Annotated in this window: 58 protein-coding genes (2 of these 58 only partly in view); 8 read left to right on the top strand and 50 right to left on the bottom strand. The window is 28.1% G+C overall.

Translation table 11 applies throughout. The features are described from left to right. From FGL08_RS04860 to FGL08_RS04790, 17 genes are all read right to left on the bottom strand, one after another. On the bottom strand, positions 1-1,089 hold the 5' portion of the coding sequence (locus FGL08_RS04860) for a terminase (protein ID WP_138209705.1). 633 nt of this gene lie to the left of the window's left edge; 1,089 of the gene's 1,722 nt are visible here — the first part of the coding sequence; its start codon is at positions 1,087-1,089; the stop codon falls past the left edge of the window. A 246-nt stretch (positions 1,090-1,335) separates the two neighbouring features. Beyond that, on the bottom strand, positions 1,336-1,929 hold the full coding sequence (locus FGL08_RS04855) for a recombinase family protein (RefSeq protein ID WP_138209704.1): 594 nt from the start codon (positions 1,927-1,929) through the stop codon (positions 1,336-1,338). Positions 1,930-2,063: 134 nt separating this feature from the next. Beyond that, positions 2,064-2,510: a helix-turn-helix domain-containing protein gene (locus FGL08_RS04850; RefSeq protein ID WP_138211274.1), complete on the bottom strand. Its 447-nt coding sequence runs from the start codon at positions 2,508-2,510 to the stop codon at positions 2,064-2,066. Between the two features lie 153 nt (positions 2,511-2,663). Next, a complete protein-coding gene (locus FGL08_RS04845; protein ID WP_138209703.1) occupies positions 2,664-3,206 on the bottom strand; it encodes a hypothetical protein in 543 nt (180 codons plus the stop codon). Positions 3,207-3,331: 125 nt separating this feature from the next. Beyond that, positions 3,332-3,505: a hypothetical protein gene (locus FGL08_RS13330; RefSeq protein ID WP_171011977.1), complete on the bottom strand. Its 174-nt coding sequence runs from the start codon at positions 3,503-3,505 to the stop codon at positions 3,332-3,334. After that, positions 3,498-3,725: a hypothetical protein gene (locus tag FGL08_RS04840; protein ID WP_138209702.1), complete on the bottom strand. Its 228-nt coding sequence runs from the start codon at positions 3,723-3,725 to the stop codon at positions 3,498-3,500. Before FGL08_RS04840 ends, FGL08_RS13330 begins: the two co-directional genes overlap by 8 nt. Continuing rightward, a complete protein-coding gene (locus tag FGL08_RS04835; RefSeq protein ID WP_138209701.1) occupies positions 3,725-4,093 on the bottom strand; it encodes a DUF1064 domain-containing protein in 369 nt (122 codons plus the stop codon). Before FGL08_RS04835 ends, FGL08_RS04840 begins: the two co-directional genes overlap by 1 nt. Further along, the gene (locus tag FGL08_RS04830) at positions 4,080-4,595 is read right to left on the bottom strand and encodes a GIY-YIG nuclease family protein (protein WP_138209700.1); all 516 of its coding nucleotides are present in this window, start codon (positions 4,593-4,595) and stop codon (positions 4,080-4,082) included. The genes FGL08_RS04835 and FGL08_RS04830 overlap by 14 nt, the downstream gene beginning before the upstream one ends. A 199-nt stretch (positions 4,596-4,794) precedes the next feature. Beyond that, positions 4,795-5,073: an aspartate kinase gene (locus FGL08_RS04825; protein ID WP_138209699.1), complete on the bottom strand. Its 279-nt coding sequence runs from the start codon at positions 5,071-5,073 to the stop codon at positions 4,795-4,797. A 621-nt stretch (positions 5,074-5,694) separates the two neighbouring features. After that, the gene (locus tag FGL08_RS04820; protein WP_138209698.1) at positions 5,695-8,631 is read right to left on the bottom strand and encodes a hypothetical protein; all 2,937 of its coding nucleotides are present in this window, start codon (positions 8,629-8,631) and stop codon (positions 5,695-5,697) included. 30 nt (positions 8,632-8,661) lie between these two features. Next, positions 8,662-8,829, bottom strand: a complete 168-nt coding sequence (locus tag FGL08_RS13325; protein ID WP_171011976.1) for a hypothetical protein — start codon at positions 8,827-8,829, stop codon at positions 8,662-8,664. A 152-nt stretch (positions 8,830-8,981) separates the two neighbouring features. Next, a complete protein-coding gene (locus FGL08_RS04815; protein WP_138209697.1) occupies positions 8,982-10,232 on the bottom strand; it encodes a hypothetical protein in 1,251 nt (416 codons plus the stop codon). A gap of 18 nt (positions 10,233-10,250) precedes the next feature. Further along, positions 10,251-11,102, bottom strand: a complete 852-nt coding sequence (locus tag FGL08_RS04810) for a hypothetical protein (protein WP_138209696.1) — start codon at positions 11,100-11,102, stop codon at positions 10,251-10,253. A 127-nt stretch (positions 11,103-11,229) separates the two neighbouring features. Then, positions 11,230-12,081 (bottom strand): hypothetical protein, encoded by an 852-nt coding sequence (locus FGL08_RS04805; protein ID WP_138209695.1) that lies wholly within the window; start codon positions 12,079-12,081, stop codon positions 11,230-11,232. A gap of 345 nt (positions 12,082-12,426) precedes the next feature. Continuing rightward, positions 12,427-12,627: a hypothetical protein gene (locus FGL08_RS04800; RefSeq protein WP_138209694.1), complete on the bottom strand. Its 201-nt coding sequence runs from the start codon at positions 12,625-12,627 to the stop codon at positions 12,427-12,429. Then, the gene (locus tag FGL08_RS04795; protein WP_138209693.1) at positions 12,620-13,009 is read right to left on the bottom strand and encodes a hypothetical protein; all 390 of its coding nucleotides are present in this window, start codon (positions 13,007-13,009) and stop codon (positions 12,620-12,622) included. The genes FGL08_RS04800 and FGL08_RS04795 overlap by 8 nt, the downstream gene beginning before the upstream one ends. 28 nt (positions 13,010-13,037) lie before the next feature. After that, positions 13,038-13,691: an HNH endonuclease gene (locus tag FGL08_RS04790; RefSeq protein WP_138209692.1), complete on the bottom strand. Its 654-nt coding sequence runs from the start codon at positions 13,689-13,691 to the stop codon at positions 13,038-13,040. 134 nt (positions 13,692-13,825) lie between these two features. On the opposite strand from FGL08_RS04790, the gene FGL08_RS04785 reads away from it, so the two are divergent. Continuing rightward, complete coding sequence (locus tag FGL08_RS04785; protein WP_243117942.1) at positions 13,826-14,029, top strand: helix-turn-helix domain-containing protein; 204 nt, start codon at positions 13,826-13,828, stop codon at positions 14,027-14,029. A gap of 11 nt (positions 14,030-14,040) precedes the next feature. On the opposite strand, the gene FGL08_RS04780 is transcribed toward FGL08_RS04785, so the two are convergent. The 5 genes from FGL08_RS04780 to FGL08_RS04760 form a co-directional block, all read right to left on the bottom strand. Beyond that, positions 14,041-14,745, bottom strand: a complete 705-nt coding sequence (locus FGL08_RS04780; RefSeq protein WP_138209691.1) for a hypothetical protein — start codon at positions 14,743-14,745, stop codon at positions 14,041-14,043. Positions 14,746-14,853: 108 nt separating this feature from the next. After that, positions 14,854-16,443: a DUF2726 domain-containing protein gene (locus FGL08_RS04775; RefSeq protein WP_138209690.1), complete on the bottom strand. Its 1,590-nt coding sequence runs from the start codon at positions 16,441-16,443 to the stop codon at positions 14,854-14,856. A 600-nt stretch (positions 16,444-17,043) separates the two neighbouring features. Then, positions 17,044-17,478: a helix-turn-helix domain-containing protein gene (locus tag FGL08_RS04770; RefSeq protein ID WP_138209689.1), complete on the bottom strand. Its 435-nt coding sequence runs from the start codon at positions 17,476-17,478 to the stop codon at positions 17,044-17,046. Beyond that, positions 17,478-18,440 carry a tyrosine-type recombinase/integrase gene (locus FGL08_RS04765; protein ID WP_138209688.1) on the bottom strand — a complete coding sequence of 321 codons (963 nt, stop codon included), beginning with the start codon at positions 18,438-18,440 and terminating at the stop codon, positions 17,478-17,480. The genes FGL08_RS04770 and FGL08_RS04765 overlap by 1 nt, the downstream gene beginning before the upstream one ends. An 81-nt stretch (positions 18,441-18,521) precedes the next feature. Further along, complete coding sequence (locus FGL08_RS04760) at positions 18,522-20,531, bottom strand: ATP-dependent helicase (protein ID WP_243117941.1); 2,010 nt, start codon at positions 20,529-20,531, stop codon at positions 18,522-18,524. Positions 20,532-20,655: 124 nt separating this feature from the next. Here FGL08_RS04760 and FGL08_RS04755 point away from each other — a divergent pair, with 124 nt between their 5' ends. Both FGL08_RS04755 and FGL08_RS04750 read left to right on the top strand, forming a co-directional pair. Beyond that, complete coding sequence (locus FGL08_RS04755; protein WP_138209687.1) at positions 20,656-22,134, top strand: nicotinate phosphoribosyltransferase; 1,479 nt, start codon at positions 20,656-20,658, stop codon at positions 22,132-22,134. A gap of 10 nt (positions 22,135-22,144) precedes the next feature. Next, complete coding sequence (locus tag FGL08_RS04750) at positions 22,145-22,507, top strand: hypothetical protein (RefSeq protein WP_138209686.1); 363 nt, start codon at positions 22,145-22,147, stop codon at positions 22,505-22,507. A 69-nt stretch (positions 22,508-22,576) separates the two neighbouring features. Here the strand turns inward: FGL08_RS04750 and FGL08_RS04745 are convergent, their stop codons facing one another. Continuing rightward, the gene (locus tag FGL08_RS04745; protein ID WP_138209685.1) at positions 22,577-22,792 is read right to left on the bottom strand and encodes a hypothetical protein; all 216 of its coding nucleotides are present in this window, start codon (positions 22,790-22,792) and stop codon (positions 22,577-22,579) included. Positions 22,793-23,128: 336 nt separating this feature from the next. Between FGL08_RS04745 and FGL08_RS04740 the strand changes: the two genes are divergently transcribed. Further along, the gene (locus FGL08_RS04740) at positions 23,129-24,364 is read left to right on the top strand and encodes a D-alanyl-D-alanine carboxypeptidase family protein (protein ID WP_138209684.1); all 1,236 of its coding nucleotides are present in this window, start codon (positions 23,129-23,131) and stop codon (positions 24,362-24,364) included. Positions 24,365-24,453: 89 nt separating this feature from the next. On the opposite strand, the gene FGL08_RS04735 is transcribed toward FGL08_RS04740, so the two are convergent. The 6 genes from FGL08_RS04735 to FGL08_RS04710 all read right to left on the bottom strand — a co-directional run bounded on the left by FGL08_RS04735 (position 24,454) and on the right by FGL08_RS04710 (position 30,043). After that, a complete protein-coding gene (locus tag FGL08_RS04735) occupies positions 24,454-25,455 on the bottom strand; it encodes an ADP-ribosylglycohydrolase family protein (RefSeq protein ID WP_243117940.1) in 1,002 nt (333 codons plus the stop codon). Between the two features lie 162 nt (positions 25,456-25,617). After that, positions 25,618-26,262 carry a GerMN domain-containing protein gene (locus tag FGL08_RS04730; RefSeq protein ID WP_138209683.1) on the bottom strand — a complete coding sequence of 215 codons (645 nt, stop codon included), beginning with the start codon at positions 26,260-26,262 and terminating at the stop codon, positions 25,618-25,620. A 108-nt stretch (positions 26,263-26,370) separates the two neighbouring features. Next, on the bottom strand, positions 26,371-27,819 hold the full coding sequence (locus FGL08_RS04725; RefSeq protein ID WP_138209682.1) for a sensor histidine kinase: 1,449 nt from the start codon (positions 27,817-27,819) through the stop codon (positions 26,371-26,373). Then, the gene (locus tag FGL08_RS04720; RefSeq protein WP_138209681.1) at positions 27,819-28,502 is read right to left on the bottom strand and encodes a response regulator transcription factor; all 684 of its coding nucleotides are present in this window, start codon (positions 28,500-28,502) and stop codon (positions 27,819-27,821) included. The genes FGL08_RS04725 and FGL08_RS04720 overlap by 1 nt, the downstream gene beginning before the upstream one ends. Positions 28,503-28,515: 13 nt before the next feature. Further along, positions 28,516-29,406, bottom strand: coding sequence for an MBL fold metallo-hydrolase (locus FGL08_RS04715; protein WP_138209680.1), 891 nt, complete (start codon positions 29,404-29,406; stop codon positions 28,516-28,518). Positions 29,407-29,431: 25 nt separating this feature from the next. Continuing rightward, on the bottom strand, positions 29,432-30,043 hold the full coding sequence (locus FGL08_RS04710; RefSeq protein WP_138209679.1) for a DNA-3-methyladenine glycosylase: 612 nt from the start codon (positions 30,041-30,043) through the stop codon (positions 29,432-29,434). 273 nt (positions 30,044-30,316) lie between these two features. Here FGL08_RS04710 and gltX point away from each other — a divergent pair, with 273 nt between their 5' ends. After that, on the top strand, positions 30,317-31,771 hold the full coding sequence (gene gltX / locus FGL08_RS04705; RefSeq protein WP_138209678.1) for a glutamate--tRNA ligase: 1,455 nt from the start codon (positions 30,317-30,319) through the stop codon (positions 31,769-31,771). Between the two features lie 64 nt (positions 31,772-31,835). Here gltX and FGL08_RS04700 read toward each other — a convergent pair whose 3' ends face one another. From FGL08_RS04700 to FGL08_RS04610, 18 genes are all read right to left on the bottom strand, one after another. Further along, complete coding sequence (locus FGL08_RS04700) at positions 31,836-32,177, bottom strand: hypothetical protein (protein ID WP_138209677.1); 342 nt, start codon at positions 32,175-32,177, stop codon at positions 31,836-31,838. Between the two features lie 430 nt (positions 32,178-32,607). Then, positions 32,608-32,856 carry a hypothetical protein gene (locus FGL08_RS04690; RefSeq protein ID WP_138209675.1) on the bottom strand — a complete coding sequence of 83 codons (249 nt, stop codon included), beginning with the start codon at positions 32,854-32,856 and terminating at the stop codon, positions 32,608-32,610. Between the two features lie 251 nt (positions 32,857-33,107). Further along, a complete protein-coding gene (locus FGL08_RS04685; protein ID WP_138209674.1) occupies positions 33,108-33,869 on the bottom strand; it encodes a ZIP family metal transporter in 762 nt (253 codons plus the stop codon). Positions 33,870-33,883: 14 nt separating this feature from the next. Beyond that, positions 33,884-34,648 (bottom strand): prepilin peptidase, encoded by a 765-nt coding sequence (locus FGL08_RS04680; RefSeq protein WP_138209673.1) that lies wholly within the window; start codon positions 34,646-34,648, stop codon positions 33,884-33,886. A 122-nt stretch (positions 34,649-34,770) separates the two neighbouring features. Continuing rightward, complete coding sequence (locus FGL08_RS04675) at positions 34,771-36,756, bottom strand: DUF2572 family protein (RefSeq protein ID WP_138209672.1); 1,986 nt, start codon at positions 36,754-36,756, stop codon at positions 34,771-34,773. A gap of 25 nt (positions 36,757-36,781) precedes the next feature. Beyond that, positions 36,782-37,861 (bottom strand): prepilin-type N-terminal cleavage/methylation domain-containing protein, encoded by a 1,080-nt coding sequence (locus FGL08_RS04670; protein WP_138209671.1) that lies wholly within the window; start codon positions 37,859-37,861, stop codon positions 36,782-36,784. Further along, entirely contained in the window at positions 37,862-39,073 is a 1,212-nt protein-coding gene (locus FGL08_RS04665; protein WP_138209670.1) for a hypothetical protein, read from the bottom strand. 18 nt (positions 39,074-39,091) lie between these two features. Continuing rightward, the gene (locus FGL08_RS04660; protein WP_138209669.1) at positions 39,092-39,625 is read right to left on the bottom strand and encodes a PilN domain-containing protein; all 534 of its coding nucleotides are present in this window, start codon (positions 39,623-39,625) and stop codon (positions 39,092-39,094) included. A gap of 4 nt (positions 39,626-39,629) precedes the next feature. Next, positions 39,630-40,655, bottom strand: coding sequence for a pilus assembly protein PilM (gene pilM, locus FGL08_RS04655; RefSeq protein WP_171011975.1), 1,026 nt, complete (start codon positions 40,653-40,655; stop codon positions 39,630-39,632). A 17-nt stretch (positions 40,656-40,672) separates the two neighbouring features. Continuing rightward, positions 40,673-41,167, bottom strand: a complete 495-nt coding sequence (locus tag FGL08_RS04650) for a type II secretion system protein (RefSeq protein ID WP_138209667.1) — start codon at positions 41,165-41,167, stop codon at positions 40,673-40,675. After that, positions 41,164-41,481, bottom strand: coding sequence for a type II secretion system protein (locus FGL08_RS04645; protein ID WP_138209666.1), 318 nt, complete (start codon positions 41,479-41,481; stop codon positions 41,164-41,166). The genes FGL08_RS04650 and FGL08_RS04645 overlap by 4 nt, the downstream gene beginning before the upstream one ends. A gap of 140 nt (positions 41,482-41,621) precedes the next feature. Continuing rightward, on the bottom strand, positions 41,622-41,999 hold the full coding sequence (locus FGL08_RS13660) for a type II secretion system protein (RefSeq protein ID WP_138209665.1): 378 nt from the start codon (positions 41,997-41,999) through the stop codon (positions 41,622-41,624). 25 nt (positions 42,000-42,024) lie between these two features. Further along, positions 42,025-43,227 (bottom strand): type II secretion system F family protein, encoded by a 1,203-nt coding sequence (locus FGL08_RS04635; protein ID WP_138209664.1) that lies wholly within the window; start codon positions 43,225-43,227, stop codon positions 42,025-42,027. A gap of 1 nt (position 43,228) precedes the next feature. Then, a complete protein-coding gene (locus tag FGL08_RS04630; RefSeq protein ID WP_138209663.1) occupies positions 43,229-44,305 on the bottom strand; it encodes a type IV pilus twitching motility protein PilT in 1,077 nt (358 codons plus the stop codon). After that, positions 44,298-45,989, bottom strand: coding sequence for a GspE/PulE family protein (locus FGL08_RS04625; protein WP_138209662.1), 1,692 nt, complete (start codon positions 45,987-45,989; stop codon positions 44,298-44,300). Before FGL08_RS04625 ends, FGL08_RS04630 begins: the two co-directional genes overlap by 8 nt. 372 nt (positions 45,990-46,361) lie before the next feature. Continuing rightward, a complete protein-coding gene (locus FGL08_RS04620; protein WP_138209661.1) occupies positions 46,362-47,858 on the bottom strand; it encodes a Ycf46 family AAA ATPase in 1,497 nt (498 codons plus the stop codon). A 62-nt stretch (positions 47,859-47,920) separates the two neighbouring features. Continuing rightward, positions 47,921-51,268: an NAD-dependent DNA ligase gene (locus tag FGL08_RS04615; RefSeq protein ID WP_138209660.1), complete on the bottom strand. Its 3,348-nt coding sequence runs from the start codon at positions 51,266-51,268 to the stop codon at positions 47,921-47,923. A 199-nt stretch (positions 51,269-51,467) separates the two neighbouring features. Further along, positions 51,468-52,124, bottom strand: coding sequence for a ribonuclease H-like domain-containing protein (locus FGL08_RS04610; RefSeq protein WP_138209659.1), 657 nt, complete (start codon positions 52,122-52,124; stop codon positions 51,468-51,470). Between the two features lie 149 nt (positions 52,125-52,273). Between FGL08_RS04610 and FGL08_RS04605 the strand changes: the two genes are divergently transcribed. The 3 genes from FGL08_RS04605 to FGL08_RS04595 are packed head-to-tail and all read left to right on the top strand — an operon-like array spanning position 52,274 to position 54,531. Next, positions 52,274-52,498 carry a FeoA family protein gene (locus tag FGL08_RS04605; protein ID WP_138209658.1) on the top strand — a complete coding sequence of 75 codons (225 nt, stop codon included), beginning with the start codon at positions 52,274-52,276 and terminating at the stop codon, positions 52,496-52,498. A 2-nt stretch (positions 52,499-52,500) separates the two neighbouring features. Next, the gene (gene feoB, locus FGL08_RS04600; protein WP_138209657.1) at positions 52,501-54,267 is read left to right on the top strand and encodes a ferrous iron transport protein B; all 1,767 of its coding nucleotides are present in this window, start codon (positions 52,501-52,503) and stop codon (positions 54,265-54,267) included. Positions 54,268-54,309: 42 nt separating this feature from the next. Beyond that, the gene (locus FGL08_RS04595; protein ID WP_138209656.1) at positions 54,310-54,531 is read left to right on the top strand and encodes a FeoB-associated Cys-rich membrane protein; all 222 of its coding nucleotides are present in this window, start codon (positions 54,310-54,312) and stop codon (positions 54,529-54,531) included. Between the two features lie 80 nt (positions 54,532-54,611). Here the strand turns inward: FGL08_RS04595 and FGL08_RS04590 are convergent, their stop codons facing one another. The 3 genes from FGL08_RS04590 to tnpA form a co-directional block, all read right to left on the bottom strand. Then, the gene (locus tag FGL08_RS04590; protein WP_138209655.1) at positions 54,612-55,409 is read right to left on the bottom strand and encodes a ribonuclease H-like domain-containing protein; all 798 of its coding nucleotides are present in this window, start codon (positions 55,407-55,409) and stop codon (positions 54,612-54,614) included. A gap of 129 nt (positions 55,410-55,538) precedes the next feature. Further along, the gene (argS, locus tag FGL08_RS04585) at positions 55,539-57,230 is read right to left on the bottom strand and encodes an arginine--tRNA ligase (protein WP_138209654.1); all 1,692 of its coding nucleotides are present in this window, start codon (positions 57,228-57,230) and stop codon (positions 55,539-55,541) included. 183 nt (positions 57,231-57,413) lie between these two features. After that, positions 57,414-57,671: the 3' portion of an IS200/IS605 family transposase gene (tnpA, locus tag FGL08_RS04580; protein WP_138209354.1), read on the bottom strand. Its footprint extends 216 nt past the window's final position; only the last 258 of its 474 coding nucleotides appear in the window; its start codon lies beyond the right edge, outside the window — the gene reads right to left on this strand; its stop codon occupies positions 57,414-57,416.

The following is a 57,671-nucleotide window of genomic DNA, read 5'->3' as shown; positions in this document are numbered from 1 at the left end:
CATAAAAGCCGTTCTTTTAGTGAAATATTTCTGTGCTAATTCATCACAGTTATATTTTTCCCATATAGTTGGGAATTCCATTTCTTTTTTATTTTCTATATAATATTCTTTTAACATTATATCTTTATTTTCTTTATCTATTTTAGTATTGTTAAGTATTTTCTTATAATGTTGCCAACATTTATTATTCTCAAAACAATCATCTATATCAAAATTAACAACTTTTCTATGAAATACTTTAAATGTAGTATCTTCTTTAACTGTATTTATAAAGCAATCTGGAGCAAGTGGAGTTCCAATTACTAAGAATTTAGTACCACTTTTTATCTTTTTACCTCTTCTTATTACTTCTGTATCTCCTACTTCTATTATTTCTTTATAATACTTGTTTAATACTTTTTCTTTAGCATTATCTGATAATATATCATCTTCACTAAGCACATCATCACACAAAACACATGAAGGTCTGAATATTCCATCTTTACACCCATAAGTAGTACCTCTAACAGAACTGCCCCATGAAAAAGCTTGTATTTTAGTATTATTAGTTAATTCTATTTCCTGCTTATTTACTGTTCTATTCCTTCTATCTATTAATTTTCCAAATGCCTTAGTAACAATAGAATTTTCTAACATCTTTCTTGTATCTGCTATAAATTGCTCTGCATCTGATTCTTTATTACCAATTACAATTGTATATCTACTCTTCTTGTAACAATGTAAATAACAACTCAATGCCTTATTAATAATAGTAGATTTGCTACAACCACGTGGAAGTATAAATTCTTCTCTATCATATAAATCTTTGTAAAACATTTTATTCAACTCTTCCCAAATATCTAAATGCACTGGTGCTAGGTTACGTGCCTGATTGTCGGATTTAGGTACAAAAGTATCTTGTAGGAAATATAAACAAAAGAATGCTATATCTTTTTGTCCTAAAGCGATTGCTATTTTATTTAACTTATCCATATTATTTTTAATTGTTTTAATTGCATTGTTTTCTCCATAATGTTTAGACAAGTATTTATAGAGAATATATGTGTTGTATTCTGCTTGTGTAAATTCTTTATTATCGTAATATACCATTTATACCACCTCCTATGAATGGCTTAGTTGTGTAAGTAAATAGGCTTAATATTAAAAGTAATAGCTTATTTGAGTAGTTATAAGAAAAGAGTTGTAATAATGCTTGTAAATAGGGATAGTTAAGGTGTATTAATATAAGGTCGAAAGTATAAAAATATAATAAAATTTTATATGACTTACCAACACGTTTACTTTTTTTTTAAATTTAGAACCATACCCCCCCTATATATAACAAAAGAAGATAGATTATTTATCTACCTTCCTCTTTCTCTGCTCTCTTATTAATGTACTCTTACTTATATCAGTTATCTCTTCTACTTCATGATAACTATACTTACCACCATTAATACTTAACATACTCAAAGCGTTATCTATTTGTTTCTTAGTATACTTCTTAGGTCTACCTTCTTTAAATCCCTCTTTACTCTTAGCTATAGCCTTACCTGTTTGAGTACGTTCTACTATCATATTTCTTTCGAACTCTGCAAAGGCTAATAGATTAGTTATTATTAATCTACCCATAGGTGTATCTTCTATTAACCCCATATTAAGTAAGTGTATCTTAATACCTTTGTTCATTAATATATCTATTAGCTCTAATCCTTCTTTTGTAGTCCTACAGAATCTATCTAACTTAGTACATACTAATGTATCTCCTACATTAAGTTGTTCTATTACTTTATTAAATATAGGTCTATTAGTTTTAGTACCCGTGAATTGTTCTCTGTATATAATAGAATTACTGTATCTTTCTTTTATTTCCTTCTCTTGTTGATCTAAACTATTATTATCTAATTGCCCTTTTGTACTTACTCTTGCATAACCATATATTTTACTCATTTTCATAACCTCACTTTTGATTATAAGTATTGACACCTTTCTATACATTGATTATACATAATGTCTTTACTGGTGTCAATACTTAAAAGTTATGACTATGAATACAATAAAATTTTGCTTTTATTACAATATTATTACTTAGCTTTCTTCTTAGGTAACTCTACTATATTATCATTTTTAGTATCTATTGTTTCATCGATTAAGTTATCTAAGTTAATGAAGTCTTCCTTCTTATCCTTATCTTCTGTTATATCTTGTGTCTTATTAGTTGGAGTACCTACAAGCCTATTAATAGCATACACACAAGCATCTAATGAAGTTTTTTCACTATCACTTTTTAAAGCTATATCAATCAGTCTATTCATTATAGGCTCTATATTCATGGAAATTTTTTCATCCACCTTAGATTTCAGGAGTTGGACGTTTCTGTCCACTTCAACCTTAAACCAATCTTCTTTTAACCATCTCTGTATTGTCTTAACATTAACATTAACTTTTTTCGCTGTTTTAACTTGACTTTCACCATTTGATAATAAATATGCTGCCTTTAATTGTGCTTCTGTCAACACTCTTTCTTCCATCAATTTTCACCTCACTTTACACGTCTTACTGTCTTCTTTTGTCAAGGTAAATTGCTTGACATTATAAGTAATAAAATTAAAAGCACCTATATTTTAGATGCTTTTAAATAAATTTATTTGATTTGTTTATTTAAAAAAAATAAGACCAACTTATTAGTGAGTCTTATTCTCTATAGTTTCTATATTTTTGTTTTTATAATCTGTTTCATATTCATTAATTGCATTTATCATCTCGTCATACATTTTTTGTGCGTTTTGGTAACTTTCAGTTGGTTGAATTACAATCGTTCTTTCAGTATTATTATAATTAATTTTCATAGTAACATAGTTGCTTACTACCAACTTGTCTTCCCCTACAGTACCTGCTAGTCCAAACATAAATATCTTACCCGAAGACACTTGATTTCTAAGTTCGTGTTCACTTTGAATCTCCACACTTAACACATCTTCATAATTTATTTTTTTAATTGCTTTATAATTTTCATTGAATGTAAAATGTAAACCATCAGTTTTTAACATAATATATAATTTTATGCCACCAGCTACATCAGGTAATCCACCTAAATATTTACCATGAACACCACCTAGTATTCCCATTTCTCTCAACTTTTTCTTTTCTTTTTCTGGATCAATAATTAAACTTAAAAATATCATAAATAAAAAAAAACACATAATAATCACTACAAGTGTAGTCATTTCCCATCTCTCCCTATATAAAATATTTAGCATAATACATAATTAATAATAAATTAAATAAAATTAACAATATAATTGAATATTACACTTTTATACAATATTCTATATCAATTTCCTAAATCCTTCTATAAAACAACATCTTTACCTTTTTTATCTCTTATTTTCTCTAACTCTTCTACAGAATTAACTATATTAACATTCTCTATATTTTCTATATGTATTGTTTTTTGTTTATATATTATTTCCTTTATCTCGTTTAAATCATTTTTTAATTCTTTTAATGTTTCTATGCTATCCATTTTGTTTCCTGATTCCTTTTAGTCTATATATTACATCTTTTATATTCATTCCTTTATTTGTCATCTCTATTGCCAATGCTATCTTTAAAGGATCTTTAAATAATATTCTATCATCTTCCAGTTCCTTTAAAGTTTTTATACTTACCTTACCCTTTATTATTAATTCTTTTTCTAATTCACTTAACTCTTCCAGTTCTTTTAATGTTTCTATGCTATCCATTATAAAACCACCTTCCATTCTCCTCTAATCTTTCTTACACACTTAAAATCTATATCCTTATATTTACTCAACAGCATTTTTCTCTTAATTTTAAATACATCCGTAACTGTGCCTTTAACATCTATTACTTCTGTATGCCCATCTTTATAAGCTACTCTAAAATCTGCCTTATACTTTATAGATCTTATTGTTTTATTTCCATACTTAAATTTTTCTTGTAATAAAAAGACTGGCTGCAGCTCTATATCGGCTACAACCCCATCTTCTTTTAAACCTAATATGTATATGTAATAATCTCTTTCCATTTTAGAAGCAAATTTGATTCCATTATATATAACTTTTTTGTTATTGTATTTAGATTTGTACATGTTTCCACTTCCTACCTGATTTAATATTATAAAGAAAACTTGTACTAATACAATACTGTTTAGCTATTTGCTTAATACTTATACCTTTCTCAATTAGCATTTTTATTTGTCTTATATCTTCCTCTTTCAATCTACATCTAGGATTATTCTCTCCCCTTTGTGCTATACACATTTTACTTGTATCCTTAACTTTTATGTTATGATTTCCACCATGTTTCTGTTTATTAATTAATGTCCAGCCATCAATTCTTTCTATATGTTTAATCCACCAATCTTCTCTTTCCTTTAATTCCTCTTCTGTACATTTTTCTAATATTGTATACTTTATTCTATTCTTATCCTTGTCATATGCTTCTTGTAATTCTTTGTAACTATGTTCACCATTCTTTAAAAAACTACTATGATTACTCCATCTTCTAGCTATATCGCTAGATTGTCCACAATAGATCTTTCCTGTTTTATCATCTACAATTCCATAAATTCCTATTACATTCGTTTTCATTTTTAATCAAATCCTTTCTTAATTTTTGTATTAAAAAAGAACTTGACCGAAACAAGGTTTATACTCCTACGTTTCGTAGTTCTATTTATTTTTTCTGATTACCTCTTGTAATCTATGTTTATGTGTGTTATGATATTTATGTAGTAATATACTTATTTTTAAATAAAAAAATATTAATTATATATAAGTAAAGTTGACCTTACATTTGTACTCCATATTCGCCAATCCAAATTGAATCAATTTCTTCATATTTTCCTTCTTTTATTTCTATGTATATTCCTTCCATTGTCATTTCATCTCGTATAAACTCTGTACTTTTTATATCTTCTATACTGCACACTGTACAACAACTATAATCTACCAAATCTAATTGTATTAACTCATTTTTGTGTAAAAAATATAAATATCCTCCACCTAATTCCTCTTTATTGAATTTCTTTAATATTTTTTCTAATTCTTTTCTTTGTACCATTTTCATTTCTATTACCTCTTTCCACTTTTTTATTTAGCATATAATCTCTTATACACTTTTAACAAGCTCCACAAAATTTAACATATAACAAAACCACCTACATAAGTAAGTGGCTCTATATACGCTAAATAGGGATGTGGAGTCCCTTAAAAATGTATAGTATTACTTCTCTCCTTCATCGATTCTAATTAAATATTGGTGTACACCGTGTACACCTGTTGTCGATTTTAGGTAAACAACTAAGCGTCCGAGATTTCTTAGTCGCTTTATAGGAGGATTGGGGGAGCTATGTCAACTTCCCCGTATTAATTATGAATAAAAAATTATAATAAATAATTAAAATAATTAAAAGTTTTTATTGACTTATTAATTTTAAGTGTGTTATACTATAATTTTATAGTATTTTTATTTTAAAAAAATATATATGGCTACTCTCACTCGCCAATTAATCTCTGTCTTGTAGTTTTTAGATATTACACAACTACAACTTAGTTTTAAATCTATTCAGATTAGGAGATTATCTTCTCTCCCCTCCCATATAGAGTGAAATCCACTAAATTAATATGTAGTTTTTTTATTGTATTATCAAGGAAATTTTTTAATCATATAAATAAGTCGTGCATTTTTTTATAATTTTTTATATTTAACTTCATATAAATCTATATCTCCATTTTCAGATCTATAAATTGTACTAGTACAAGCCTTAACTATAAAACTGCTTAAAAACTGTACTGTATCTAACTCATATAGATGTCTTAAAGTTCCTCTCCCAATTCTCACAAATTTTATATCATTTCTATTGTCTTTATTAAATTGTTCTTTTAACATTTCTATTTCCTCTTTTCGATTAACCTTTTTTAAATCTTTAATTTGTTTCTTTAATACTTTCCTATTTTCATCCAATTCCTTAATACTCTTACTTAATCTTTTTATAATAGTATATACAGTTACTTTATTTAGTGTAGATTTATCAAATTTTTCTTTTAAATCAGATTTAATCTCTTGTACTTGTCTATATTTTTCTTTTCCTTCTAGTTTATCATCTTTATATACTTTACTTATTGCAAGCTGTTCTTCTGCAACCAACCCCGTAAATTTAGATATTTTCTTTCTATCTGCATCATTCATTTTTTGTTTAATAAGCAAACTTTTTAAGTCTATTGTATTGTTATAATTTTCTTTTCTATTAATTTTGTTTATTATTTCTGCTAAGTAATCCATTCCAGTATTATATTTTTCCCACTTATAATCCTTACCACCATCAAGGTATTTAAAGAAAAATGGTCTAGTTTTTTCTGGCAAATACTCTTTAGCTCTTATCTTATCTAATTCTTTTTTAACATTTACAGGACTGGATTTTTTCGCCGAATCTATAACAATACAAGATAATACATTAAGATTAGATATATCTTTATATAACTCTAATAATTCTTCTTCTAATTTTTTTCTTGTTAATAAATCTTTCTTTATTAATTCTTCACCATGATATTTCTTATCCCAATAAACACTATTTAACATTTGTACTAGATTAATAACCTCTCCTATTTTCCCTTCTGCACATTTTATATCTGTATCGGTTAAATATTTTGGATTATAACTTCTATCTATTTTTGTTTTTGGCGTAAAATCTGTACTTACTAAAAATCTTTTAATAGTTTTACCGTTTACAATTATATCTTCATTTAATTCTTTACATTTCCTAACAAGTAATTTATTATTTGTAATAAGACAAGTATCCCCATCAAAATCCATAGAACTTTCAAGTTCCATGATATTCCAACCTATTGAAGATATAAAAATTACATTGTCTGTAGGATTAAAATATTTATTAATTAATTTATTTGGTTTATTTTTCATAACTGTAACATTACTCATAGTTGGTTGTGGACTTCTTACGGCTAATATATCTTCATCTGCATTATATTTCTTACAGTAACATTCACTCTGTTGTAATGTTTCGCTAACACCATTAAATTGACCTATGCTAGCTAATAAGTATTCATATGGATTATTTACAACTACACTATATGTACCATCTACTAACACATGTCCTTTTTTAACATTTTTTATATAATTATTAATAATTTCTTCTCTAAACTTCTTACATATTTTAGTATTTATAAAATCTTCATTGATTTTTAGCATATTAAGTACAAATTCTGAATTACTTTTAAAATCCTCTAATTCTGTTGTATTTACATCATTGTCAATTTCATCTTCTAATATTTCCTGTAATGTTCCATCTTTTAATAATCCTAAATGCAATTTGAATACAGATACATCATTTTTAAGAAAATTAATATAATTCTTGGTCGGTTCTAAAAACTGTTCCATTTCTTCTTTTGTAAGTCCTAAGGTATTAAGTAGTTGATAATGTGTACTAGCCATGTTATTAAAATTATGATGTTGTCCTTTATCTGTCTTACATATTCCCCATGTATCTAAAGCTATATTACACCAATCTGTAAATGTTTTAGTTTTATCCTTTAAATATTTTATGCTGCTCTTAGTCGTTATTAATTTTATATCCTTTATATCTGTAGCTAATGTCTGTCCATTTAATTGTTCTATATCTGTAATATTATTATCCTCAAAAAACTGTTGTATATCTGTATTTATTCCTATACCTTTATAAAATCTATTTCTAAGTTGCATAATTGCCTTATCTTCTAATCCTTTTTCTATAAATATAGATTTATCTAGTAAAGCTTCTCCATCTGTTAATGTATTAGTTATTTCTTTTTCAGACACATCTGTATGTAAATCCCCACTAATAATATTTCCTTTATTATCTTTAACTTGATTTGTTAATTCTGTAGCCATTACTGTATCTTTAAATGTACTTTCTATATCATCTATTAATAATACGTTTTTAGGATTTAATATAAATGTATCTGTAATACTTGTAGCTATTAGGGATATATAAGCTTCAAGACTTGGTAAATCTAAATCATTTTTATCTTTATACTTAATTCCTGCCATACAATATTCTATAATATCATTATAATATTTTTCATTTACAAAATTCACTTTTCCATTTCTAGCTGATCCAGAACTTCTATATAATCTTACATATTTAGTTTCTACACCATTAACATTAAGAGTAAATCCATCTTTATATAATTTTTCTCTTAATTCTTTAGTGCTTATTTTACTATTATCTCTTTTTTCTTTTAATATTTTAATTTTATTTGTAATATTATCTCTTTTTTCTTTATTAGCTTTTATATTTTTAATTGTTCTTTTTTCTTTATATAATTCTTCTATTTCATTTTTAATTTCTTCTAATTCTTCATCTTCCCATGAATAATTAAAATTTACTGTAATTATATCATTGCTGTAATATCTTTGTTTTTTATTATCATATTTAATAAATTTCTTGTGATTTTCTTTTAAATATATAGTTAATAAACTATAATCCATGCTACCTTTATATCTTCTGTATACTCTCTTTTTTTCCTCATACAACTTATCTATATCCTTTTTCGCTGTTTTATCTACTACATAACCCACTTTTAATAAATCTTTAGCTTGTACATTTAAAATCATCACATTTTTATTCATATATAATTCCCCTTTCGATATTGATTTGATTTATTTTCTTGTTATTTCTGTTAGATCATTGAGTAATTCTTCTGTTTCTATAAAACAAAATACAGAAAACGTCTTTACTTCTCTATTTGGCTCTGTGTAAATTAATTTATGTCCTTTACCAATTAATCCTAAAGCAATTTCCCTTTTAAATATTTTTTTAATTTTCATATATTGACATCCCCTTCACATTTGATATTTTTTATTTTATCCTCTGATAAATATGTATAGTTTAAAACAATTTTTTATCTTTTTAAACCGTTCACCTTTTTAAAAGTCCTATTATATATATACTTATAGGGAGGTTTAAAATAGTGAACGGTTTAGATTTTTACTAAAAGTTTATTGATATCTTCTTCATCTTTTATTTTCAAATCCTGAATTTTTGTTCTTCTTACATCTTCTCTAATACTGATAGCTTTTAAATCTATTAAATTAGCATTCAATTTAGAATTGTCTTGTATATAGTTTTCTGATGCTCTTCTTATTAATCTTTCGTCTTTAATTTTCCCAAACATCTTTTCAGCTTCTACTCTTGATTTAGCTTGTTTTTTGGTAACATTATTATGTATTCTGTTATTTATACCTTTATTTAATATGTTCTGTTGATTTTTTCTATTATCATCTTCTAATTCAAAATCATATATCTCTTCTACAATCTCATATATATGTTCCTCATTAAAAAGAATTTTGTAACTTTTATAGTAAAATGCTATACCCAGTTCTTTTAAAACTATTTCATTTACTTTATTCATAAATTCATCCCATAAGCCATAAGCAATAAGCTTTCCTTTATTGTCAAATCCCATTTCCTTTAATGCTTCTCTTTCTGTGAAAAGTATAAATGTTTTTTCATCATCTGTTGCTTCTCTATGATCGATTAATACTCTTTCATCAGCTACATATTTATAATCAACTACTTCTTCACCATATTTATCTCTATGTATAATTTTTACTATTTTATTATTCTGTTCACATTCCCCTATTGCTATAGTTTCCGCAACGGTTGTTTCTCTTGACCATAATATCAATGATTGTTTTTCTAAATTCTTTAATGCAGTTTCTAAATTGCTTTCTAACATACTGCTCGTACTGTCATACCATTCTTGTACTGTTGCCTTTTCCACACTCATAAATTTACTTAGTTTCGGTATTCTTTGTTTGCAAAATGCATAATTCTCATTTACCATTTTTAAAGTTCTCAATAATACATGCTTAGATAAAAATACCTTCCCGCAACCTTCTTGAGTCAATAAATCTAATATTAATTTTTCTATGTTTTTAATATATTCAGCAGTATTGTTACCATGACTATTAGGATTTAATCCAGTATTACCAGTTTTTCTTCCATCTACCTTTTCTTTTACTTCTTCATAAAACTCTGTGATGATAAATTTTTGTCCCTTTGGGTTTGGTTTGTAGAAATAGAAATATCTCTTCCAATCTTCTAATTGTAATATCCTACTTTTCCCACGACACCTATATTCCTCTTCTAATTCCTCACATATTTCTTTATACTTCCATTCTTTATTTTTATTTTTAAGCCATTGATTTTTTAAATTTTCTATATTCATATTTATCAACATTCCTTTCTAATAATTTTTCTTTTCCCATACCTTAACAACTTTATCTTTGTTAAAACAATAATATTTCTCTTCTTGTTTTAATTCAAAATTTCCATTATTAATTTTTCTATGTGTCAATCTTTTTAAATCTCCTGGTAAAATTCTACTTCCGATCTGAAAGTTATATGTATTTATATCCATTTTACCCTCTCTACCTGTTATACGTGTTGTTGTATTCCAAGTACCCAGTAAGCCCGAATTTCGATAACTAAACTCGAATTTGGTGCTATTTTTATTTTCTACATTTATATCTCTTATTTCCTTTTCATATTCAAGGATTAGTTTTAACATTTCTAATCTAAATTCTTCATACTTTTTGTTTTCAAAGGACATATCAAGAACTTTTAAATATAACTCACTTTTCCTAGTAAAATCTTCGCATGCATCATGATGACTAACACCTTTTAGAAACTTTAAAGTCGCCAAAAATATTGGACTAGCATCCCTATATACCCCCTCTATATCTGTTAGTTTCTCCCATTCTTCTCGTACAAAAGCATGTACCAATTCATGTCGGATAGTTTGCTGTAATCTACGTTTATAATATCTTTTATTTAAACAATACTGACCAATCCATTTGTAATTTAATATTGAAGTCAATAGTATGGGGTTTAAAGTTATCTTATGTGTCATCCCTTTGTCATTTTCTATGGTCTGATATTGTCCAGATGTTTCATCGTCTAGTTTATAATCTTCTTCTATAGCGACTTTATTCAGTAGAAAATCTCGTCTTTTCCACGGAAAACATTTAACCCTTAATTCTTCTAACTCTTTGTTTAATAATTCTTGTAAATAGGCTTGTCTTTCTTTTTTATTCATTGTAATTTTCTCCTCCTCAATTCCTCTTAAGATCCATATTTTAATGAGAAAAGAAAAAGGTGTTAGAATCTTACCTCTAGTACATATATCTAACCCTTTTACTTTTATATTTAATGCCACTTCCTAGTTATTGGTATAAATTTAAAACCTTATCTTGGCAATCTACCATATAACATAAAACTTCTTTTTCATTTCTTTCATAAAATGTTCCTAAAATATGTTCTAACAATACTCGTCCTATTAAAATTGATGGATATTTGGTTTCACGCCTAACTCCGCAACCATTTGCAAATTTCCTAGCTACTTCTATATCTGTAGTCCAACTTAATCCATTCCAGCCTTGGTTATATTCATGTCTTCCCCTGTATACTTTTATGTACCCTTTATCATCTACATTTAACTTGCTTGTAATAGAATCCATATCAATATTAGCCATATCTATCCATTCTTTAATCATGTCGCCTGTAAATTTTTCATGGTGATTATCAATGTCATCCCACCATTTTAAAAAGATGTAATATTTCAATTCATCTAATACAATATCAGAATATTTATTTTGATTTAGTAATTCATGTAGTTTAAGTCCCCTAGACCAACTATCATGTGATAGTAAATTACTATTTAACAATTCTATTATGGATTTATATTTTTCTTCTATGTTACTCATATAATCTTCAAGCGAAAATTTAGGTATATTCACATCTTTCCATAGCTTATAACATTTTTCTAACATTTTAATTAGTTCCTTTTTCTTAAACTTCAAACCCTGTGTTTTATTATTGAAGAACTCATGTCCCCAGCAATATCCTTCTTCATCTTGAATTATTTGATTGTCTAATATAGCGTTGATTATATTTTCTTTAACAAATGGTGCTTCTACTGGATACTTATTTACACAATTAATGTCATTTTCATTAAAAGTAAAATAATAAGAATCATTATTTATTCCACTATATTGTTTATAAATTTTTATATTCATATCTGATCTCCCCTTAATCTTATATTTAATAATTAAACATCCTTGACAAAGTAATAAAACGATAGTATAATAACAGTAATTTACAAGGTTCGTATAATTATAGTTATACGAACCAAACTCGCTAAATTTACAGGTTCTAAGACTACAGCGTTTTTAAGTTTTACACTTTGAGCGATATTACAATAAATAACAATATAAAAGTAATAAAACAATAGTTTATGTAAATATATTTGTAAAAAATAATATAGGAAATTTAGGGATAAGTGGTAGCTTACCCCGTTTTGTGTTTGTGTAAAAAGGTGTCTATTACCATTTTATAATACTATTTCTTAATGTCAAGCAAGTTTAATATGGTGTATTATAAAATGCTTCTACATCTTCTTCGTTAGAATAAAACTCCTCGTATAACTTATTCAATTCTTCATCTTTTTTTCTGATTTTTTCATTTTTAGCCCGATAACTTTCTTCTACGACTTCCCATATTTCTTTTTCTGTATCTGTATTCTTTTCTTCCCGTACGTTTGAAAATTGTATTATCTTACCCATTTAGTTTCTCTCCTTTGGTTTGTTGGTGATAAAATTCTGCCCACTCCTCGATATCCATTTCATGCCACTTTCTACGATTTTCTTCATTAATCTTGAAATTTGGCTCAACAAGCACGTCCCAACCTTTTCTTCTTATGTAATCGTGAAACATACTATTAGGGTATTTTCTATTCATTTTTAAGAAATAATCTACATCAAATATATCATTTTTTATTAATTTTAATATTTTTTCTATGTAATAATCAAATTGGCACTCTAGGAATAAATCTGAAACAAATACTTCTGTAAAATATGTTTTCATATCTGTTATGTTTTGTGTTTTTTTCCATCCTTGAACCTTTGTTAGTAGTTGATTAAGTAATTCCATGTTATTATTTCTCATTTTATAATCCCCCTCGGTTATTTATTAATTAAGCTATATTTATTATATTTTTAAGATTTTCTGGAAACGTACTGTTTATTAAATTTAATTCTATATTTAACCATTTTTTCTTATCCTTTTTAGGTGGTTTAGCTCTCTGTTTTCTATTTTTTATACTTACTATGGTTTTTTCTTCCAGACTAAATTCTATAATTAGATTTCCGTAGTAACTAACATTTTTATTAATTTTACCTAGAATAATATTTCTGATTAGTTTTTTTCTTATTGTGTTAAAATCTTCTTCTTTGTTATTTTTAACATTATTTATATAATAATTAAAAACATCTTCGGTTATTGTATAATTTTTAAATTCCTGTAATAATTTAAATTCATTTTTTGTTAATGGGTTGAAACATAATTTATTTTCTGGTAGTTTATTTAAAAAATTAATTCTAATTTGTTTTACAACTTTTAAATATAATAGGAACTCTTCCAAAGTCATATCACCTTTTTTTGAATTGCAAGAATGACAAGATATGACAAGATTGTTTTCTTCTGTTTTTCCACCTCTACAAATTGGAACAACGTGATCCACCGTTATTTCTGTATCTGTAAGTTCCCTTTTACAATAAAAACATATATTGCTACTATGTTTAATCTTTTGGATTACCATTTTCTCTTTTTGTGTATATTTTCTACACATTTTAAACAACCCCCCTTGAATTTTGTTGTTTTATAAACTATGATTTCATTATATACTCCACCATATATATTGTCAAGCATATATATTGAATAATTTTTATATATGTTGTACTATGTATATAGGAGGTTATATATATGATTAAAATTAATTTGGAAGAATTATTAGACAAGAATAAACAAACATTATATTGGTTATCTAAAGAAACTGGCATAACATATCCTAGCCTACACAAGATATTAAACAATAAAACTACATCAATTAAATTAGATATAATAGAAAAAATATGTGATGTTCTTAACTGCAACATATCTGATCTACTAGAAATAAAAAAAGACTAGGAAAATTAAACCTAGTCTTTTTTTATAACTACATAACCTCCAATTATAGAAAAATTTTCTATAATTCTATTCCATCTTAACTCGTATAAAGCATTTTCTATTAATGCAAATTGATTTGGTTGTATAAGCATATCTTGTATTAATTCTTTTTTATCATATTCTTCTAAGATAGGATTATGTAAAAAATGAATATATAATTTACCACTTAGTTTTTCTACTAAAGCACAATACTTATTATAATCAATTTTTTTATAGACTTTTAAATAATAATATTCAAATATATCATTACCCAGTTTTATATAATATACATCATCTTGATTAGTTCTATTCCATGTATACCTTTCAATAATGCTTATCTTATCCAAATGAGAGTCACATAATACGTTTAATATATATTTTAATTTATTTATATTTTCTAAAGTATATGGTTTTTTTAAATTAAGCAATAACTCTCTAGATGAAAATTTTATATTATATTCTTTTGTTCTTTTATTTGATGAATAATCAAATATATTCATCATAGCTAACAATACGTCTAATTCCTTTATAGTTAAAGCACCATTAATACTTTGCCCATATGCATAGCTGTTTAAACCGTCTTTGATAATCACCCTATATATATACTCACTATCATTTATTTTTCTATCCACAAGAAATGGTAATGTAATCTTATTTTTAAAATCTTCGATCTCAAATGTTTTTTCTAAATATCTCATATAACAAACTCCTCTCAAATAAAAATCCATCTTAGGCTTTTATTTTTTATGTTTTGGTTATTTTCTCTTACTTTTTAAGTTTATATTAATTCTTTATTTAATATAAAATTAATATGTTTCTTCAAATTCTACTCCTAATATTTGACACACTTTCTTTTTGGCATTATCTTTCCATACCCATTCAGAATCATTATGATGTCTTCCTTTTTGTAATTCTATAACTTTTATAACATAACCTTCTCTATCACATATAATAAAGTCTAATTCACAATTTCTTAAATATATGTATTCTTCTTTGCTTAATAGGTGCTCAATAGAATCAAGATTAATTACTTGTTTCATTTTATAATTAGGTAATATAATATAATCTTTATATATATTTTTAAATATATTATATTGGTTAACTTCTGGTTCAGATTTAAATATATTTTTAATAACTTTATTTTCAATTAATGTTTTATTGGAATTTAAGATTACTTGTTGATTTGTATAACAATTATTCATTACGTAATTTTCCAAAAAGCATTCATTATTTAATTCTATACTTAAATATCTATAATCTTTTATATTTGCAAATTTAATATATACATCTTCAATTTTAAAGCCAAATTCACTTATATATATTTCATAAAATTGTGCAAATGAACTGGTTTCTAAATAATCATATAATTTATATAAATATTTGATTTTATCATCGAAGAATAAATATTTATCACCTTTTTGAAAACTTAAAAATTTCCTAACCATTATTTCACTTAATATTATATTTATTTTATCTTTACTTATTTTATTTTTTATACTATATATAACTTTATGTTTAAAAAAGTTTTGCAAAGCGGTATTTTTTACTGAATGGTTAAAATCCCTAGTTTTAATATCTTTGATTATTTTTATTATTTGATCCACTGTTGTTGGATTAAAACTTAACACTTCTCTTTCATCTTTATTTAAAATACTAGAATATAACTTAAAATCATCTTTCATTATCTCCTCAGAAGGAATATTAACGCCATCTAACTTGAAATATTTTTCTATAAATTTGCATTTAACTTCATTTACTATATTTTTTAAATTATATTTTATTTCATTGTACAACCTTTCTTTAATATCCATACAACTTTTACAACAACAATTTAATAAAGTATAATGTTGATTATGATAAGAAAAAACATCATCTTCTTTATGTTTACAGTCCAAGCATGTATATGTTAAATGCCTTAACTCATAATTATATAAATAAACAATCCCCTCTCCATTGCATTTAGGACATATTACACTATATTTAATAGGTATTATATGCAATTCTTTTCTTCCTTTTAATCCTAATATTTTTTTAAAGTTTTGAATGTTTATTTTTTCAATATTATCTTTGCTTTTATATTTCCAATATATATAGCTAATAATTTGTTTTTTTATAATATCGTCTAAATAACTAAATTTAGAATCAATTTGTTTAGTAGGTGTAGAATTTATCTTAGGAATAATTTTTATTATATATTCAATTAGTTCCTTATTGCTAGTAAACAACTCTCTTTGAAGGTCTTCTATATGTTTTAAGATAATATTCTTTAAATACTCTTTATCATAATTATACATAAATCTATATTTAAAAACTTTTAAGTTATTAATTTCTTTATTTATTGCATCTAAGTTTTCATAACTCTCTAATTCTTCTAAACCAACTTCTAATACATCCACCTTTATACACTCCTATATAATAAATCTACTATATATTATTTCTGAACTTATATGTTTTATTAACTAAATTAATTAAAAAAGTGTTAATTTTTATTATTATACTTGTACTTTAATTTTCTATCTGTAGTTTCTTCAAAATCCAGAAATTTAAATTTTAATTCTTCTCTTTTATTTCTTTGCATAAATCCTTTGTCTTATCTGAAAATATTATATTGTCATTTCTAATACGACAAGTTTGTAATTAAACAAGCTTAACATTACAATAACTGTAAAATACCTGTGGATAACTTTTATATATAATAAAAAATAGTATTATAAACCATACTAAATATAGATTAATATAGTTTATAATACTATTTAAAGTTGTTAATATTGCTAATGAAAGAGAAAAAGAACATGACAAATACACTTAACCTATTCATATTTTAAAAAATTTTTGCTATAATAGTATTAAGTGTTATATATATGGATATTAAGTTGTTTTGCACCTATATGAGTGGCTGCTCTGTAGGTGCTTTCTCTTTTCTAAACCGTTCACTTTTTTAAACCTCCCTATTAATATATATATATTAGGTGTTTAATAATGGAACGGTTTGAACTTTATTCCTTTAAGCAATCCTGATAATTACCCTTTCCATGGAGTAATAGCTCTTCTAATTTATTAAAATCATAATCCCTTTGCTTGTAATCTGTAAAGCTTGTTTTCTTAGCCTTATAGCCTGTTTTAGAGCCTTTAACTGTGTCCTTAACCTTTTGTACTACTTCGTTAACTTTCTTCTGTAATAGCGTGTATATGTTAGAAATAGAGCCTCTTCTGCGTTTAGAAATATATCCCAATTTAACTAATTCTTTTAGATATCTATTAATAGTTCTACAACTCTTACCTAAAGAATTAGCAATGTATTTGATACTAGGATAACAAGTATTCTTATCCCCATAACACATACTTAATAATAGGTTATAGCATCTATATGCACCATCTGATAATTTTAAGTTGGTTATGTCTAAGTTGGAGGTAATAGTGTAATTAGTCATTAACGTCTACCTCCCCTATTAAATGTTGTTCTTATATTTTTCTTAGACAATATATCTAAGGGGTTATAGTCACATATATCCTCATTAAAATCTAATGGTAATAAATTAATATATCTTTCGGTAGTTTTTATATTACTGTGACCTAAAATAACCTTTAATCTATAGATGTCACCTTTATTTAGTATAAACATAGTAGCAAAAGTATTCCTAAAAACATTAATGCCCCTAAAAACAACTTTTCTATTATCAAAAAAGTTTTTTATATTTTGATGCAATGTATCATATCTCATTTTTTGCATGTTTAATTTTGGAAATAATAAATCGTTATTACTTAATCCCAAAACAGATATGTATTCTCTTAATACAACTTTTAAAGTGTTTGATAGTGGTACGGTTATTTGTCTCTTTGTTTTCATGTGCCTAAATAAAATTGAATCTTTTACAAAATCTATATCTTCCACGTGAACATGAAGAAGCGTTTCTGCTCTACAGCCTGTACCCAACAGGAAGTTACAAGTAACCCAACTTTTATACTCTCCCACCAAGCATTTACTTAAATCAGGTTTTTTAAGCAGCTTATTTAATTCTTCCTCTGTATATATTTCTTTTTTCTCTAAATCTATATTAGGAATTTTAACATTAAATTCATTTAAATAATTTCGCATAAAACAATAAGTCAAGAAAGCTCTTAACTTTATAACAAAAGTCTGATAAGTGTTGCCTTTGTAGTTATTTTTACGCATAAAAATAATATAGGATTGTATCTTCTCTTTTGTAATTTGTGAAATGTTACCATCTAAGTTGACCACTTTATTTAACACGTACTTACAAAATTTTTCTTTGGATTCTATTGTTTTTGGTCGTTGTCCTATAGCAATACAATAATCTATATATTCTTCATAAGTTTCTTTTACTGTTTTGTTTGTTGATTTTTTAATATTTTTTAACAATAATTTAGCCATTTTCGTTCCATACCTCCACACATGTTTTTTTGTATTACATGTATGGAATAAAATCATATTTAAAAACATTAAATTCTATATTTATTCAATTTTTTCTATAAGTCCACCATAATAACTTACAGAGAAATCCAACTTTCTTTCTATACCATCATTAAATAAAATATTTATAATGTTTTCATTTACGTTAAGCACTTCCCCTTGTCCTAAAACTTTGTGATTAATTTTAGAACCCACTTCGAAATTGCCGATTTCCTTTCCTTCAATATCCATTTCCTTTAAAAATCTTGATGGTTTAATTCCTTTTCCTTTAATAGTTCTTAATGTTCCTATAAATAAATTTTCCATAGTACGAGTAACTCCCACATAAAACAGTCTTCTTTCTTCTTCTATATTTTCCTTTGATTCCATAGAATTACTATGTGGGATTATTTCTTCATTTATATTTATTAAAAATACGTTTTTAAATTCCATGCCCTTAACACCATGTATTGTACTTAAGAGCACCCCTTCTTTCTTTGTTTTGCTTTTTTCTATCTCATTCTTCACTTTTTCTATATGACATAAAAAACTTAAAATATTTCTAAAAGGAATAGCTGACTCTCTAAATTCCTTTATAATCTCCTCTAGTTCATTTAATTTGCTTTTATACTTTTTAGAGTATTCTTCTATATACTTATGGTAATCAAGTTCATATAAAACATAATCTATTGCAGTGCCTAAGGAGATTTTATTTAAATAGTTTATATCCTTTCTAACTTTCATAAGGTTCTTGAGTTGAAATTCTTTTATCTCTTCAAAAGAAGTCAAAATATCAAAAACATCTATTTTTTCCCTATATCTTTTAAGTTTTTGAATAGAATCTTTACTTATATATCTAAAGGGCTTATTTATAATCCTTGCAAAACTTTCCCTATCTGTAGGATCTAGACTTAGTCTTAAATAAGATAATATATCCCTACATATAAAATGTTCATAAAAATTATATTCCTTATCTATGAGGGTAAAAGGTATTCCTCTTCGTATAAAAGCATCTATTATACTTCTGCTCTCTAAGTTTGTTCTATATAAAATGGCATTATGAGAAAATTTATATTTTTCCCCACAAGTTATCTTCAAGATATGATCTCCAATACCTTCTGCCTCTTCACCCTCATCTTTATAAAGTTTTACTTTTATATCTCCAAGACTCTCATTTTTAGCTACTATATTCTTATGATTTCTCATTAAATTATTTTTTATTATACTCTTTGAACTTTCAACAATGTTTTGAGGACTTCTATAATTATTACATAAATATAGCTTAATGCCCTTTGGAAAATGTTCAGAAAAATTCACCATACAATCAGGTCTTGATCCTCTAAAACCATATATACATTGATCTTCATCCCCTACTGCAAAAATTGAGGAGCCCATTTTCTCAAATAACTTTAAAACTTCTATTTGTAGCATATCACAATCCTGAAACTCATCTATTAATATGTATTTAAATAACCTGCTGTAAGACTTAATCAAGCTTTCATTTTTTAGAAGCAAATTTAAAGCCTTTATTTGAAGATCGTCAAAATCATAATAATTTTTACTTTCTTTATATGATTCATAATGTTCATAGGCAAATTTAAATATCTCCATAGGATAATTTTCTATATTAAATTCAAATAGGTTTAAATTTGATGATTTAAATATAGATATATAATTTAGTATTTCTCTTATCTTTTCTTCCGATACATCATCATAAAATTTTCCTAAAACCTCTTTCATTAAATTTATAACTTCAAAGTTAGGTATAATATCAAACTTATATCCACTTCTTCTTAATATTTTATAAAAAAGGCTATGAAAAGTTCCAAAAAAGGGTATGTTATCATTATAGGTCAATTTTTTATACTTCTCTTTCATGTTACTAGCTGCTGCTTTAGTAAAGGTAATAACTATAATATTATCTCTACTAACACCTTTTTTCTGTAAAAAGGCTACCCTATTTATTATGGTTGTAGTCTTCCCAGAACCAGGTGCTGCAACAATGAGCACATTTTTTTCTTCTATGGTTTTAGCATTTTCCTGTTCCTTATCTAATTCCTGTACTATATGCAATTTTATCCTCCTAAATCTATTTTATAAGTTGTAATATATCTTCTTTCATATTAAAATTGAAATGAGTACTTACTATAAGTATAGACAATATTGAGATTAAATAAAATATTAAAGGGAGAGAATTATGGAGTATAACAATAAATTTACAGATAGATGTGAAAGAAATCTTACAATGCTTGTAGATTTTTATGAACTAACCATGGCTAACGGTTATTTAAATAGTAACGTAGGAAATAAGATAGCTTATTTTGATATGTTCTTTAGAAGAACTCCAGATGGCGGTGGATACTGTATTATGGCTGGTGTTGAACAATTAATTGAGTATCTATCAGAACTTTCCTTTACTGAGAGAGATATAGAGTATTTAAAAGAAAAGAACTTATTCTCTGAGGAGTTTATTGAGTATTTAAGAAATTTTAAATTTGAATGTGATGTGTGGGCTATACCAGAAGGAAATCCAGTTTTTCCCGGAGAGCCTTTAATTACAGTAAGAGGCCCTATAATGCAAGCTCAATTTGTAGAAACTATGATTTTACTTACTATAAATCACCAAACACTAATTGCTACTAAATCTAATAGAATATGCAGAGCCGCTAAAGGAAAACCTGTTATGGAGTTTGGTTCAAGAAGGGCTCAAGGTTATGACGGAGCAATATTTGGAGCTAGAGCTGCAGCTATTGGGGGTTGCTCTGCAACTGCATGTACTATAGCAGAAGAAATGTTTAAAATACCAGCAATAGGTACCATGGCTCATAGTTGGATACAATTATTTGAAAGCGAGTACGAATCTTTTAAAGCTTGGGCAGAATCTTACCCAGATGATTGTCTTCTTCTAGTAGATACTTATAATGTTTTAAAATCAGGTATCCCAAATGCTATAAAAGTTTTTGATGAGGTTCTAAAACCTATGGGAAAAAGACCAAAAGGCATTAGAATTGATAGTGGTGATATAACTTATCTTACTAAGAAAGCAAGAAAGATGTTAGACGATGCTGGGTATCAAGATGCTAAAATAACAATTTCAAATTCCCTAGATGAATATATAATAAGGGGAGTATTAGAAAACGGAGCTCAAATAGATAGCTTCGGGGTAGGAGAAAGATTAATAACTGCAAAATCTGAACCTGTATTTGGCGGAGTATATAAATTAGCTGCAGTAGAGGATTACAAAGGTGAAATTTATCCTAGGATAAAAATAAGTGAAAATGAAGAGAAGATAACTAATCCTGGATTTAAAAAACTCTATAGAATATTTGATAAGAAAACTGATAAAGCTATAGCAGATCTCATAACACTACACAATGAATCTATAGATGACGCTAAAACCCTTACTATATTTGACCCAGTTTTCACTTGGAAAAAGAAAAAACTTACAAACTTCTATGTTAAAGAACTAATGGTTAAAATATTTGATAAAGGAAAGCCTGTATATAAAAGCCCTTCTGTAATGGAAATTAAAAAATTTGCAGAAAAGGAACTTTCTAAGTTGTGGCCTGAAGTTTTAAGATTTGATAATCCTCACAGTTACTATGTGGACCTATCACAAGAATTATGGGAACTTAAACAAGGACTTCTTCATAAGTACTCAAATATATTTGAATAAAGGAGAATTTATGAATAAAATTAAGATAAAGATATCTGAAGAAGCTTATGATAGACTTCTAAAAATTCTAGATAATCATAAAGAATATAATTATCTTAGATTGTCTAAAGGAAGCTGTTGCAAGAATAAAGTATCTTTAACTCTAGATAACAAAAATTCTAATGATATAGAAGATTCTATAGAAGATTTAAAAATAGTCTATACAGAAGAAATATCTGATTTATGTAAAGAAATAGTCTTAGTTTTTAGAGAAGGTTCTTTTATGATTCAAGTACTTCAAAGGGATACTTCAAAATCCTTTTGCGGTGGATGTAATAAATCTAAGAAATCATGCAAAAGTTGTTCTGGTTGCAGTGGTTGTAATAAAAATTAAGCTTTTAATATATAATTTAGCATAAAAATAAGGGATTTCATTTAGAATCCCTTATTTTTATGCTATCAGCTATCCTATGTTTTTACCGTCGTATATAATATCTAGTAAAGAATTTTCTTCACTATATAAACCATACTTCTCCTCAATTTCTTTAACTTCAAAATTCGTTGCTTCTTCACTTTGTTTAAATGGACATTTTTGGGCTACAGGTTCTTTGTAAAAACAACATTCCTTAAAACAATTTACATCTTCAATATTATTAGATAAAAATGGACACTTTGACATATAGCCACCTCATCTTTCCTAATATATCTATAACAATAATTTTATTATATACTATTATTTTTGTAAAATAAACACTCTTTGCAAAAATTTATTTAATTTGTAAATATTTAAATTTTAGAAGGTAGAATACTTTTAAAATGCTTATTTTTGTAACATTATATCACTGTTCTTGATTTTATTATATTAAATAATTATAAATTTTATGTTAATAAATAATACTTGTCCCTTAATCTCATAGCTTTAACTCCGCTTTAAATCTTGTTATATTATTATTATAATGTTATACTATTTATGTTTAATTAACGAATATAAATTACATAAATGGAGAGATGAAAATTGAAAAAGAAAATTTCTGCTTTACTTTTAGCACTAGGTCTTTGTTTTACCAATGCAATGCCTGTATTTGCGGAAACAAAAGATCCTGTTATTCAAGGTAAATCTGCTATAGCTATAGACTTAGATACCAATGAGATTGTATATACTAAAAATATTGATCAAAAAGCTTATCCAGCTTCTATTACCAAAATGCTTACAGCTTTAGTAATGGCTGAAAACAAGCAAAAAACTGATGAACTAAAATATACTGAAACGGCATCTAAACAACCGCCATATTCTTATAGATTAAATGTTCATCCAGTTAAAGTCGGTGATACAATAACTGCTGATGGAGCTATGGATGCTCTACTACTATTTTCTGGCAACGATATTGCTTATATGATTGCTGATAATGTTGCAGGAAATGAGCAAAACTTTGCTAAACTTATGAATGACAAAGCAAAGAAACTTAATATGACAAACTCTCATTTCATAACTCCAAATGGTCTTGATGAAAATACAACAGAACATTATACAACTGCATACGATTTAACTAAACTAGCTTCAGCTGCGTATAAAAATCCATGGGTTAAAGAAGTCATGGCAAAGAAAGAAAGTACACTACAATTTAGTAATGGACCTGTAGGTAAAGTCCAAAATAGAAATAAACTAGTAGGAACTGGTGGTTGTGTAGGTGGAAAAACCGGTGTTACATCTAAAGCTGGAAGGTGTTTAGCTGCTATCTTCGAGAGAGATGGAAGACGCATGGTTGGTGTTGTAATGAACTCAAAATACAATTATCCACAAGATACCATAGTATTTGAAGATATGAAAAATCTAATGAATTGGGCTTACAGTGCTAAAAAAGAAAAGTTAGTTTCAAAAGGTTCTACAATTACTACATTAAAAGTTCCTTATAAAGTATTACCTTTTATAGGACCTAAAAGAACTTTGGACGTGCCTGTAGAAGTTAAAGAAGACGTTACATACTACAACAATGACATAAAACCAGAAAAACAATTTAAGCTTAACAATCTAAATGCATGGAAACTTAATTCAAAATCCTCTGCTGGAAAACTTATTGTAAGTCAAAGAGATTCTAAGAAGGAATATGATTTATATTCTAAAGTATCTAAATTCGATATAATTAAACAGAATATATTAATATATATTGGATTACTAGTACTTATAATATTATTAGTTACTGGAATAGTGTTCTTAGTAAATAAATTTAGATCACGCAGAGACTTTTATTAATTAGCATATAAGTTAAAAAGTACCTATATCTTAAAATTAAGATTAGGTACTTTTTAACTATGTTTTAAATTATAAATTGATTCCTTTAGTCATATTTTACTCATAGCTTTAGTAAATTTATTTATCAGATTCATAATCTCAGCCTTCTTTGCAATTTTTTGAACCCATATCTTAGGAATGCTTTCAATACCATAAAATATGCCTGCTAACCCTCCTGCCACTGCAGCTATAGTGTCAGTATCTCCTCCTAAATTTACTGCTTTTAATACAGTCTCCTTATAAGATACACTATTTAAAAGACACCATATACTAGCATATAGAGTATCTATTACATAACCTGTAGATTTAATCTCCTCTTTTCTGCAAAGGCTTATGTCTTCTTTTAAAATACTATGAAAGTTATTTATCTCTTCTTTATATTCATCTCCACTATAATATTCATTTATATTATGTTGCATTCTAAGATAAGATTCTTTTATATCTGATCCCTTTAGGAGTTCTATAGCAAATTGAACATATATACTACAAGCAAGCTTACTTCTTAAATGTGAGTGCGTAATTGAAGAAACTTCATGAATGATATTAAATTTCTTTGCATCTTCTGTGTTTATTAAAAAATATGAAAGAGGTAAAACCCTCATTAAAGACCCATTTCCATTATCTCTTTCACCAGAACATCCACATTCTATTGGGTTAATACCTTTATAAATATTTTCTATAGCAGTTTCCGTAGTATTATCAACCCCAAAAGCTACACTATATGGGGTATATTTTCCTTCATATCTCCATTTTAAAAATTTCTTTGAAATATCTTTATAATTTAATCCATTACATAGACTATCTGCAAGACAGAATGTAAGAGAACTATCATCGGACCAAGTTCCTGGAGGTTGATTGTATGTTCCATAACCCCTCATACTTAAAACTAAATTTTCCTCTAATTCTTCCCTAGTCATAAACTCAACAGGAACACCTAAAGCATCGCCTATACAAAAGCCAAAGAAACCACCCATAACCTGATTTTTACTTATTTTAACCTTTGTAAGTTCATTATTTTTTCTTCTTTTAAAAATATTAAAAGTATTTTCCACCATGTTCCTCCATGCAAAATATTATTTCATCATTAATGAATTATAAACCTAAATACTACTATTAACAACCTATTTTCTAAAAATTCTTATAAAAAATAAAGAAGAAAATACTATACACATTTTATAGTATTTCCTTCTTTAATATATTTACCAAATAAACGGTTATTTTTTAATAATTTCAATGTTTTCTTTAACTGGCGCTTCTAAGAGAATATGCCCACCTAGGCTATCTATTTTCTTGCCTTCCATTAAAAATTCTACTGCTTTAATATTTAATTCTTTATTTAATATTAAAGAGTTTGATATAGAGTACATAGCCATCCTCTCACCTGTACTACCTTGTATCTTTCCTTGTACATTCTTATCAAAATCTACAAGAGCTATACCATCCTTAACTTCTACATCTCTTACCTTTATGTTCTTATCTAATGTTATATTTAAATTTTTCTTTTTAGGTCCTTTTAAAAGTTCCTCTAATATAGTCTTAGGTGTTAATTTATCAATTTCTCGTGACTCTTCTACTAGGTATTCAGCTTGTTCATCTGAAAAATATAATTTTACAGTTTTTAAACTCTTTTCTTTTTCATTATCGGCTGTATTACCTTCAGCATTATTTTTATCACTTTCCTTGGAACTTTCTTTATCTTCTCTAACTTCTTTATTTGCGTCCTCTTTCTTTTGAGCTGTCTCCTTGTTGATATCAGCTTTCTTATCTTCAGCCTTATTCCCAGTACCACAGGCTATTAAAGATATGCTTAAAACAGAAACCATTAAAAAGGCACTTAAAATCTTATAAATCTTTTTCATAAAGTGTTCCTCCTTATTATAGGTTAAATTTATATTGTTTAGTTAGTGATTATATTTTATATAATAAGGTAATTATTATGCCCTGTCAAACTTTGTTGTAATTCAAAACTAATTTTTATTTAAATATATAACAAAAGTACATCCCTTCTTGTTATAGTCAAGGAAAATTTCCCCACCATGCTTTTCTATTATCTTTTTAGTTATAGCAAGACCTAGTCCAGTACCTCCTGTCTTGGAATTTCTGGCACTATCAACCCTTACAAAGGGTTCAAAAATTGTATCATGAAATTCATTCGGTATACCTATTCCGTCATCTTCTATAACTATTTTTACCTTCTTACTTAAATTCTCTAGTATTATTTTAATCTTCACTCCAGGTTTATTGTATTTAATACTATTATATATAATATTATTTAGAGCTCTAGATAATTTTTTTCTATCAAAATTAATAAATACATCTTCCTCATCTATGCAAAATTCGTATTCCATTCCTTTTTCTTCCATCATAGGAATGTTATCTGCAATTATTTCTCTTAAAAACTCACAGATATCTCCATTTTCCAAATTTATAGAAAACCTAGGGTCCTCCACTTGAGAAAATTGAAATAAATCTTCAATTAGCTCATTAGATCTTTTAGTATTACTATTTATTATTCTTAGCACTCTCTCTTTCTCTACTTCGCTTATATTATTATTTTTTAGTAGATACTCAGAATAACCTAATATACTGGTTAAAGGATTTTTTAAATCATGAGAAATATCTAAAACCATTTTTTTTCTATCAGATTCTGATTTTCGTCTTAAATCAATTTCCTCTTGAACCCTTGTTGTCATTAAGTTAAAAGCATCTGCAAGCTCACCAATTTCATTTTTCAAATCTAAAGTAACCCTTGCAGAATAGTCTCCATTCTTAACCCTATTTACACCTATTAAGAGCATTTTTAAAGGCTCTACAAAAGTTCTTGAAGTCAATTTAGAATATAATATAATGGTAGATATTAAAAACACAGTGATTATAATACCGTATAAACTCTTTTTTACCTTACTTAACTCGCCTTTTCCATTGTCACCTCTATTTATTACATAATTACTAGTTAGAACATTATAGCTAAAATTCTTAGGCAATGCTATTAAAAGAGTAAATTTCTTATTACTACTTACCTCATAGGAATAAAAATAATTATTCTTTTTATTAGAATTACTTAAAAGAGATTGAAGTTCAGAGTATGAATATTTATATCCTACTTTTTTATTGCTTCCCTCTCTTTTTATTATTTTCATGTCATTATCAATTATTTCTATATATCCACCATTCTTAGTTATTTCTCCACCCTTTATGTCTCTATAATCTTCCTTAATTATATCTTGTGCTAAAATTTTATTTTTAAATTCCGTATCATAACGCAAAATATAATAACCGAATACTATAGTTAAGGATAAAAAAAGCATTAAGAAAAATACAACTAAAAATAGTATATAATTTATCATAAGTTGATTTGACATTTTTTTACTTTTAAATAGTGAATTCAAAATTCTACCTTTACTCTTAACTCTCATTATATTTTCTCCAATTTATACCCAATACCTCTAATAGTTTTGATATACATAGGTGATTTAGGATTATCTTCTATCTTTTCTCTAATGTGGCTTATGTGAACCATTATAGTGTTAGAATCACCGTAATATGGTTCATCCCATACTATTTCGTAAAGTTGTTTTTTCGTATATACCTTTCCTGCATTCTCCATTAATATTTCTAATATTTTAAACTCTTTTGCATTAAGCATAATTTCTTTTTCATTTTTATATACAATACAACTTTCTTTATCTATTACTAAATCTCCTATCTTTATCTCATCTCTTAAGGTTTTATTTGAATACTTATAATATCTTCTTAATTGTGCTTGAACTCTTGCTATAATTTCAATTGGACTAAAAGGCTTTATTACATAATCATCGGCACCTAAGCCAAGTCCTAATATCTTATCTGACTCTTCATCCCTTGCAGTTATAAAAATTACTGGAATTTCACTCTCTTCTCTTATGCTTTTTAAAACTCTCAATCCATCTATTTTAGGCATCATTATATCTAAAAGTGCAATATCTATACTGTTACTATTAAATATGTTTAAAGCTTCTTCTCCATTAGAAGCTAAATATACACTATAGCCCTCCTTAATAAGATGAAGTTCTAAAAGTTCTCTTATATCTTGCTCATCTTCAGCTATTAATATATTCATAAGACTCCCCCCATTACTTTACATAGTAGTATATCTTTCCTTCTTCTAAGGAATAATTAATTAAATCCTTTTCTTTAAGGTAAGTTAAAAATCCAGATAATGAACTTAAATTAAGAAAATACTGCTTAATACTTAAATCTAGATCATTTAATATTATAATATTTTGCATTAAATCCTCCTTAGATATAGGCTGATTTAAAAGTTCTAATATTTGTTCTATGTAATTCTCTATATTTTTTATATTTCTGTCTATAAGTTTTATAAACTCCTCTTTTAATAAAAATTCTCTACAGTGTCCTAAAACAAAATAATCTGCATCTAAGTCTTTCATTCTTTCAAGAGAACTTAAAGCATCACTTATATTATACAGAAAAGGAAAAGAATATTTATCTAATATTTCATGACTAAAAACACTATCCCCTACAAAGCAAACTCTATCTGGCGTTATTATTCCTATTTGACTTTGTGCATGTCCTTTTAAATCTAAAATCTTAAATTTTTCATCGTTTATCTTTTCAATTCCTGCATGTAATGTATAATGTACATTATGATCAAGCCCCTTATTTAAGAGTTCCTTTAAAGGATTCCCTCCAAAAATTATAGAGGGTTCTAAAAGTTCATTTTCCAAATGCGTCTTGGAAAGTGCAGAAGAATACACTTCAGTCCCTGGATAATTTTCTAAAAAATATTTATTTCCTCCTGTATGATCTCCATGATGATGAGTATTAATTATATATTTAGGTTTTAATCCTTGTAACTTTAAGACTTCATCTATTTTTTTCCCTTGCGAAGAGTTTATACCTGTATCAATTAATATACATTGTTTACTCTTAAAAGTATAAACCCCTATATTAGTTCCATATATAATAACTCCTGTACTGCCATTTATCTTAGTTATGTCCATAGAATCCCTCTCTCCATATGTAATACTATTTTTTAGATATATAAGGATTATCCTTTATATAAAATCTCCAAGGAAAGTCCTTCGCTTCCTCTGCATAATCTATACCTATTCTTGTAGTTTCTATAATTTCAAAATCCTCTTGTTTCCCTTCCAATATATATAGCTTATTTGAAGTAAGATCAAGTCCATTGTGACTCCTATCTATACCCAAAGCTTTGCATAGTTTACCAGGTCCACTAGTAAGATTTATAACTTCTCGTCTCTTACACTCTTTTAGAGATTTATTATATCTATTTCTGCACATAAGCTCTATATTCTCAATAGGCTCTACTGCTCTTATAAGCACAGCTTCAGGAATCCCTTTTGTAGATGCCACCACATTTAAGCAATTGTACATACCATATATTAAATAAACATAGGAGATACCACCAGCTTCAAACATAACTTCTGTTCTTTTTGTAGGCTTTCCACCATAAGAATGAGCAGCTTTATCTAGAGTGCCTTTATATGCCTCAACCTCTACTATCTTTCCTATGATATCTCCTTCTTCTGTACTGTGTACTAAATATTTTCCCAAAAGGTCACGACTGACTTCTATACTATCTCTTCTATAAAAATCTAAATTAAGTTTATCCATATTTACCTCTCCAAAACAAATAATACTAAAATTATTATATAATTTATTTAGAATTTAAACAACTTTCATTAACAGTGTTAGTAACTTCTTGTAATTTATTCTTAAAAAACTTACATATAAATTAAACCTCTGTAAATACTGTATAACCTTGACATCAAAATGGTAATATACTATCATGATATTATTACATTTTACATAAAAATTAAAGTTCCTTCAGATAGTTCCCTACCTGAAGAATGTATATAAGGATTTTTAAATTTAGGAGTGAGAATTATGAGTAAAAAAGTTAGAACCAGATACGCTCCAAGTCCAACTGGAAGAATGCATGTTGGTAACTTGAGAACTGCCCTTTATGCTTATTTAATCGCAAAACATGAAAATGGCGATTTCCTATTAAGAATTGAAGATACAGACCAAGAAAGATTTGTAGAAGGTGCTATTGATATTATTTACAGAACTCTAGAAGATACAGGTTTAATACATGATGAGGGTCCTGATAAAGATAAAGGATATGGTCCATACGTACAAAGTGAAAGAAGAGATATCTACTTAAAATATGCAAAGCAATTAGTAGAAAGTGGCAAAGCCTATTACTGTTTCTGCTCAAAAGAAAGATTAGATGATTTAAGAGCAGAATCTGAAGCTAAAAAAGAACAATTTAAATATGACAAACATTGTGTTTCTCTATCTAAAGAAGAAATAGATGAGAACTTAAAAAAAGGATTACCTTATGTTATTAGACAAAATAACCCTATGGAAGGAACAACTACTTTCCATGATGAAATATATGGAGATATAACTATAGATAACTCTGAGTTAGATGATATGATTCTTATAAAATCTGATGGCCTTCCTACTTATAATTTTGCAAATGTAATCGATGACCATTTAATGGAAATAACTCATGTGGTTAGAGGAAATGAATACTTATCCTCAACACCTAAGTACAATAGGCTCTATGAAGCTTTTGGATGGGATATTCCTACATATGTTCATTGCCCACTTATTACAAATGAAGAACATCAAAAATTAAGTAAAAGAAGTGGCCACTCTTCTTATGAAGACTTAGTAGAACAAGGTTTCTTAACCGAAGCTATAGTTAACTTTGTAGCATTACTTGGCTGGAACCCTGGTGATAATAGAGAGTTATTTAGCCTTAAAGAATTAATAGAAGCTTTTGACTATAGAAATATTAATAAAGCTCCTGCAGTTTTTGATATGCCGAAATTTAGATGGATGAATGGTGAATATATAAAAGCATTACCTAAAGAGGAATTCCACAAAATGGCTCTTGATTTCTATAAGGGTATAATTACAAAAGAAAGTGTAAATCTTGAAGCTATCAGTGAACTACTTCAAACAAGAGTAGAACAATTAACAGAAGTACCAGGAAAAATAGATTTCTTTAATGAACTTCCAGATTATGATATAGAATTGTATACTCATAAAAAAATGAAAACTAATCCTGAGGTTGCATTAGAAAGTCTAACTAAGGTTTTACCTGTACTTGAAAATTTAGAGTCATGGACCTTAGAAAACTTAGAAACTACAGTTTTAAGCTTTGTAAAAGAGCTTGGTATTAAAAACGGACAAATGTTATGGCCTATTAGAACTGCTCTATCTGGAAAAGCATCTAGTGCTGGTGGTGCTTTTGAACTTGCATACATTTTAGGACGTGAAGAGAGCATAAACAGAATTAAAATAGGTATAGAGAAACTACAAAAGTAAATACTAGAACTTAAAAATAGAGTGCCAAAGGATAAATTAGAACTTATCCTTTGAACACTCTATTTTATTCTCTAATTTTCTCTATAATATTTAACTTATTATTTTGTTTTGCAATACTAGTTAAATTAAGCTTTAAAAACTTTTCATTATAAAAATCCCAAAGCTTAGAAAAAGCTATATAACTTATTAAACCTATTAAAGTAAATCCAATAAAATAACCTATAAACAAGTATTTAAATAAAAACCTATTTGAAATATATCTAAGTGCAAAAGAACTACTTATGTATATAATAGAAAATATGACTCCAGTCTTTATAATACCAATTTTAAAAATATAATTTCTCTTTCCTTTACACTTAAGAGCTTCCCACCAAAATAAAAACTCTATAGGATTTTTTTTAAACACACTATCACTTCCTTTAGGTAATCGTATTCTAGTAATATTATTACCATTGAAGGAAATAAAATTCATAAAGGACTTTATATGCTTAAATTTATTTTAACATATCATCATCTTCACTATATTTAAAATATATCTTTGCATTCAGGAAACGTTTATATTTTTTAGTATTGGTTACAGAGTCACTTCTATTTATAAACACAAGTGATAAGGCTTCCCATAAGAATATCCATCCACCTACGTTCATACTTTCAGATATAGTATTAAATAATATGGTAGGCTTAGATATAAGAACTAGAAACATCTTTGTAAGTAGAATAATAAATGAAGTTAAAACATATATAAAAATAGTTTTGTAAGTACGTCTAAGTGTTTTTAATTCTGAGTGTAGATAGAAAGAATAATATGTTTTTACTCCCAGAATTATTACTTCCTCTCACCTTTTGTCCTTTACCTCCTTAGGTACATAAAAACAAATATCAAATTTATGCTTACTAGGAATATCATCGGCACAATCTTCTAAAAAATAGGCAAGGTCTGGGTCCATATCTCTTTTCTTATAAGATGCATGATCCCAATCGTTAAAAACATCTGTATATTTATCTAAAGCAACTTCTATAATATAATTTCCTGTTACTGGATTCTTATCATATATCTTTTGTAAATAGTCAATTTTCTTACTCATTATAACTAAATCCCTTCTACTAAGTATATTTTATCACATAAAACATTATATACTATTTTTTGGTTTTCTCCAAAAAGATATAATTAAAAAAGTTTATGAAAATATTAACTTAGTCTATAAATACTTATTTGCTCTCTTATTTTCTCAAATTATCTTTATTTTCTAAATTGAAAATATTTAGAAAATACAATATAATAAAAGACTGAAAACAAAATATTTTATTTTCAGTCTTTAAATTCGAATCTGATGTGTTATCCCAAAGTAACATCCATTATCATCATGATTACAAAACCTATAAGAAGTCCATATGTTGCAACTCTTTCAAATCCATGTTCATGTGTCTCTGGTATTATCTCGTCACTAATTACAAATAGCATTGCCCCAGCAGCAAAAGCTAATATAAAAGGTAATACTGGCTGTGCAATATTTACAAGTCCTGCACCAAAAAGTCCTCCTATAGGCTCTACAAGACCAGTTAAAAGTGCAATTAAAAATGCTTTCTTAGGTGTATAGTCTTCCCTAATTAAAGCTAAGGCAACAGCAAGTCCCTCTGGCATATTCTGAAGGCCTATTCCTATAGCTAAGCTCATACCATCTTTAAAATTACCTGAACCGAATCCAACTCCAACTGCTAAACCTTCTGGGAAATTATGTATAGTTATTGCTATAATAAATAGCCACACTTTTGCAAGAGATGAAGCTCCACCCTCTCTCCTATTTTGTAGAAGATGCTCATGAGGTGCATACTTATCAATTAAATCTAAAAATATTCCCCCAAATAAAATACCACCGGCTACTATAAAAGCGCCCTTAACATTGTTACCAGACGCATCTAAGGCTGGCACTATTAAACTAAAACAAGTTGCTGCAAGCATAACCCCAGCTGCAAAACCAAGCATACCATCTAATACCTTATGGGAAACCTTCTTAGTAAACAGTATAGGTATAGCCCCAAAAGCTGTTGCAAGACCTGCAATAAGACTACCTAAGGCTCCGTACAATACTACATTCATATTCTAACTCCTCCTTAAAAAAATCTACCTATGTACCAATTTATAATGGCATCTCCTATAAGTATAGTTATTATAGAGGCTAAAGCTATAAAAGGACCAAAAGGCATGGCTTCTTTCCTTCCCTTTTTTCCTGTAATTATTAGAATTGCACCAATAACTCCTCCACATATAAAAGAAAAAAATAGCATAACTACTGTGTTAGAAAAGCCTAAAAATATACCAGACAATGCACAAATCTCTACATCACCCCAGCCCATACCTGATGTTAGTATAATAATTAAAGCAATAAAGCCTCCACCAAGTAAAACTCCATATACATAGGTTAAAACTCCCTGACCTCTAAAATAACTTATAATTATAAAAATTCCACCTAGTATTATACCACTCCAAGTAATAAAAGTGTATACATCCATGGTATCATAATCTATAAGTCCAATTACAATTAAAAATACAGTAAGCAAAGAAAACTTTAAAGTTTCAATAGTTAGTCCATACTTTAAGAAAATTAAAAGAAAGCATATTCCCGTAAAAAACTCTACTAAGGGATATCTAATAGATATTTTCTCCCTGCAATTTCTACACTTTCCCTTAAGAAACATCCAACTGATTATAGGAAATAAGTCATAGAACTTTATTTTTCCATTACAGTTAGTACAATGAGATGGGGGATATGCTATAGACTCTCCCTTTGGTATTCTATATATACAAACATTTAAAAAACTACCTATGGTAGCACCTAGGAAAAATATAAGTATTTGAAATAAAGCATTTACATCCATATTTTTCACCTCTTTATATTAAAATAAGTAATTTATATTTCCAAATTTAAATCTAACTAAGATAAAGTTCTGTCTAAAACAAAAGATTTCCTGCAAAGCAGAAAATCTTTTATTACAGAATCTTATTTTCTATTCCATTTGATTATATTATATCTTTTTGATTGAATTCTATCTATAGCTTTACTATTATTAAGATTCTCTTTTTCATAAGTAACCTCATTACCTTGATCATCCGTTCTCAAAGTAAGGGCTGATCCCCTTTGTCCTGGTGCGAAAAGCTGTTGCGCATAAGGAGACTCTTTTATAGCATTTTGTATAACCGTTTCATCATATTTTACATTTATATTACCCTTAAATGTAATATTCCCCTTAGCTATAATAACTCCATTTATGCTACCATTTCCACTTATAGTTATAGAACCTTCACCATATACTATGGCGTTTATCTCTTCTCCATTCTTTAACTCTAGCGTACCATTACTCTTTATATACCTAATCTTAGATGCAGCTTCTGGTATAGGCTGACCTTGTTTAGTTTTTAGGTTTTCATCATTAACAAAACTATTTATAGACCTAGTTCCTCCAACTCCTAGAGTAGTTGCTTTTTTATTTATAATATTATCTAAAACCTTAACCTCATCTGTATTGGTAGGAAACCAATTTGTATCTATTTGTTTAGGTTTGGAAAGCATATTATAAATATGACGACTTTGAGATTCATCAAATCCCTTTAAATCACCTTTTCCATCTGCTATATAAGCACCATCTACTTCAAGTTTATTGATATCTGTGGAATAAGGATCATTTATACATTCAACAGTGCCACTTCCTGTTCCAATTAATAAATTATTAATTTTTACGGAATTATTAGCTCCATTAACCTTTACCCTATCCTTAACCATAATATTTCTCATTTGTATTTTAGCATTTGTTGTAGAAGTTGAAAATAGGTTACAATATACATTTCCACCTATAATATCATCAAATAACAGTGGTATACTATTCTTCTTATATGGATTTGGGCTATCTTCCACTATTTCATGCGGCCTAGGGTTAGTGAAGTTTGGATATATACCTCTATTTTGATCATCAAATCCATAATTATTATTAAAAACTTTTTCCTTTGCCTTAGTGATTATTCCGCTAGTTCTATCTATTGTTATATTGTGTGAATCACCATATAATGCAATGTTGTTTGATGTGATTAAATTTCCATGTAATCTTAATTTACTTCTATCACCAAAATAAATTCCTGTTGTATCCTTTTTATTTTCCTCCATAGAGATTACATCACCATAAATATTATAATTACTCCTAGACTCAAATCTCATTGTACCTCCTGCTACCAAGGCATTTGTCCATATAGGATTAGGCCTAAGAGTTTTATATTGTTCTTTCTTTAAAGTATTGTAATGTGGAGGTATTATAGCTACATCGCCAGATAACTTCTTCCCCTCTTTACCCTTTATAGTAAAACTTATTTTAAAATCCCCACTGGTAAGCCCCATCTTATCCCAATCATCATTTTCTCCTACCCTACTAAAGTCCTTGGAATTCCTTAAAGTAAGTTCAAGATCCATATCATTTGGAACTTTCTCTTCTTCTGAGGGATACTTAAAACCTTCTAATTTCTTCTGAGCGTATGAGTAATAAATTCTATTAAACGCCTCATTAAAAAACTTTTCAAACTTCTCATCATATGCCTGAGTGTTATGTATCTCTGTACCCGGAATTATAGTAGCTTTACTAACTGAATTTTTCCATCTACTATATATAAACTTTTGATTACTGCTTGGATTTTTAAAATTACTAACAGGTTCAACATTTGTATCACTTCGCTCTTGTCTATATAATTCCTTTTTAAAGTAATCTAATGCTTGTTCTTCACATTCTTTTAACTTTTTATCTAGGTCTTCTAACATATTTGCTGCAAAATCCTCAAGATTATAATAATCTTCATTATATCCCTTAACTTTAGAAGACATTCTAACATTGCTAAGTGACATAGATAATGATACGCTACCTAAAGTAATTATTAAAAGAGTTACAACTAACACCATAATTAAAGAAGAACCTTTTTTACTTTTTTTTAATTTTACCCTGTTCATAATGTTCCCCCTTAAAAGTATAGACCTAATTAGGTCTATACTGATTTATTGGTAATTTTGAAAGAGTTCTTTTATTATCTACTGAACTTACTGTTACATTCCCATGAAATTTTGTTTCATATACTCTACCCTCATTTAAATAGGTTGTGCTAAAGGTCCCCTGTGCTAGATTAAATTTAGTGTTCTTTTTTATAGCCTTAGTTTCATCACCTACTATATAAATATCCAACTTTTTACTGCAATCATTTAAAACTTCAATATTATATTTCTTATTGGGATTATTAAATTTTAAATAAAATGGAATACTATCAATAGAACGTCCATCAACACCCGTAGCCACTTCATAGTCATGTTGCCATTCTAATTGCATATCTCTTAAAGCATATAGTCTAAATGTATCATATCCCAGATTCTTAGTAAGATAATACTTATCTTGGGCATCTTTTCTATTTAAGCCATCTTTACGCATTATTCGATTAATATAAACTTCTTTATATCCACCTTCTTTATGCCCACCTTCTGAATATAACCACTCATTAAATTTTTCCTTGGTAAAATCCTCTAAAACATAGGTTTCAAAATCTGCATTAATACCTGGAGCCCTAGCCTCTTTCGGTATGTTTACAGCTATTATAAGATAATCTGTGGCATTCCCATAAATAGTTGGTTCTTTTGTTGAGTTAGTTATATACTTCTTAGGTTTAACTGATGTGGGTTTTCCAAGAAATCTTTCTTCAGTTAAATTAACCGTTGCCTTAAATTTAGCATCTTTCTTTTTAGATACTTCGTTCCAACTATAGTCGTAATATATAACCTTAGCATACTTCTTTATTAATCTGTCAGCATCTTCCTTATTAATAACTCCTTGCTCACCCTTAAAATAAGCTTCATCCCTTAGATCCATAGTCTTTGTAAACTCTAAGGGGGCATTTTTAATTTTCTCTACTGTGTTAGTAGCCTTTAAATTAGCATAATCTAATTCCTTTGCATTTCTATTAACTTTAGTAGAAGTATTAAACATGTTCATTACTGAAAAACCTACTATAGAAATTATAGCTATTGATATTATAACTTCTATTAAAGTAAAGCCTTTATTTTTTTTCATTTATCTATTCACCCTTTTTAAAGCAACATTTTTTTCATCTTTCTTAAGAGTAAAAATAGGTTTGTCTAAATCGTCATTAACTACATTAACTTCTATTACATATGGTGTTTTATTTTCTATTTCCATTTTCATTTCCATTTTGTCATCTACATTAACTCTTTTATGAGAAATTACATCTAATCTTAAAGTGTTATCTTTAGGTTTTATTTCTTTTTCAATAGTTTTAGAAACTTTACCTAAGGAATAAGTTATTCTAAAATTTTTGTCTAATTTTTCTATTTTCAACTTTCCTTCTGAAGAACTTAGACCATTACTATATATTTCATTTTCTGTCTTCCCGTACTCTGAAAATATGTATTTAGGTCCTTCTTCATTATAAGGCTTAATATTTAGAACCATGTTTGGAGTATAATAGCTTTTACTATATAAATCCTGAATCGCCTCTCCACTTACGTTAAACAAGTTAAACTTACCCTTATTTTCTGGAAGAGTTAATTTTTCTTTTATTTCCTCATCATTTTCTGCATAACTTATTAACTGTAACTTTAAATTTCCTTTAAGGCCTTTTGCATCCCCTATATTCATAGATACTTGATTTATAAATATTTTTCTTTCATGCTCTTCTAATCTTTTTATAAATTTATAAACCGCATCATAGTTTCCTTCATAGCCAATGCTCATATCAGTTAAAATAACCTTTGGACCTTTTGTATTTCTATTTTCTGAAGGATTACTATTTGCTTTAGAAGCTTCTCCACTTTTGCCTTCTTTTTCTGCGCCTTCTTTAGATTCCGAAGCCTCTTTACTTTGGTTTAAATATGTATCTTTTTCTATATAATCTACCTTATCAAAGGATATAGCTTTAATATTTAGTGATGATGCCTTTGCTTCTTGATCCATTATAAGTATTGTACTAGCCTCTGACATATAAGGAGGTACTTGTCTTTCCATTCTTTTATATTTAAAAGAAAGTTCTTTTTCCTGTTTTTTAAGTTTAGGTATTTCTTTACTTTGTTCTTTTAACATAGTATGTTTTTTTCTAACTTTATCATATTCTGATATAGTAGATGATAACTCCTCAATTTTCGATGCAAATAGAAAAGTCTTTGCTACATAAACTATAACAACAAGTAGAAGAACCATCACTAAGGTTTTTTCTTTTTCAGACATAGATACTTTTGTTTTTAAATCAAGCTTAAATTTAGTTTTCATGCTATCCCTCCTTTTCTCTTACTTTAATTCAACTAAAAATGTATATTCTGCATTTTTATTATTTGTATTGTTTATAGCCTTTAACTCTGCATCTTTAAAAAATTTACTATTTTTAAGATTGTACATAAAGTAAGCAATACCAGCTTTATCTGAAGCTCTACCTTCTATGGATATTTTACTTCCTTCACCTGTAGTGTAATTTAATAAAGATACATTATCTGGCATTATCTCTCCAATAGATTTTAATCTATCCGAATTCATTACTATGTTTTTTTCTGATTTTTCAACTATGCTAGAAATATCGCTCATACGTCTAGTATAAGTTTTAATTTTTTCATTTAATTCGATAACCTCTGAATATTGTGCCATATCAGTTTTTACCATATCAGTTCTAAGTCCAAGAACATAGTTAATAGCAAAAACTGCAGCATATCCTAAAACTACTAACACAACTACTACTTTCAATGAGGTTCCTAATAATTTTGCAGTACGCTCTGAAGAATTGTTTTGCTTTAATATGCTATTATTCTTTAAAAAGTTTATATCCCTCATGTATTTAGTCCTCCCTTATTGCTGCTCCAATGGCAGGCATAAACATTGAAAGCATATCTGAATTTTTTACTTTTTTATTATTTAAATCTGATTCTCCTAATATTACAGTAGGTATTTTGAATATTTCCTGGAAATAATTGTCTATACCTGAAACTTTACTTCCCCCACCAATTAAAACTATACTATTTATACCTTGCTTACTAATATTTTGTATGAAGAAGTTTAATGTATTTCCTATTTCTTGTTCTATTCCATTGTAAGCACTTCTTAAATACGTCTCCATAGATTCTTTATTTACCATACCATTGTATCCTTGTTCTTTACTCTTTTTAGCATCTTCTAAGGATATATTAAATTCCTTTGAAATTAGTTTATCTAAATCTAATCCCCCATTAGGAACTTGTCTACTGATTACTAAATTACCATTAGAAATAATGTTAACTGTAGACTTTTGAAGTCCTATATCTACCATGACTATATTTCCAGAATTCTTACCGTAATTAGTAAAGCATTTTAAAGCTTTTGCAGTAGTATTTGAGTTTACATCTATGTATTTTAAATCTTCTCCAACTTCATAACCAACTTTAATATAATCTTCTACTATATTTTTAGGACAAAGTGCTACTATGCCTTTTAGTTCTGACTTGGATTCATTAGTTATTTTATAACTTATATTATGTGATTCTGAAACTCCTCTATAAGTCTTTGAAATTTCTTCTATAATGGAATTTTCAATTTCTTTTTTCTTAACCTGAGGAATCTTAAAGTCTCTTATTATAACTTGTGGTGAGCCTATAGAAAGTGCTACTGCCTTAGGCTTTAAATTTTTAATACTTATGTACTTCTTTATCTCAGCACCAATAGCTAGAGCGTCATTTATTTCTCCATTTACTACTAAACTTTTAGGTACATCTATGGAATCCAGCATAAGTACCTCTTCCTTACCTCCTTGCTTCACTAAAGCGAAGGATATTTTTTCTGTACCAATATCTATACCAAGTATATTTCCTGTAATCTTTTTAGAAAACACTTTATGTATTCCTCCTTTTATTTGTTATTAGTCGTAAGGTTTCCTTCTAAGAAAAGTTCCTTATTATCCTTATTTAAATACCCTATTTTAATATTAACTTCCTGAGTTTCTCTTTTATCTTTGTCCTTTACCCTCTCCATTTCAAAAGAATTAATTTTCGCAATGGAGTTTTCCTTTCCTATGGTCAAATCCTTTTCTATAAGTTGTCCCTCTTTAAAATATACATAATACTTATCTATCTTCTTTGTATCTTCAGGAGAAGAATTTCCTTTAATATTTAGGCTATTATCCTTAAAAGTCATACAGCCTTCAGTATCATGTTCTCTTATTTTCATGGTTAAATAAGACATAGCTATTCTAGCTTCACTTAATGAATTAAAATTCTTTTTGCTATCACTTGCAAATCTACTACTATTTATAACAAAGACACTAATAATACCCATTAAAATAGAAATTAAAGCAACTACCACCATAACCTCTATAAGAGTAAATCCTTTTTTCCTCTTCATCATTTTAGCTTCACTCTCACTTCTTTAATTTCTTCTCCTTCTTGGTGCTCATATATATATTTTTCATTGTCAATATTAGGACCAAACTTCTTTTCCTTTAGTTTAGCAATTTCCACTGGATATTTTCCCTCAAGGGCATAATACTGTCTTATAGCTTTATTTATCATAACCTCATGAGCCTCTCTATCCCTCTCCTTATCTGCACTTATTTGCTTCGATACACTAGGAGCCGTCATGCCGAGAAGTATGCCCAAAATAGCTAAGACCACAATAATTTCAATTAGAGTAAAACCCTTTTTCGCCTTTTTAATAATCATTCTACCCCCACCTTCTTATATAAGTTATAAATAATACATAAGAACATACTTGTGCATTACTTATAACTTATATAATCCCCATGAGAATTAGTCATAGGGATTATATAAGTTTTTAAATACAGTTTTACTTGTTACTAAACTTACTTTCCTTCAGCTTTCTTTGTAGTTATAGTTCCTTCAGCATTACACTCTGCAGTGATTTCCCCTTTTGTTATAGTAAATGCTGGTGCTTTATCTTTAGTATAAGTAATCTCTGAACCTTCTATTTTAGTTGCTACTTTCATACCCTCAGCATTTATAGTTGCTGGATAACTACCTTTTTCAGCATAATATGTTTCTAATGCTGTATATACTGCTTTTGCTTCAGATTTTGCTGCTTTTTCCCTTGCACTATCAGTAAACCCTGAGAATCTTGGTAATAGTATAGCAGCAAGTATTCCTAGTATTGCTATAACTACTATAAGCTCAATAAGGGTAAACCCTTTTTTCTTTGATTTAAGTTTCTTTAAAAATGACATTTTAAAACCTCCTAAGTTTTATATATTATTGTATATTTTGCATAACGCTAACCATAGGTAGCATAACAGCCAAGATAATTACTGCCACTATAGAACCCAGTACTATAATCATTATAGGTTCTATTAGTGTGGTTAATTGTTCTACGGTTTCTTCTACTTCTTCGTCAAAGAAAACTGCTGTTCTTGTAAGCATATCGTCTAGTTCTCCTGTGTTTTCTCCAACAGAAACCATGTGAATTAGCATTGGTGGGAATATGTTCATATTTTTTAATGGTTTTGATATTCCTTTCCCGCCTCTTACTTCTTCACTACATCCTTTAAATTTTTCCTCAATTATTTTATTTCCTACAAGTCCTGTCATTATATCCATGGCATTCATAATAGGAATACCACTTTTCAAAAGAATACCCATACTTCTAGCAAATTTTGAGGTTACTACTTTTACAGTTAATTTTTTAATTAATGGGGCATTTAGTTTGATGGCGTCCCATTTATATCTTCCATCCTCTGTAGTGAAATAATATGCAAGGCCTCCTACTACAGATACATTTACAAGGGTTAGTAATAAAAAGTTTTTCGCCATAAAATTACTAATATTCATCATTATCTTTGTAAGTAATGGAAGCTCTCCACCCATGCCAGATAGCATGTCCGCAAACATAGGAAGAACTTTAAGCATAAGTAAAGAGATAACCCCAATAGCAACAATTATTACTACAATAGGATAAGTTAAAGCTCCCTTTACTTTCTTTCTCATTTTGTTTTCTTTTTCGTAGTACTCTGCAAGTCTATCTAAAATAAGTTCTAATGAACCACTGGCTTCTCCAACTTGAATCATATTTATAAAAAATTCCGGAAATACGTCTGAATGAGCTTTTAATGCCTCTGAGAATACACTTCCCTTTAAAAGTTGCTCATGGACATCTAAAAGTACTTCTCTAAGCTTTTTACTTTCTGTCTGATCTGACATAATTGAAACACCTTCAACTACAGTAAGTCCTGCACCTAATATTACAGAGAACTGTCTGCAGAAGATAACAAATTCTTTCAGCTTAACTCTATTAAAAATCTTATCAAGAGATAATCCAGAACCTTGTTCTTTTGATTTTGTTAAGAATAAACCTTTATCATATAAAGATTTTTTAAGCTCTTGCTGATTTTCGGAAGTTAACTTTCCAGTTACAACTTCTCCACTAACATTCTTAGCGGTATACTGATAAACTGGCATACTACCACCTCCTACTTGTCATGCTGTTAAATAATTTTTCGTCCTGCGCTCTTTCATGTGCATGATCGTAGGATATAATTCCTTTTTGGCAAAGATCAGCTAAATGCGAATCTAGGGTTTGCATACCCATGTCAGCCCCACCTTGAATCATATTATTAATTTGATGAGGTTTTCCTTCTCTTATTAAGTTACTAATAGCAGGTGTAGTTATCATAACTTCGCAGGCAGCCACAATACCTTTTTTATCACATCTAGGTACTAATTCCTGAGACACAACACCCTTTAGAACAGTAGCCAGCTGACTTCTTATCTGTCCTTGGCTATCTGCTGGGAATACGTCAATTATTCTATCTATTGTTTTAGCAGCACCTACAGTATGTAATGTAGAGAACACTAAGTGTCCTGTTTCTGCTGCTGTTAACGCAATATTTATAGTTTCAGGATCTCTCATTTCCCCTACTAGCACTACATCAGGATCTTCTCTTAGTGCAGCTCTTAAAGCTCCTGCAAAAGAATCCGTATCGTTGCCTATTTCCCTTTGATTAACTCTACAAAGTTTATGTTCATGTAAATACTCTATAGGGTCTTCAATAGTTATAATATGTTTTCTCTTTTCTGTATTTATAATATCTAATAAACTCGCTAAGGTAGTTGATTTACCACTTCCTGTTGCTCCGGTAATAAGTACAAGTCCCTTATGTAAATTACTAAAACCCTTAATTGCCTTTGGTAAATTTAAAACATCAAAGTTAGGTATTTTAGATGAAATTCTTCTAAGTGCTAAAGATACGTTACCTCTTTGCATAAAAACATTAGCTCTGAATCTGCCGTAATCTCCCATAGAAAATGCAAAGTCAGATTGTCCTACACTTTGAAGTTCCTCTTTGTTTTTATCACTCATTATACTAAGTGCAAGATGGACACAAATCTCTGGTGTAAGTTTTTCTGCATTTTCAATGGCATAAAGTTCTTTATGAACTCTAACTGCTGGTGCAGAATCACAAATTAAATGGATATCAGTAGCATCCACTTCTGCTGCATATCTTATAATTTCTTCTATATTAGTTATATCAATCATTGCTATGCACCACCTTTACCATTTCATTTACTGTGGTTTCTCCTCTTAAAACTAACTCTCTACAGTTACCAAATAAGTTAACCATTCCATTACGTTTTGCCGCCTCCATTATAACTTCCATAGGCTCTTTCTTTTCTACAACTCTTCTTATTTCATTGTTCATCAGTAGAACTTCATGGACTGCAACTCTTCCTTTAAAGCCTGTGTTACTGCAATGTTTACATCCTGTGGCTTTATATATTGGAACTGATTGAGAAAGATTCATAACTTCATTTTCCCATTCATTGGACATAACTTGTTCTTTGCAATAAGGACAAATTCTTCTAACAAGTCTTTGTGCTATAATTCCAACTACAGCATCTGCAACTAAATATGACTCAAGTCCCATATCTATAAGTCTTGTTATGGTACTTGGCGCATCGTTGGTATGAAGTGTAGATAAAACAAAGTGTCCTGTAATAGATGCCCTAACTGCAATTTGAGCTGTTTCCTCATCTCTTATTTCCCCTACCATTATTACGTCCGGGTCTTGTCTTAACATACTTCTTAGTCCTGCTGCAAAAGTTAACCCTGCTTTAGAATTTACCTGAACTTGGTTTATTCTATCAAGCATATATTCTATAGGGTCTTCTATAGTTATAATGTTTTTATCTGGGGTATTTATCTCTTTTAGAAAAGAGTATAGAGTTGTAGTCTTACCACTTCCCGTAGGTCCTGTAACAAGTAAAATACCATTAGGTTGCCTCAAGATTTTATCTATCATTTTATTTTCTTGATCAGTAAACCCAAGCATGTCCCTATCTATTAGAGAACCTGTTCTATCAAGTATTCTTATAACTATTTTTTCCCCATAAATTGTAGGTAGTGAGTTTACACGGAAATCGTATGGAAGACCATTTATCTTCATTTGAATTCTTCCGTCTTGTGGTATTCTTTTTTCAGCTATATTCATTCCAGCCATGATTTTCATTCTTGTAGAAACTGCAGGATAAGCTGTTTTAGGTATATTCATAACTTCATTTAATGCACCGTCTACCCTATACCTTACTATAACAGTCTTTTCAAAAGGCTCCACATGAATATCACTGGCTTTTAAATCTATAGCTCCAGTTAATATAGAATTAGTAAGTCTAACTGTAGGCGCATTTATTACTCCTTCTTGCTCCTCAGTTTCTTCCTCTTCTATTTCCTCTATCTCATATTCTTTTTTTAGATCCTCTAATGTTTCTTCATTTTCTTGTTTTTTATAATATTTATCTATAGCCTTCTTTATAGACTCACTTTTAGCTATAAATGTTTGTATATTTTTTTGAGTTATAAATCTTAAATCATCGATAGCAAAAAGATTTGTAGGATCAGTCATGGCTACACATAAAACACCATATTCTTCTTTAAATCCTATTAAGTTATACTTTTCTGATACATCTTTTGGAATAAGTTTTATAACTTCTTCTGATATATCTAGATTAGATAAATCTATTCTTTTAACATTCATCTGCTCAGATAAAAAATTTACAAGCTCATCTTCTGTAATTAAATTTGACTTTAATAGTATTTGACCAAGTTTTTCTCTAGTTTTTATTTGGTTTTCTAAAGATTTTATTAAATCTTCTTGAGATATCTTCCCTGCTTGTACAAGCATATCCCCTAATTTTTTTCTTTCTTTTTTCTTCCAAACTATCATAGCTTAGGGAATCCCTCCCTTTCATATTTTAAAACTTAAAGTTTTTTTAATTTTACTATAAAGACTTTAAGTATTTTAACCGATATATAAGTATCAGTTAAATTTAACTGACTTTTTCATTTCCTTGTACTTTTATGTTTTTATTTTATTTATTTTTATCTTAAAACCCACAGGTTTATCCCTTGAACCTGTGGATTTTCTTAAAATTTTAATCTATTTTAAAAATATTAATTTATGTTGTTCATTTAACTAACTTTTACTATAATTTTCTATCTTTTTTCCCTTAAATTTATAATAAATTAGTTATGATGACATTACAACACAAAAAATTAATTTTTTTGTACCTTTTTCGATGTTTTTTGCATGTTTAATTTATTTTGAAGCGTTTTTAAAATTATGCTCTTTAAAAATGTTATATTTTTCCTTAACTTCTGTTTTAAGAATTTCACGTTGATCATAATTGCTTTCAATAGCACTTATTATATCTTCATTAGTTATTTCTTCTCTTCCATCAATAAACGCATTTTCCATGCTTTCTTTTATAATGCTTTCTATACTTACCCCTGTAAAGCCTTCTGTAGCCTTACTTAAGTAATCTATATCTATTCCTTCTATACTTCCTTTTCTCTTTTTTAAATGTACTTCTAAAATTTCACGTCTCTCTTCTTCCTTAGGGAAATCCACGAAGAACACCTCATCAAATCTTCCCTTTCTAAGAAGTTCTGATGGAATATTTTTAACACTATTTGCTGTAGCTACTACAAATACTGGAGTCTTCTTCTCTTGTAACCAAGTTAAGAAGTATGAAGTTATAATAAGCGCTTCTTGTTTTCCGCCTACTGTGGAGTTCATTTCAGAGAAGGCTTTTTCTATTTCGTCTATCCACAATATACATGGAGAAAATCTTTCTGCATATTTTATTGCCTTTTTCATATTACATTCTGCTTCTCCTACATGGCTCCCTATAATTCCTCCCATGTCAAACCTTAAGGTAGGCACCTTAAATAAATCTCCAGCACCTTTCGCTGTTAAAGATTTACCACACCCTGGCATACCTACTATACATACTCCCTTTGGAACTTCAATTCCCATACTTAATGCTCTTTCATATTCTTTAAATATAAAAGCCTTCTTAGATAACCATTTTTTTATATTCTTTAAGCCACCTATCTCCTCAAACTTAGTTTGGTTTAACACCATAGTTAAAACTCCAGATTTTCTTACCACCTGGGCTTTTTCTTCTAATATGAGGTTTAAAGCTCTGCAACTTATCTCTCCATAAGTTGCATAAGATAAGGATAAAATATTTTCTATTTCAGATTCTGTAAGTCCCTTTAATAATATAGATAAATATTCTATAAATTCATCTTCTACAACTTCTACTTCGTAAACTCTAATAAATTCTCTAATAAAATTCTCTATATCTTTTTTAGTTAGTGTTTCTAATTCAAAAACTGTTACATACTCGCTAATTTCTAATGGGATTTCTATTAAAGGTCCTATAAAAAATATCCTAAATTCCACTCCAGATAAAGACTTTAAAACTAGTCTTTTTAACTTTGTTAGAACCTCTGAATTTTTAATATAATAATGCACATCTTTTATAATTAAGGCTTTTCTATCTAACTCTTCTTCATCTAAACTGTTAAAATAATCAATAGCTTCTTCTAATTCCTGTGACTCAATAATCTTACTCTCTTCAGAATTTGTAAGTCCTTTTGCTCTATTCCACTCATATATATTAAAATTGTAGCAAACATTTTTTATTAGTTTTTCCGCTCTACTTTCTTCATAAGTGTCAATATGTATAATTGGATACTGAGCATCTACATATAAACTAATCTTATCTTCAATTGTATTTATTGACATACTTTTTTCTCCTTTACCTACAAAATCATTCCTATGCTAGAGTTCTAGCATAGGAAAATTGTCTAAACTTCCTTATTCATATATTGAATTATATTTATAGCTTGTTCTATTTCTTCTTGTCTTGCCTCAGATATTCTTGCAAGCTCTTCAGGATAGATTTTACATAAATCATCTAACTCATTTATGTATCCTTCCTTTACAAGAAGATTAATTACATTAAAAGGTATTACCGTAATATTAATAGATACTAATTTATTGTATATAGTATATGTAACGGCACCTTTACATTCAGGATTTTCGCATTTACCAAATTCACCTAAATCCTTAACGCTCAATTGAGTTCCACAACTTGGACAAAAATCTGGTATAGAAATTAAAGCATTTTTATTATTTTGTGATAACTGCTCATCCTTCATTATGATAGGTTCTTCACCTTCCTGTACACCAACTAATACCACATCATTAAGTCTTAGGTATAGCTCTTTTAATTTTCTAGGATCTTTTATGGAAATAGTATTTACAGTTCTTTTTGAAGTAACTATAGGATCTATTTCTAACATAGGAATTAAGGTTTTATTTTCATCTAATGAAAAATAAACATCTCTTACCCTTGTTTTGTGTACCTCACTTTTAAATTTAAACATGGTTTCAAAATTACTTTTACCATCTTTAACGCCAAGCTTCTCTCTTAGTTCCTGATCTAATATTTCCACTACTACACCTTTAAAATGGATATTATATTCATTTCTATTTAGTGAAGCCTCTTGCACGAAACTATATAAATCTTTCTCTACATTTTCTCTCTTACCACTAAAAGCTCTATATATAAATGGTATTCCTGTATCTATGTTCATAAGTTCTATTAATCTTATTTGTTCTTTTCTGTTTATTGGCATTCCCTGTTTAAATATTTTTATAGGAATAAGCATTATATATTCAAGATACTGTTCAAGTTCATTATTCTTAAATAAGTCCCAAATAGCATCTTTTGGCCCCTTATATTTCTTTCCTTTTATATTTCTTAGAACCTCTAAATTCTCTTTACTTATTAAAGCTTTTAAAAGAAGAGCAACTTCTCCGTCTCTCTTAAATATATCAATCGGTTCCATGTTTTGGAATATATCAGATACATCTTCATAAGTATCTTCTTCTGTTTTATAAAAAGCTTTATCTACTATACCCATAGTTAAGTTAGTAAATACAGATACTCCTTCATATTTAACAGTAGCTACAACCTCTGAAAAATCCTTTTCTCCCTTATAGATATTTCTTATGAAACTTTGAAGACTTTTTGATTCTTCTATTCCTGTATCTTCAAAACTTTCTTTAAGGAAATAGCATTCTTCTACTTCTGCTAAAATATTAGGATGACTTATTAAAAGATCACTAATATCCTTTTTAATAATATCCTTGTTTATTAAACATCCTTCAAGCTTTTCAGCTGTAAAATTTATTTTTGCTTTTGATGTTATATTTAAATTAGAGAAACTTATATTATTTTTTCTACCATCAAAAATTCTAGAACCTGTAATAAATATAGATGGATTGTTAACCCCTACATATTTTATATTTTTATCCTTATCGGACACCTCAAGATTGTTACATTCTACATTAACATATAAAATTTCCTCACAATTAGCTCTATGTTCTAAAGCATCTCTATACTCTTCTTGTGAGTGTACAGTTATTTTACCTTTAACTTCTTTTCTAATAGTTTTTACTTCACTTTCCTGTTTTTCTGGTGATTTTAAGTTCTTCTTAAATAAATGATTAAAGACACTTCCGATACCTTTGTTTTCCTTTATAGGCTCTTCTTTTCTATTTTCTTTTAATTTATTTGCCCTATTAAAGTCATAGTTATATGCAGTATTTTCTGTGTTTTGAGAAGTCTCAGTGCTTTTTATAATTGAGCTACCATTTGTATTTTCATCATTCTGAGGTAATTTTATTTTTTCTTCCTTAGAAATATTAACTGAATTTAAATTACACTCTTCCACTTTCTTATCTTCTATAATAGTTTTATTTTCTTGTTCATTTAAAACTTTAGATTCTTTAGGCTTAGTTTTAAGCTTGATATCCTTATTGCTTAAGTAGAAATTCTTTAAAGTCTCTACTATACTTGGATCCGTTATAAATTCACTAATTTTATTTATATCAAACTCATCTTCTATTTTTTCATCTTCCACTTGTTTATTTAAACTTTGTTTACCTAAATCGGCTTTCTCTACAGTCTCTTTTTTTATTTCCTCTATTTCTTCTTTAACCTTTACTTCTTCTACAATTTCATTTTGGATATCTTCATTTATTAGATTTACTTTTTCATCTAGACACTCTTTATTATCTAATATGCTAGAATTTAAATTGAAAGGTTTTTTCATAAGACCGATTCTCTGTTTATCTACTTTAGAATCTTCAGGAGAAACTGATTTTTCTCCAAGTGAAATTCCACTTCCTATATTAGCCTTAATTAATGAAGGTTTAATTCCTTCATTGAGTTTAGCTACATGATTTTCTTTTATGGGATTACCCGCATTAAGATTTAGATTGATGTTTAAAGAAGATTTTGTACTTTGTAACTTCTTATCATTAAGTCCAGTAGATGGTTTAGAAAGTCCTCCGCCCATGCCAACAATTCCATTACCTATAGATGTCTTTACACTTTCTTTATTTGATTCTTTACTTAATAATCCTCTTGAAATTCCACCTATTAATTCTGTTTGGGACTTATTTAGGGTATCGCTAGCAACTTCGCTTTCTGCCTCTTCTAAGTTATCTAATGAAGTTTCATTATTTTCCACAACTCCATTGTCTGTTTCGACATAATTTGACTCATTATGGTTTACTGTATAATTTTCTTTTTCATCAACATGGTTATTTTCAGTTAAGTTTTCTTCTCCACTTATATGATTATTTTCAGTTAGAACTTCTTCTTTAGCAAGCTCATGTATGGATGAGTTTTTTTCTTTATGTTCTTCATGTTTCCCTTCTACATTTAGAACACTCTTTAAACTCTCACTAATATTACTTTCTGAATTGTCAGTGAAAGGTTTTTCATTTAAAACACTATTACTTTCTTCTCTTCTCATAAGAACACTATTCTTTTTATGTATAACCCTATTTTGATCACTATCTTCCCTTGATTTTTCATTATCTTTTATAGGATTAAAACTTGTATTTATTAGAACGTTCTTAAGAGAGCTCTTTAAAAATTCTTCATCCACTCTTTTTAATTCTTCAATTTTCCCTAATTCTTCGTTGTATCCTCTTTGTTCTAGCCATCTTATAAGCTGACCATTTTGAAAATACTGAAGAATTTTCTCACTTTCATAAAAAGTTTGAAGCTCTTCTATGGTTCTAACAGGTTTGTTATCTTTTAAAAGCAACACAAACTTTATATTTCTCTTCCTCATTCCCCTGACCGTTCCTTTCTAAATATTTTACTTTTTATAATAGAATTTAATGTACTTTTTCGTCAAATAATGGTACATTTTCATGATAATTCTTCATATAAAACCATAATTCCATACATTATGTCTTATTTTTCTAGAGACATTATAGCATATTTTGTATGATTTAGATATAAAAAAGAGAACTTTAAATGTAAATTATTTAAAGTTCTCTTTTTATATATTTATTCCAATTAGTATAAATATGAAAAAGGTTTACTACATCCTGTTCATTATATAGAAGAATTCGTTGAATTTTTTCTCTAGGCATATTTTTAAAATAATCTTCTTTCTTAATTATTTTATTTATAGTTTTAGCAAGATTCATACCACTAATGGGTTCACCTTCTCTTTGAATTTCAAATATCTTTTCTAATTTTTTAAGTCCTATACTTTCACCCTTATGACCTTCATAAACCTTTTGCAAATCTATATGCTTAAAGTACTTCCTTATATCTAACTTTATATTTTCTTCCTTAAATAGATAATCTATTACAATGCAATCGTTATTCCCCGAAAAGGTAACTAAATATTTTTTACCAAGGTCTTTTTTTACATGTTTTAAATAATTATAGGCCATGTGTACGATTTCATGAGCTTCCTCTTCATTTTCTATCATAAATTGTGTGAAAATAAGGGCATTGTCTATCTTACTATAAAAGCAAACTCCAAAAACACCAATGCAAATAGGATGCTTATAAACATAATGTTCTAAATCTAGAAACAGGGCTTTTTCATACAGGTTTTCTTTTTTATTAAATATAAGTACATCTTCTTCATTTATATCATTAACCTTTATTATTTTATTTTTACATATCATAATACCACTCTTTTCTAAAGCTTTTACTCTATTAGTATACTATAATTACATAATTTTATCAAAGCTCGCTTACATTGACTTTATAGCTGGAAGGTGATAGAATTTTCTTATGATATTGTGATAATAACTTTCATTACGAGGTGACAATTATGTGCATTTGCGACCTGAATTTAGGGGAAAAAGCTTTTATTTCCAGTATAGGTGGAAATGAAAAATTGGTTAAAAGACTTCAAGCCTTAGGATGTATTGAAGGAACTGAAATTTGCCTCTGTGCAAAAGCTCCTTTAGGCGATCCTCTAGTTTTAAATGTAAGAGGATTCAGTATAGCACTTAGAAAAAGTGATGCTAAAAATATCCTTATAAAGGAGGCTTAAAATTGAGAGTAGCTGCCTTAGTTGGAAATCCAAACGTTGGTAAGACGACTTTATTCAACTATTTGACCGGTTCAAAACAATATGTGGGAAACTGGGCAGGAGTAACTGTAGAAAAAAAAGAAGGATTCTTAACCAAAGACATTAAGATAGTAGACCTACCTGGCATATATGCCATGGATACATATTCTAATGAAGAGATTGTATCTAAAGATTTTTTAAAACATGAAGATGTAGATTTTATTTTAAACATTGTAGATGCATCTAATTTAGAGCGAAATCTATACTTAACTACAGAACTTAAGAAATTTAATAAGCCAATTATATTAATATTAAATATGATTGACGCTGCAGAGAATAAAGGAATATACATAGACTATAATAGATTAGAGGAAAGTTTAGGTGTAACTGTCATACCTATAATAGCTTCTAAAAATAAAGGAATAGAAAAATTAATAGATGTTGTAGAAAATAACACTTTTAAAGATATTTCTTATATGAAGCTTAAGCACTTTCCACATGAAAAAGAAACTTATACTTATATTGAAGAACTTTTAAAGAATTGCATAACCTTAAAAAGTAGTACAAAAACTAATATAACAGAAGTCATAGACAAATTTGCTTTAAACAAATATCTAGCATTTCCAATTTTCTTTTTAATTATGTTTTTAATATTTATGTTTACTTTTAACTGGGTGGGACAACCTTTGTCAGATTTATTAGATGAAGGTTTAAATGAAGTTCTAATACCATTTATGCATGGGAAACTGGATGGATATAATCCAGTTGTATCTTCTCTTATAATTGATGGAATAATATCTGGAGTTGGTTCTATTTTAGTATTTGTACCTATTATAGTATCACTATTTTTAGGCATTTCTATATTAGAAGATAGTGGATACATGTCAAGGGCTGCACTTATTATGGACAAGTTAATGAGAAAAATGGGCCTATCGGGAAAAGCCTTTATTCCTATGATTGTTGGTTTTGGGTGTTCAGTTCCTGCTATTATGTCAGCTAGAACCCTAGAGAGTGAAAAAGATAGGAAACTTACGGCCCTTTTAGTACCACTAATGTCCTGTAATGCAAGACTTCCAGTATACGCTTTATTTACTTCTGTATTTTTTCCTTATAAAGGTACTTTAATTGTTTTTTCTCTGTACCTATTAGGAATACTGCTCTCCTTCTTAATAGGTATATTGTTTAAAAATACTATATTCAAAAAAGACGAAGAGCCTTTTATTATAGAACTTCCGGACTACAAGCTTCCAGAACCTAAAAACCTTTTTCTACACACTTGGGATAAAGGAAAAGGTTTCATAAAAAAGGCTGGAACTATTATATTTGCTTTATCTGTTTTAGTCTGGCTTTTATCTAATTTTAATTTTACCGGTATGACGGATATTAATAATAGTTTTCTCGCATCTATTGGAAAATTTATAAATCCTATATTTGTTCCTTTAGGTTTCGGAATTTGGCAAAACTCCGTATCACTTTTAACTGGACTTATGGCTAAAGAAGTAGTGGTAAGTACTATGGAAATTATTTATGCTGGAAATTTAAAAGAGATATTACCTAACTTTTTTACCACAGCTTCAGCCATTAGTTTCTTAGTATTTATACTTTTATATACCCCTTGTGTTTCAGTTATTGCAACCATGAAAAAGGAATATGGAACGAAGATGGCCATCTTTTCAGTATTATATCAATTTATACTTGCTTGGATAGTTTCCTTTATGGTCTATAACCTATTTTACTTTGTTATATTATAGTAGGCTCTCTCAAACTAAAATAATTTAAAGAGGGTGTTATTAATGGAATATATTATTATCGGAGCTATAGTGCTCCTTGCAATTTATATTATAGGAAAACAAATTAAAAACCAAATAACAGGCAAAGGCTGTGGCTGCTCTGGTGGATGCAGTGGTTGTAGCGGTTGTGATTCAAAAGGTTCAAATGAATCTAATGTAATAAATTTTGTTTCAAAAAAAGAAGCTATGGAAAAAAATCAAGAACAAAATAAACAAGATAAATAATTAAAAGAGGCAATCATAATTTATGATTGCCTCTTTTGTATTACAAATTAAAATATACTACAGATAAAAAGGTAAGAAATTTAATATGTATCCTTTATTAAAAAATCTATTTCTTCCCCATTATGATTTCCTTTTAATATGCAATCTATTGCTCTAGATGCAGCCTTTTTTGAAATACTACTAAGGTTAGATTTTAATGTGATATTATTTTTCTTTGCAAGTATATTTATATATCTAAGCTGATTTTTTGTAATGCTTGGCTCTTTTATAATGCTAGGATCCGTATCTATCTTATGTAGTAGATTAAACAAAATAGGAAGATTTAAAACATCCTCATAGTTATGAAGCATTATAGTATCTCTTATTTCCTCATTATTAGTATATAAATATTGCTTATACAATTGGGCACTAAGTCCCCCGTCAATTTGATCTTTTCTCTCTATACCTAAATATTTTTCAATGGTTTTAAGATTACATCTCTGAAGTCCAAATTGAGTATAATAAGGTTTTATAAGCCTATAAAGATCTATATGATTTTCTGGTGCAGTAAAATCTATATGATGAATCTCCATTTTCTTTTTAACATAAGGCTCATCAAAAGCTATTCCATTATAAGAACACCAAAAATTAAATCCGCTAATATCCTTTTTAAGTTCCTGCATTATGCTCTCTTCATCTTCAACGTATTCTGCATAGTATTGCTTTATATAGAATTTCTCCCTATCTAAATAATATCCTAGTGAAACTAACATTATAACATCTGAAACTTTATTAAATCCCGTAGTCTCAATATCAAAAAAAGCTACATTTTTTAAACCATACTTATCATATACCTCATCTGGTACTAATAAGTCTGTTTTATATTCTCGAATATACATTACTTTCCTCCAAACTAATTAGGTCATCAATAGTATATTATACACCAAAAAAAAATTCATGAGTACACTTTTTTTAATAAAACCGTTAATCCATAAGACTAACGGTTTTATTTTTATTAAATTATTATATTACATTTCTTGAACTACACCAATTCCTAATAACTTAAGAGCATTTTCTATAACTTGACAGGTACTCTCTACCAATTCAATTCTTGCATTTTTAAGTTTTTCATCTTCTGTATTTGCAATATTATGGCTGTTATAGAACTTATTAAAATACTTAGCAACATCTAAAACATATCTTGAAATTACACTAGGCTCTAACTTGTCTGCAGCGTAATTTATAGCCTTAGAGAAATTAGATAATTGTTTTACAAGTTCAAACTCTTCTTTACTGTTTAATAGGCTAAAATCTGCCTCTACGCTTGATTTTGAAACTTTATTTAATATGCTTTTTCCACGAGCATAAGTGTACTGTACATATGGAGCTGTTTCACCATCAAAGCTTAACATTTCCCCCCAATTAAATACTATATCCTTTTCTCTTGAATTTTTAAGATAGGTAAATATTACTGAACCTATTCCAATAGTCTTCGCAGCTTCTTCCTTATTCTTAAGGTTTGGATTTTTTTCATTTATAATCTCTATAGTTTTATCTATAGCACCTTTTAATAGTTCTTCAAGAAGAATTACATCACCTTTTCTTGTAGAAAGCTTTTTATCTGCAAATCTTACAAGACCAAATGGAACATGTATACAGTCATCTGCCCAATCATATTCCATTAGTTTTAATGTAGTGAATATTTGTTTAAAATGAAGACTTTGGTCTTTTCCAACTACATAAATATTCTTATGAAAATCATATTCATCTTTTCTGTATTTTGCAGCTGCAAGGTCACGAGTCGCATATATAGTTGCACCATCTGATTTTTTAATTATACATGGTGGCATATTGTAATCATCAAGCATAACAACCTTAGCACCATTACTATCTGTAAGTATGCCTTTATCTTCTATAGCCTTAGTTATAACAGGCATCTTATCACTATAAAAACTCTCACCAGCATAAGAGTCAAACTCTACACCTAATAAATCATAAACTTTTGCGAACTCTTTTAAACTTAAGTCCTTAAATTTCTTCCAAAGACCTACTTCAAACTCTTTTCCATCTTCTAGATTTTTAAAGTGTGCTCTTGCTTCTGTTTCTAATTCAGGATTTTCTTCTGCAGCATCATGGAATTTAACATAAATTCTTAAAAGTTCTGGTATAGGATCTTTTTCTAACGCTTCTTCATCTACCCATCTTTTATAAGCAGAAATCAATTTACCAAATTGCGTTCCCCAATCTCCTACGTGGTTTATTCTTGTACAGTTATATCCTTGAAATTTTAAAATTTCATAAAGAGAGTGACCTACAGCTGTACTAAATAAATGCCCAACATGAAATGGCTTTGCAATATTAGGAGATGAGTATTCTACTATTACATTTTTACCTTCTCCAACTTTACATGAACCATAAGATTCTTTTTCTTTTAATATCTTCTCAATAGTATTTTTTGAAAATATCTCTTTGTTTACAAAAAAGTTTAAATATGGTCCAACATTCTCTATCTTATCTATACCCTCAATTTGTAACTTTTCCTTTAAATCTGCAGAGATTAAATTAGGTGCTTTTCTTAAAGTTTTTGCAAATTGGAAACAAGGAAAAGCATAATCGCCCATTTCTGATTGAGGTGGAATTTCAATTAATTTTTCTATATTCTCTATATCTACTTCTACTAATTTACTAACTTCTTGTGCTATAAGTTTTTTATAATTCATAGTATTACCTCCTTAGGTTGTGTAATTAATCTTACTTCTAGTCTAAAAATGAGTAAAGTCAGGACCACCCGTAAAACGGGTGGCTTGCTTTAGCCCTATAAGGGCATATTACTGGCTGTGCTACTCGCACATTGAACGGCTTGCCAACCGCAAAATTTTTACAGGCTACCCCTAAAAGGGGTATTATTTTTTGCCTTGTTTTACTGGCTTACCCGTAAACGGGTCTATATATTCTTTTAAACTCATCTGTTCATATGCTATATCTTCTTGTATCTGATTCTTTATATATTCCTCTATAACTTTTTTATTTCTACCAACTGTATCAACATAATAACCCTTACACCAAAATTGTCTATTTCCATATTTATATTTTAAATTTGCATGTCTATCAAATATCATCAACGAACTTTTTCCTTTTAGATATCCCATAAATTGAGATAC

This window comes from Hathewaya histolytica (assembly GCF_901482605.1).
Classification (GTDB): Bacteria; Bacillota; Clostridia; order Clostridiales; family Clostridiaceae; genus Hathewaya; species Hathewaya histolytica.
This window is presented reverse-complemented; position numbering and strand designations above follow the sequence as displayed.

Coding starts and splice junctions, on each gene's coding strand:
- FGL08_RS04855 (WP_138209704.1), bottom strand. CDS start 1,929: ATGAGTAAAATATATGGTTATGCAAGAGTAAGTACAAAAGGGCAATTA.
- FGL08_RS04850 (WP_138211274.1), bottom strand. CDS start 2,510: ATGGAAGAAAGAGTGTTGACAGAAGCACAATTAAAGGCAGCATATTTA.
- FGL08_RS04845 (WP_138209703.1), bottom strand. CDS start 3,206: ATGACTACACTTGTAGTGATTATTATGTGTTTTTTTTTATTTATGATA.
- FGL08_RS13330 (WP_171011977.1), bottom strand. CDS start 3,505: ATGGATAGCATAGAAACATTAAAAGAATTAAAAAATGATTTAAACGAG.
- FGL08_RS04840 (WP_138209702.1), bottom strand. CDS start 3,725: ATGGATAGCATAGAAACATTAAAAGAACTGGAAGAGTTAAGTGAATTA.
- FGL08_RS04835 (WP_138209701.1), bottom strand. CDS start 4,093: ATGTACAAATCTAAATACAATAACAAAAAAGTTATATATAATGGAATC.
- FGL08_RS04830 (WP_138209700.1), bottom strand. CDS start 4,595: ATGAAAACGAATGTAATAGGAATTTATGGAATTGTAGATGATAAAACA.
- FGL08_RS04825 (WP_138209699.1), bottom strand. CDS start 5,073: ATGAAAATGGTACAAAGAAAAGAATTAGAAAAAATATTAAAGAAATTC.
- FGL08_RS04820 (WP_138209698.1), bottom strand. CDS start 8,631: ATGAATAAAAATGTGATGATTTTAAATGTACAAGCTAAAGATTTATTA.
- FGL08_RS13325 (WP_171011976.1), bottom strand. CDS start 8,829: ATGAAAATTAAAAAAATATTTAAAAGGGAAATTGCTTTAGGATTAATT.
- FGL08_RS04815 (WP_138209697.1), bottom strand. CDS start 10,232: ATGAATATAGAAAATTTAAAAAATCAATGGCTTAAAAATAAAAATAAA.
- FGL08_RS04810 (WP_138209696.1), bottom strand. CDS start 11,102: ATGAATAAAAAAGAAAGACAAGCCTATTTACAAGAATTATTAAACAAA.
- FGL08_RS04805 (WP_138209695.1), bottom strand. CDS start 12,081: ATGAATATAAAAATTTATAAACAATATAGTGGAATAAATAATGATTCT.
- FGL08_RS04800 (WP_138209694.1), bottom strand. CDS start 12,627: ATGGGTAAGATAATACAATTTTCAAACGTACGGGAAGAAAAGAATACA.
- FGL08_RS04795 (WP_138209693.1), bottom strand. CDS start 13,009: ATGAGAAATAATAACATGGAATTACTTAATCAACTACTAACAAAGGTT.
- FGL08_RS04790 (WP_138209692.1), bottom strand. CDS start 13,691: ATGTGTAGAAAATATACACAAAAAGAGAAAATGGTAATCCAAAAGATT.
- FGL08_RS04785 (WP_243117942.1), top strand. CDS start 13,826: ATGATTAAAATTAATTTGGAAGAATTATTAGACAAGAATAAACAAACA.
- FGL08_RS04780 (WP_138209691.1), bottom strand. CDS start 14,745: ATGAGATATTTAGAAAAAACATTTGAGATCGAAGATTTTAAAAATAAG.
- FGL08_RS04770 (WP_138209689.1), bottom strand. CDS start 17,478: ATGACTAATTACACTATTACCTCCAACTTAGACATAACCAACTTAAAA.
- FGL08_RS04765 (WP_138209688.1), bottom strand. CDS start 18,440: ATGGCTAAATTATTGTTAAAAAATATTAAAAAATCAACAAACAAAACA.
- FGL08_RS04755 (WP_138209687.1), top strand. CDS start 20,656: ATGGAGTATAACAATAAATTTACAGATAGATGTGAAAGAAATCTTACA.
- FGL08_RS04750 (WP_138209686.1), top strand. CDS start 22,145: ATGAATAAAATTAAGATAAAGATATCTGAAGAAGCTTATGATAGACTT.
- FGL08_RS04745 (WP_138209685.1), bottom strand. CDS start 22,792: ATGTCAAAGTGTCCATTTTTATCTAATAATATTGAAGATGTAAATTGT.
- FGL08_RS04730 (WP_138209683.1), bottom strand. CDS start 26,262: ATGAAAAAGATTTATAAGATTTTAAGTGCCTTTTTAATGGTTTCTGTT.
- FGL08_RS04725 (WP_138209682.1), bottom strand. CDS start 27,819: ATGAGAGTTAAGAGTAAAGGTAGAATTTTGAATTCACTATTTAAAAGT.
- FGL08_RS04720 (WP_138209681.1), bottom strand. CDS start 28,502: ATGAATATATTAATAGCTGAAGATGAGCAAGATATAAGAGAACTTTTA.
- FGL08_RS04715 (WP_138209680.1), bottom strand. CDS start 29,406: ATGGACATAACTAAGATAAATGGCAGTACAGGAGTTATTATATATGGA.
- FGL08_RS04710 (WP_138209679.1), bottom strand. CDS start 30,043: ATGGATAAACTTAATTTAGATTTTTATAGAAGAGATAGTATAGAAGTC.
- gltX (WP_138209678.1), top strand. CDS start 30,317: ATGAGTAAAAAAGTTAGAACCAGATACGCTCCAAGTCCAACTGGAAGA.
- FGL08_RS04690 (WP_138209675.1), bottom strand. CDS start 32,856: ATGAGTAAGAAAATTGACTATTTACAAAAGATATATGATAAGAATCCA.
- FGL08_RS04685 (WP_138209674.1), bottom strand. CDS start 33,869: ATGAATGTAGTATTGTACGGAGCCTTAGGTAGTCTTATTGCAGGTCTT.
- FGL08_RS04680 (WP_138209673.1), bottom strand. CDS start 34,648: ATGGATGTAAATGCTTTATTTCAAATACTTATATTTTTCCTAGGTGCT.
- FGL08_RS04675 (WP_138209672.1), bottom strand. CDS start 36,756: ATGAACAGGGTAAAATTAAAAAAAAGTAAAAAAGGTTCTTCTTTAATT.
- FGL08_RS04670 (WP_138209671.1), bottom strand. CDS start 37,861: ATGAAAAAAAATAAAGGCTTTACTTTAATAGAAGTTATAATATCAATA.
- FGL08_RS04665 (WP_138209670.1), bottom strand. CDS start 39,073: ATGAAAACTAAATTTAAGCTTGATTTAAAAACAAAAGTATCTATGTCT.
- FGL08_RS04660 (WP_138209669.1), bottom strand. CDS start 39,625: ATGAGGGATATAAACTTTTTAAAGAATAATAGCATATTAAAGCAAAAC.
- FGL08_RS04650 (WP_138209667.1), bottom strand. CDS start 41,167: ATGATGAAGAGGAAAAAAGGATTTACTCTTATAGAGGTTATGGTGGTA.
- FGL08_RS04645 (WP_138209666.1), bottom strand. CDS start 41,481: ATGATTATTAAAAAGGCGAAAAAGGGTTTTACTCTAATTGAAATTATT.
- FGL08_RS13660 (WP_138209665.1), bottom strand. CDS start 41,999: ATGTCATTTTTAAAGAAACTTAAATCAAAGAAAAAAGGGTTTACCCTT.
- FGL08_RS04635 (WP_138209664.1), bottom strand. CDS start 43,227: ATGCCAGTTTATCAGTATACCGCTAAGAATGTTAGTGGAGAAGTTGTA.
- FGL08_RS04630 (WP_138209663.1), bottom strand. CDS start 44,305: ATGATTGATATAACTAATATAGAAGAAATTATAAGATATGCAGCAGAA.
- FGL08_RS04625 (WP_138209662.1), bottom strand. CDS start 45,989: ATGATAGTTTGGAAGAAAAAAGAAAGAAAAAAATTAGGGGATATGCTT.
- FGL08_RS04620 (WP_138209661.1), bottom strand. CDS start 47,858: ATGTCAATAAATACAATTGAAGATAAGATTAGTTTATATGTAGATGCT.
- FGL08_RS04615 (WP_138209660.1), bottom strand. CDS start 51,268: ATGAGGAAGAGAAATATAAAGTTTGTGTTGCTTTTAAAAGATAACAAA.
- FGL08_RS04610 (WP_138209659.1), bottom strand. CDS start 52,124: ATGATATGTAAAAATAAAATAATAAAGGTTAATGATATAAATGAAGAA.
- FGL08_RS04605 (WP_138209658.1), top strand. CDS start 52,274: ATGTGCATTTGCGACCTGAATTTAGGGGAAAAAGCTTTTATTTCCAGT.
- FGL08_RS04595 (WP_138209656.1), top strand. CDS start 54,310: ATGGAATATATTATTATCGGAGCTATAGTGCTCCTTGCAATTTATATT.
- FGL08_RS04590 (WP_138209655.1), bottom strand. CDS start 55,409: ATGTATATTCGAGAATATAAAACAGACTTATTAGTACCAGATGAGGTA.
- argS (WP_138209654.1), bottom strand. CDS start 57,230: ATGAATTATAAAAAACTTATAGCACAAGAAGTTAGTAAATTAGTAGAA.